This window comes from Streptomyces sp. Ag109_O5-10, assembly GCF_900105755.1.
GTDB lineage: Bacteria > Actinomycetota > Actinomycetes > Streptomycetales > Streptomycetaceae > Streptomyces.
This window is the reverse complement of record NZ_FNTQ01000001.1, coordinates 5475693-5533363: the sequence shown is the minus strand read 5'-3', so window position 1 is coordinate 5533363 and position 57671 is coordinate 5475693. Positions and strand designations below refer to the sequence as shown.

At 72.1% G+C, this 57671-nt stretch carries 44 protein-coding genes, 1 tRNA gene, 1 pseudogene and 1 riboswitch (2 of these 47 cut by a window edge); of the genes and pseudogenes, 13 read left to right on the top strand and 33 right to left on the bottom strand.

What is annotated here, in order from left to right; all coding sequences use genetic code 11:
• The 5 genes from BLW82_RS25375 to BLW82_RS25355 form a co-directional block, all read right to left on the bottom strand.
• Positions 1 to 385, bottom strand: the 5' end (the start) of a protein-coding gene (locus BLW82_RS25375) for a beta-ketoacyl synthase chain length factor (RefSeq protein ID WP_256215952.1). It extends 497 nt beyond the left edge of the window; 385 of the gene's 882 nt are visible here — the first part of the coding sequence; its start codon is at positions 383 to 385; the stop codon falls past the left edge of the window.
• Positions 382 to 1575, bottom strand: a complete 1194-nt coding sequence (locus BLW82_RS25370) for a beta-ketoacyl-[acyl-carrier-protein] synthase family protein (RefSeq protein ID WP_093502041.1) — start codon at positions 1573 to 1575, stop codon at positions 382 to 384. The genes BLW82_RS25375 and BLW82_RS25370 overlap by 4 nt, the downstream gene beginning before the upstream one ends.
• Positions 1565 to 1813 carry a hypothetical protein gene (locus BLW82_RS25365; protein ID WP_143063715.1) on the bottom strand — a complete coding sequence of 83 codons (249 nt, stop codon included), beginning with the start codon at positions 1811 to 1813 and terminating at the stop codon, positions 1565 to 1567. Before BLW82_RS25365 ends, BLW82_RS25370 begins: the two co-directional genes overlap by 11 nt.
• A complete protein-coding gene (locus tag BLW82_RS25360) occupies positions 1810 to 2088 on the bottom strand; it encodes an acyl carrier protein (protein ID WP_093502038.1) in 279 nt (92 codons plus the stop codon). The genes BLW82_RS25365 and BLW82_RS25360 overlap by 4 nt, the downstream gene beginning before the upstream one ends.
• Before the next feature lie 63 nt (positions 2089 to 2151).
• Positions 2152 to 2964, bottom strand: coding sequence for a 2-amino-3,7-dideoxy-D-threo-hept-6-ulosonate synthase (locus BLW82_RS25355; protein WP_093502036.1), 813 nt, complete (start codon positions 2962 to 2964; stop codon positions 2152 to 2154).
• A 261-nt stretch (positions 2965 to 3225) separates the two neighbouring features.
• On the opposite strand from BLW82_RS25355, the gene BLW82_RS25350 reads away from it, so the two are divergent.
• The 5 genes from BLW82_RS25350 to BLW82_RS25330 are packed head-to-tail and all read left to right on the top strand — an operon-like array spanning position 3226 to position 6966.
• A complete protein-coding gene (locus BLW82_RS25350) occupies positions 3226 to 4344 on the top strand; it encodes a 3-dehydroquinate synthase II family protein (RefSeq protein WP_093502034.1) in 1119 nt (372 codons plus the stop codon).
• A gap of 27 nt (positions 4345 to 4371) precedes the next feature.
• A complete protein-coding gene (locus BLW82_RS25345) occupies positions 4372 to 5784 on the top strand; it encodes a class I adenylate-forming enzyme family protein (RefSeq protein WP_093502032.1) in 1413 nt (470 codons plus the stop codon).
• Complete coding sequence (locus BLW82_RS25340) at positions 5781 to 6239, top strand: MaoC family dehydratase N-terminal domain-containing protein (RefSeq protein ID WP_093502030.1); 459 nt, start codon at positions 5781 to 5783, stop codon at positions 6237 to 6239. Before BLW82_RS25345 ends, BLW82_RS25340 begins: the two co-directional genes overlap by 4 nt.
• Positions 6236 to 6667, top strand: coding sequence for a MaoC/PaaZ C-terminal domain-containing protein (locus BLW82_RS25335; RefSeq protein WP_093502028.1), 432 nt, complete (start codon positions 6236 to 6238; stop codon positions 6665 to 6667). The genes BLW82_RS25340 and BLW82_RS25335 overlap by 4 nt, the downstream gene beginning before the upstream one ends.
• On the top strand, positions 6664 to 6966 hold the full coding sequence (locus BLW82_RS25330; RefSeq protein WP_093502027.1) for a chorismate mutase family protein: 303 nt from the start codon (positions 6664 to 6666) through the stop codon (positions 6964 to 6966). Before BLW82_RS25335 ends, BLW82_RS25330 begins: the two co-directional genes overlap by 4 nt.
• Positions 6967 to 7018: 52 nt before the next feature.
• Here BLW82_RS25330 and BLW82_RS25325 read toward each other — a convergent pair whose 3' ends face one another.
• The 5 genes from BLW82_RS25325 to BLW82_RS25305 all read right to left on the bottom strand — a co-directional run bounded on the left by BLW82_RS25325 (position 7019) and on the right by BLW82_RS25305 (position 13665).
• A complete protein-coding gene (locus BLW82_RS25325) occupies positions 7019 to 8539 on the bottom strand; it encodes an MDR family MFS transporter (protein ID WP_218162380.1) in 1521 nt (506 codons plus the stop codon).
• A gap of 121 nt (positions 8540 to 8660) precedes the next feature.
• On the bottom strand, positions 8661 to 10205 hold the full coding sequence (locus tag BLW82_RS25320) for a long-chain-fatty-acid--CoA ligase (protein ID WP_093502025.1): 1545 nt from the start codon (positions 10203 to 10205) through the stop codon (positions 8661 to 8663).
• Positions 10206 to 10290: 85 nt separating this feature from the next.
• Positions 10291 to 11520 carry a 5-aminolevulinate synthase gene (hemA, locus tag BLW82_RS25315; protein WP_093502023.1) on the bottom strand — a complete coding sequence of 410 codons (1230 nt, stop codon included), beginning with the start codon at positions 11518 to 11520 and terminating at the stop codon, positions 10291 to 10293.
• Between the two features lie 83 nt (positions 11521 to 11603).
• Positions 11604 to 13172 carry a class I adenylate-forming enzyme family protein gene (locus BLW82_RS25310; protein ID WP_093508255.1) on the bottom strand — a complete coding sequence of 523 codons (1569 nt, stop codon included), beginning with the start codon at positions 13170 to 13172 and terminating at the stop codon, positions 11604 to 11606.
• A gap of 410 nt (positions 13173 to 13582) precedes the next feature.
• A tRNA-Leu gene (locus BLW82_RS25305) sits at positions 13583 to 13665 on the bottom strand.
• A 412-nt stretch (positions 13666 to 14077) separates the two neighbouring features.
• On the opposite strand from BLW82_RS25305, the gene BLW82_RS25300 reads away from it, so the two are divergent.
• Entirely contained in the window at positions 14078 to 14851 is a 774-nt protein-coding gene (locus tag BLW82_RS25300) for an ABC transporter ATP-binding protein (RefSeq protein WP_093502021.1), read from the top strand.
• Positions 14851 to 17379 carry an ABC transporter permease gene (locus tag BLW82_RS25295; protein WP_093502019.1) on the top strand — a complete coding sequence of 843 codons (2529 nt, stop codon included), beginning with the start codon at positions 14851 to 14853 and terminating at the stop codon, positions 17377 to 17379. Before BLW82_RS25300 ends, BLW82_RS25295 begins: the two co-directional genes overlap by 1 nt.
• A 75-nt stretch (positions 17380 to 17454) precedes the next feature.
• Here BLW82_RS25295 and BLW82_RS25290 read toward each other — a convergent pair whose 3' ends face one another.
• The 15 genes from BLW82_RS25290 to BLW82_RS25220 all read right to left on the bottom strand — a co-directional run bounded on the left by BLW82_RS25290 (position 17455) and on the right by BLW82_RS25220 (position 35713).
• Complete coding sequence (locus BLW82_RS25290; RefSeq protein WP_093502017.1) at positions 17455 to 18744, bottom strand: SAM-dependent methyltransferase; 1290 nt, start codon at positions 18742 to 18744, stop codon at positions 17455 to 17457.
• A 207-nt stretch (positions 18745 to 18951) separates the two neighbouring features.
• Complete coding sequence (locus tag BLW82_RS25285; RefSeq protein WP_093502015.1) at positions 18952 to 20331, bottom strand: NAD(P)/FAD-dependent oxidoreductase; 1380 nt, start codon at positions 20329 to 20331, stop codon at positions 18952 to 18954.
• Between the two features lie 441 nt (positions 20332 to 20772).
• Positions 20773 to 21714, bottom strand: a complete 942-nt coding sequence (locus BLW82_RS25280) for a Ppx/GppA phosphatase family protein (RefSeq protein WP_093502013.1) — start codon at positions 21712 to 21714, stop codon at positions 20773 to 20775.
• A 200-nt stretch (positions 21715 to 21914) separates the two neighbouring features.
• The gene (locus tag BLW82_RS25275; protein ID WP_093502011.1) at positions 21915 to 22439 is read right to left on the bottom strand and encodes a DUF501 domain-containing protein; all 525 of its coding nucleotides are present in this window, start codon (positions 22437 to 22439) and stop codon (positions 21915 to 21917) included.
• Between the two features lie 29 nt (positions 22440 to 22468).
• Complete coding sequence (locus tag BLW82_RS25270; RefSeq protein WP_093502009.1) at positions 22469 to 22945, bottom strand: FtsB family cell division protein; 477 nt, start codon at positions 22943 to 22945, stop codon at positions 22469 to 22471.
• Positions 22946 to 23053: 108 nt separating this feature from the next.
• On the bottom strand, positions 23054 to 24340 hold the full coding sequence (gene eno, locus BLW82_RS25265; protein ID WP_093502007.1) for a phosphopyruvate hydratase: 1287 nt from the start codon (positions 24338 to 24340) through the stop codon (positions 23054 to 23056).
• Positions 24341 to 24767: 427 nt separating this feature from the next.
• Positions 24768 to 25457 carry a LysM peptidoglycan-binding domain-containing protein gene (locus BLW82_RS25260; protein WP_093502005.1) on the bottom strand — a complete coding sequence of 230 codons (690 nt, stop codon included), beginning with the start codon at positions 25455 to 25457 and terminating at the stop codon, positions 24768 to 24770.
• 4 nt (positions 25458 to 25461) lie between these two features.
• Positions 25462 to 25636, bottom strand: a riboswitch (cyclic di-AMP (ydaO/yuaA leader).
• Positions 25637 to 25830: 194 nt separating this feature from the next.
• Positions 25831 to 26853, bottom strand: coding sequence for a LysM peptidoglycan-binding domain-containing protein (locus BLW82_RS25255; RefSeq protein ID WP_093502003.1), 1023 nt, complete (start codon positions 26851 to 26853; stop codon positions 25831 to 25833).
• Between the two features lie 228 nt (positions 26854 to 27081).
• Positions 27082 to 28335, bottom strand: a complete 1254-nt coding sequence (locus BLW82_RS25250) for a cytochrome P450 family protein (protein WP_093502001.1) — start codon at positions 28333 to 28335, stop codon at positions 27082 to 27084.
• Positions 28332 to 29339, bottom strand: coding sequence for a nucleoside triphosphate pyrophosphohydrolase (locus BLW82_RS25245; protein WP_093501999.1), 1008 nt, complete (start codon positions 29337 to 29339; stop codon positions 28332 to 28334). Before BLW82_RS25245 ends, BLW82_RS25250 begins: the two co-directional genes overlap by 4 nt.
• A gap of 138 nt (positions 29340 to 29477) precedes the next feature.
• Positions 29478 to 30125, bottom strand: coding sequence for a SurA N-terminal domain-containing protein (locus BLW82_RS25240; RefSeq protein ID WP_093501997.1), 648 nt, complete (start codon positions 30123 to 30125; stop codon positions 29478 to 29480).
• Positions 30126 to 30295: 170 nt separating this feature from the next.
• A complete protein-coding gene (locus tag BLW82_RS25235; RefSeq protein ID WP_093508254.1) occupies positions 30296 to 31120 on the bottom strand; it encodes a glycoside hydrolase domain-containing protein in 825 nt (274 codons plus the stop codon).
• A 99-nt stretch (positions 31121 to 31219) separates the two neighbouring features.
• Positions 31220 to 32707, bottom strand: coding sequence for a serine/threonine-protein kinase (locus tag BLW82_RS25230; RefSeq protein WP_305729066.1), 1488 nt, complete (start codon positions 32705 to 32707; stop codon positions 31220 to 31222).
• Between the two features lie 38 nt (positions 32708 to 32745).
• Positions 32746 to 33357, bottom strand: coding sequence for a hypothetical protein (locus tag BLW82_RS25225; protein ID WP_093501993.1), 612 nt, complete (start codon positions 33355 to 33357; stop codon positions 32746 to 32748).
• A gap of 211 nt (positions 33358 to 33568) precedes the next feature.
• Positions 33569 to 35713, bottom strand: coding sequence for an N-6 DNA methylase (locus tag BLW82_RS25220; protein ID WP_093501991.1), 2145 nt, complete (start codon positions 35711 to 35713; stop codon positions 33569 to 33571).
• 237 nt (positions 35714 to 35950) lie between these two features.
• On the opposite strand from BLW82_RS25220, the gene BLW82_RS25215 reads away from it, so the two are divergent.
• The 3 genes from BLW82_RS25215 to BLW82_RS25205 are packed head-to-tail and all read left to right on the top strand — an operon-like array spanning position 35951 to position 39636.
• Entirely contained in the window at positions 35951 to 36664 is a 714-nt protein-coding gene (locus BLW82_RS25215) for a hypothetical protein (RefSeq protein WP_093501989.1), read from the top strand.
• Between the two features lie 27 nt (positions 36665 to 36691).
• Positions 36692 to 38515, top strand: a complete 1824-nt coding sequence (locus tag BLW82_RS25210) for a M48 family metalloprotease (RefSeq protein WP_107408574.1) — start codon at positions 36692 to 36694, stop codon at positions 38513 to 38515.
• A complete protein-coding gene (locus BLW82_RS25205; protein ID WP_093501985.1) occupies positions 38512 to 39636 on the top strand; it encodes a hypothetical protein in 1125 nt (374 codons plus the stop codon). Before BLW82_RS25210 ends, BLW82_RS25205 begins: the two co-directional genes overlap by 4 nt.
• Before the next feature lie 24 nt (positions 39637 to 39660).
• Here the strand turns inward: BLW82_RS25205 and BLW82_RS25200 are convergent, their stop codons facing one another.
• The 4 genes from BLW82_RS25200 to BLW82_RS25185 all read right to left on the bottom strand — a co-directional run bounded on the left by BLW82_RS25200 (position 39661) and on the right by BLW82_RS25185 (position 48102).
• The gene (locus BLW82_RS25200) at positions 39661 to 40338 is read right to left on the bottom strand and encodes an HNH endonuclease family protein (protein ID WP_371131508.1); all 678 of its coding nucleotides are present in this window, start codon (positions 40336 to 40338) and stop codon (positions 39661 to 39663) included.
• Between the two features lie 397 nt (positions 40339 to 40735).
• Positions 40736 to 44293, bottom strand: a complete 3558-nt coding sequence (gene mfd, locus BLW82_RS25195; protein WP_093501981.1) for a transcription-repair coupling factor — start codon at positions 44291 to 44293, stop codon at positions 40736 to 40738.
• Positions 44294 to 44737: 444 nt separating this feature from the next.
• Positions 44738 to 47317, bottom strand: coding sequence for an ABC transporter permease (locus tag BLW82_RS25190; RefSeq protein ID WP_093501979.1), 2580 nt, complete (start codon positions 47315 to 47317; stop codon positions 44738 to 44740).
• Positions 47314 to 48102 (bottom strand): ABC transporter ATP-binding protein, encoded by a 789-nt coding sequence (locus BLW82_RS25185; RefSeq protein WP_093501978.1) that lies wholly within the window; start codon positions 48100 to 48102, stop codon positions 47314 to 47316. Before BLW82_RS25185 ends, BLW82_RS25190 begins: the two co-directional genes overlap by 4 nt.
• 533 nt (positions 48103 to 48635) lie before the next feature.
• On the opposite strand from BLW82_RS25185, the gene BLW82_RS25180 reads away from it, so the two are divergent.
• The 3 genes from BLW82_RS25180 to BLW82_RS25170 all read left to right on the top strand — a co-directional run bounded on the left by BLW82_RS25180 (position 48636) and on the right by BLW82_RS25170 (position 52351).
• Entirely contained in the window at positions 48636 to 50108 is a 1473-nt protein-coding gene (locus BLW82_RS25180; protein ID WP_093508253.1) for an MFS transporter, read from the top strand.
• A gap of 189 nt (positions 50109 to 50297) precedes the next feature.
• Positions 50298 to 50744: a DUF485 domain-containing protein gene (locus BLW82_RS25175; RefSeq protein WP_093501976.1), complete on the top strand. Its 447-nt coding sequence runs from the start codon at positions 50298 to 50300 to the stop codon at positions 50742 to 50744.
• Positions 50741 to 52351, top strand: coding sequence for a sodium/solute symporter (locus tag BLW82_RS25170; protein ID WP_177233061.1), 1611 nt, complete (start codon positions 50741 to 50743; stop codon positions 52349 to 52351). Before BLW82_RS25175 ends, BLW82_RS25170 begins: the two co-directional genes overlap by 4 nt.
• A gap of 136 nt (positions 52352 to 52487) precedes the next feature.
• Here the strand turns inward: BLW82_RS25170 and BLW82_RS25165 are convergent, their stop codons facing one another.
• The 4 genes and pseudogenes from BLW82_RS25165 to BLW82_RS25150 all read right to left on the bottom strand — a co-directional run.
• Positions 52488 to 53375 carry a cellulose-binding protein gene (locus tag BLW82_RS25165; RefSeq protein WP_371131399.1) on the bottom strand — a complete coding sequence of 296 codons (888 nt, stop codon included), beginning with the start codon at positions 53373 to 53375 and terminating at the stop codon, positions 52488 to 52490.
• A gap of 157 nt (positions 53376 to 53532) precedes the next feature.
• Positions 53533 to 54099 carry a dihydrofolate reductase family protein gene (locus BLW82_RS25160; protein ID WP_093501973.1) on the bottom strand — a complete coding sequence of 189 codons (567 nt, stop codon included), beginning with the start codon at positions 54097 to 54099 and terminating at the stop codon, positions 53533 to 53535.
• A 101-nt stretch (positions 54100 to 54200) separates the two neighbouring features.
• The gene (locus tag BLW82_RS25155; RefSeq protein ID WP_093501971.1) at positions 54201 to 55121 is read right to left on the bottom strand and encodes an RNA polymerase subunit sigma-70; all 921 of its coding nucleotides are present in this window, start codon (positions 55119 to 55121) and stop codon (positions 54201 to 54203) included.
• Between the two features lie 103 nt (positions 55122 to 55224).
• Positions 55225 to 57671 (bottom strand): annotated as a pseudogene (locus tag BLW82_RS25150) (SUKH-4 family immunity protein); it runs 84 nt beyond the window's last position.

Sequence of the window (57671 nt, the reverse complement as noted above, 5' to 3'; positions counted from 1 at the left end):
GCAGGGGACTGTGCACCTGGCCGGCCACCAGGCGCTGGGTCGCGGTGTCCGTGGTCGTGGTGTCGCCGAACAGGGTGGCCAGTACGACGGCCGTCCGGGGTCCGGCGGCGCCGACCAGGTCGTCCGTCGAGCCCGGCTCGCCGAGGCAGGCGGTCACCACGTCGTGGACCAGCGGGCTGAACCGGGAGACCACGAAGCCGACCACCTTGGGCAGTTCGACCTCGGCGGCGCCGGGAAGGCCGGCCGCCGCCTCTCCCCAGGGAGTCCGGCAGGCCGCGCTCGCGATCGCACGCGGCTTGCTGAGCACGGTGGGCATGCTGGGGTCCTCTCGGAGCTGCGGCAGCCGGCCGGGGCCGCTCTCGCGGTACGTGGCGCGGGCCGTCATGCGCGCTCCAGCAGGAGCGCCGCGTTGACCCCGCCGAAGGCGGCGTTGAGGGAGAGCGCGCGCTCGATGCGCGCCGGACGGGCCGTACCGGGTACGTGGTGCAGGTCGCAAGCCGGATCCGGGTCGGTCAGGCCCGCGGTGGGCGGCAGTACGCCGTCGCGCAGGGCGAGCAGGGTGATCACGGCCTCGACGGCCCCGGTGGCCTCCAGCATGTGGCCGGTGCTGCTCTTGGTGGAGCTGACCGGCACCTCTGCCGTGTGCCGGCGCAGGATCCGGTGCAGCGCGGCGGTCTCCGCCACATCGTTCAGCGGGGTTCCCGTGCCGTGCGCGTTGACGTAGCCGAGTTGCCCCGGCTCGACTCCGGCACGCCGCAGTGCGGCACCGGCGGCCGCCGCGAGGCCGAGGCCCTGCGGGTGCGGCTGGATGACATGGTGGGCGTCGGCCGCCATGCCCCACCCGGTGACGCGGGCCAGCACCTCGCTCCCGCGGGCACGGGCGCGGGCGGCGTCCTCCAGGACCAGCACCGCCACCCCGTCGCCCTGCAGCAGGCCGTCCCGGTCGGCCGAGAAGGGGCGGACGGCATCCCGCCGGCTGAGCGCCTTGCCCGAGTCGAACTTGGCGAAGACGTCTTCGGTGACCAGGTACGCCCCGCCGCAGACGACGGTGTGCGCGGCGCCGCTCCTGATCAGCTCCGCACCGTGCGCGATCGCGTTGGTGGAGGCGACGCACGCGTTCACGAACGCGAGCCTGGGCCGGCCCAGGCCGAGTCGCTCCCCCAACCGGTGTGCGAGCCGGGCCGGCAGGCTGTCCAGCATGCGCCGGTCCACCGGCTCGTGCCCGGCGGCCCGGTCCTCCCAGAAGGAACGGGCCGCCGCGTAGTCGCCGTTCGTGCCGAGCAGGACCGGCGCGCCGGCTCCGTCGGTCCCCGCCATCCGGAGGGCCTCGACGGCGCACGCCTCCAGCAGCTCCGACTGGGACGGGGTGTAGCCGGGCTTCACCGGCACGTCCGGGACGGACGGTCCGTCGCCCTCGTAGGTACCGGCGTACGTGGCCCGGTAGGGGGCCGGGTCGAACCGGGTGACCGGCGTGAATCCGGGCCGCCCGCCGAACACGCCGTCGCGCAGGGCCTCGGCGCCGAAGCCGAAGGCGGTGAACACACCGAATCCAGTGATCGCCACCTCATGCGTCATGGACGACCTCCTGGGACGTGATGCGGGTGAGCCGGCGGTGGAGTTCGCCCGCCGAGGCGCAGGAGGCCAGCTCCTCCTCCTCGTCCGGCCGGATCGTGATGCCGTGCTCCTCCTGGAGCAGGTGCACCAGCCAGACCAGGGTCATCGAGTCGAGGACGAACTCCTCGTCGTCGGCGGAGTCCTCGGTGAGCACCCCGCAGTCGCGGAGCATCCCTACGACGTCCCGGACCGAGATCACTGAGCCGCCCCGCCCGCGGTGACGCGGGACCGCCGCTCCACCACCAGCGCCACGAGGTCGCCGAGGGTGGAGACCACCTCGGGGTCCAGCTCCGACTCCGGGAGCTCGATGTCGTACTCGCCCTCCAGCTGGAGCATCAGCTCGATCGTGGCGAGGGACTCCAGGCCCAGGCCGCCGTCGCCCAGCGGTGTGCGATCGTCGATCCGGTCCGGGAGCGGCAGGTTGATCACGTCGCGCACCACGGTGAGCACGAACGCGCGGGTCTCATCATGCATGGGTCGTTCCTTCGGCAGTCGGGTGAGGAGAAGCGGGAGTCGGGGGCCGTGTGGAGCGCCCGCTCACCGCACGACGGCCGGGACCCGGCCGGTCAGCAGTTCCGCGGAGTCGGGCATGCCGTGGATCACCGAGGCGAGCTCCCGGACCGCCTTGACGGGCTCGGCGTGCTGGAAGACGCCGCGGCCCACGGCGAGCCCGCTGCCGCCGGCGGCCATGACGGAGGCAGCGAACTCGTTGAGCGCGGCTCCCCGCGCCGGCCCGCCCGCGAGCAGTACCGGGATCGGGCAGCTCTCGACGATCTCGGCCATCCGGTCGAGCGGTTCCGGCCAGGCGGTCTTCACCAGGGTGGCGCCGAGATCGGCGGCCACGTTCACCACGTGGGCGAGCAGCGTGGGGTCGTGCGGGTCGGCGATCCGCGGGCCGCGCGGGTAGACCATGGCCAGCAGCGGAACGTTCCACCGCTGGCAGGCGTCGGCCACCGAACCGAGGTCCGCGAGCTGCGCGGCCTCGGTGTCGGATCCGATGTTGACGTGCACGCTCACCGCGTCCGCGCCGAGCCGTACGGCCTCTTCGACGTCACCGACCAGGACCTTCGCATGGCCGTCGAGCGCGTGCGGGGTGCTGGCACTGAGGTGGACGATCAGGGCGCACTCGCGGAGCAGCCGCGGATCGACCGTCCTGGCCCGTCCCTTGTGCACGACGATCGCGTCGGCTCCGCCCGCCACCACGTCACCCACCAGCCCGTTGAAGCGGGCGGCGCCGACGATCGGGCCGTCCGCCACCGAGTGGTCCATCGGTACGAAGAAGAAGCGCCCGTCCCGGTGCCGGGAGAGCCGGGCCAGCCGAACGGCGAGGCCGTCGGACCGTGCAGTCATACTCCATCAACTCCTGGTTTGCATGAGGATGTCGCCACGCCTCGGCAGGCATCTGGAGTCTGGCGCGAACGCAAGGGCGGGACAGCCCCCGAATGGAGCGTCTGTAAGGGAGCCGCGGGCAGCGCGATGGAGGTAGCCGGACAGGCAGGTGGGGGCCTGGGCGACCGGAGCCGGTCGAGCAGCCCTGTCGAGCATGTCGGCCGCCGGCGCCCGGTGCGAGGGTTCTGCCAGTCAAGCGTGCCGACCGTAGGGATGGTAGTTGTGAAATTCGCATGGGTTGATCTCCGCTCCGTCGCCGCCGACCAGCGGGAGTCGATCGTGGACGCGACGGTTCACGCCCGGCTGGCCGGCGTGCTGGACGACCGGCTCGAGACGCTCGCGACCCTGCCGCCGACGGTGCAGAAGCTGCTGGTCGCCGAGCCGGGCGCGGTGCTCGCGCCGGAGGCCGCCGACATCGCCGACGTGGTGCTCACCCGGGTCGGCAGCACGGCGGAGCTGGAGAAGCTCAAGCTGGCCGCGGCCGAGCGGCCCGACCGGACAGGCGCCCTCGTGGAGGTCGTCGACGACCCCACGCTCAAGGTGGCCTGCGCCGCGGCCCAGGCGTTGGAGTACACGGTGGTGAAGTTCCGCGATCCCACCAAGATCCCGCTGGAGATCGTGATCGCGGCCGCCGACAAGTCCCCCGGGCGGCTCATATGCGAGGCCGCCGACCTGGAGGAGGCGGGCATCATCGTGGACGTCCTGGAGAAGGGCTCGGACGGCCTGCTGCTGGCTCCCAAGGACGCCAACGACGTCTTCGGCCTCACCTCGCTGCTGGCGAGCACCACGCCGGACCTCGAACTGACCACCCTGACCGTGGAGTCCATCGAGCACAACGGCCTCGGCGACCGGGTGTGCGTCGACACCTGCACGCACTTCGAGAAGGACGAGGGCATCCTCGTCGGCTCGTACGCGCACGGCTTCGTGCTGTGCGTGAGCGAGACCCATCCGCTGCCGTACATGCCGACCCGGCCGTTCCGGGTGAACGCGGGTGCCCTGCACTCCTACGTCCTCGGGGCGGACAACCGCACGAACTACCTCAGTGAGCTCAAGGCCGGCAGCACGGTGCTCGGTGTCACCGCCGACGGGCGGACCCGGCGGATCGTCGTGGGCCGGGTGAAGCTGGAGTCGCGTCCGCTGCTGACGATCCGGGCGAAGTCGGAGAGCGGTGTCGAGGTCAGCCTCACGCTGCAGGACGACTGGCACGTCCGGGTGCTCGGCCCCGGTGCGGCGGTGCTCAACTGCACCGAACTCAAGCCCGGCGACAAGCTGCTCGGCTACCTCGCCACCGACAAGCGTCATGTCGGCTGGCCGGTGGGCGAGTTCTGCATCGAGAAGTGACGGGATTCCTGACGGAAGGATGACGCGATGGCTGCCGCCACGGACTTCAGCGCCTGGCTCGCCGCTCTCCTGTCGGACAAGGAACGTTTCGACGAGGTGTGGGCCCACGGCGAGACCGTGGTCCCCCGCGCACGGCTGCAGGCCGAGACCGAGCGCACGCTCGGCACCCTGCGGGCGCACGGGGTGCGAGGCGGCGGCACGGTCGCCGTCCAGGTACCGCCGAGTTTCACCCTGCTCTGGTCGGTGTTCGCCCTGTGGTCCGCGGGCGCGCAGGTCATGCTCCTCGACCCGCGGCTGACGCCCGCCGAGACCACCAGGCTGCTGGAGCTGTGCGAGCCGCAGTTCCACCTGACGTCCGGCACCGCCGGCCGGTCCACGGCCGTGTTCCGGGACGAGTGCGAGGTGGTGGTGGAGCGCCGCCCGACCGGCCGGGCCGCGCAGAGCGAGCACTGCCTGCTCCAGTTCAGCTCGGGCTCCACCGGGCTGCCCAAGGTGATCGGCCGTACCGGCCGGTCGCTGCTCGCGGAGGTGGAACGCTTCGCGGCCCTCCCCGACATGCCGAAACGCGGTGAGAACCTGCTGCTGCTCAGCTCGCTGGTGCACTCCTTCGGTCTGATCGGCGGGGTGCTGCACGCGCTGTCCACCGGGGTCACGCTGCACTTCGCCGCGCGACCGCAGCCGTACGAGCTGCTGAGGCTGATGGCCGACCGCCCGGTGGACGCGGTGTTCGGGGTACCGGTCCACTTCGACCTGCTGAGCCGGGCCGCGACGGTGCCGTCCCTGCCGGCCCTGCGGCTGGCCGTCTCCGGCGGCGAGGCGATGCCGTCCGAGGTGTCGGCCCGCTTCGCGGAGCGGCACGGCGTCCGGATCGGGCAGGCGTACGGCATGACCGAGGTCGGCATCATCGCGACCGATCTGACGGGGCGGCACGGCTCGCCGGCGGTGGGGCTGCCCGCGCCGGGCATCGAGACCGCGGTCACGGACGGGACGCTGCGGGTGCGGCTGTCCGAGAACCCGTACCTGCACGCCGACCGCACCGACCGGTACACGGACGGCTGGCTGAACACGTACGACCGCTGCACGCTCCGGCCCGGCTCCGGGGTGCTGGAGATCACCGGGCGGGCCGACTCGCTGGTGGCGATCGGCGGGCTGAAGGTCGACCTCATGGAGGTCGAGCTGGCGCTGCTGGAACATCCGGCCGTCAGTGAGGCGGTCGTGGTCTTCGGTGAGGCGATCGAGGCCCACCTGGTCGCGGACGGCGGCCTGCCGAAGCGGGAACTGCTGGACTGGTGCCGGGGGCGGCTGAGCCCGCACAAGATTCCCAGGGCCTTCCACTTCAGCTCCGCGGCGCTGCCGCGCACCAGCAACGGCAAGCTGATCCGCAACCGTGAACTGCTGCACTCGGCACGGGAGAAGGACCGTCCGGCGGTGATCCGGTGATCGATCCGAAGTTCCTGGGAACCAGGTCCGAACCGTTCCCGGTGGACGTGGAGCGGGGCAGACTGCTGATGTTCCACCAGGTGGTGGGGGCGCCCGGACCGGTGTTCACCGACCCGGACGCCGCCCGCCGGGCCGGGCATCCGGACCTGCCGGTGCCTCCGACGTTCCTCTTCGGCCTCGACCTTGCGGATCCGTCGGACCTGCTGACGGAGATGGGTGTGGACCTCTCCCGGGTCCTCCACGTGGAACAGGGGTTCGTCTACCACCGGACGGCGTACGCGGGAGAGACCCTCGTCTTCGCCCCGGTGATCACGGACATCTACTCCCGCAAGGGCGGGGCGCTGGAGTTCGTCGTGCGCGACACGGCGGTGACCGGCGCCGACGGCGAGCCGGTGGCCGACCTCCACCAGGTGATAGCCGTACGTTCCCCGGACTCCGGCGAGGAGGCATCATGACCCTCTTCTCCCTGGCGGCCGCCGACGTCGGCACCGAACTGCCCGAACTGCCGGAGCTGCACGTCAGCCGGGCACTGCTGGCGCTCTTCGCGGGCGCCTCCGGCGACCACAACCCGATCCACATCGACTCGGACGCGGCCCGTGCGGCGGGCCTGGACGACGTGATCGCCCACGGCATGCTGTCCATGGCACTGCTCGGGCGTCTGCTCACCACCTGGGTGCCGATCGGGGACCTGCTGTCCTTCCGGGTCCGCTTCTCGGCGGTGACCCCGGTCCACGCCCGGCTCCGCTGCACGGCTCGGGTCACGGCGATCGACGTGGACGGGGCGGTGCGCCGGGCCCGGCTGGCCGTCACGGTCCGCATCGAGGACGGTCCGGTCACCGTGCGCGGCGAGGCCTTCGTCCGGCTGCCCGGAGCCGGCGCATGAGCCGGGTCCGGGCAGGCGACGAGCGCATCGCGAAGCAGCACGAGTACATCGGGGAGCTGGACCGGTCGCTGATCGACCTGATCCAGCAGCGGACCGAGGCGGCTGCGGAACTCGCCTCGCTGAGCCGGGACCTCGGTGCGCCCGGCGTCGATCTCTCCCGGGAGAACGCCGTGCTGCGGCTCTACCACTCGGCGCTCGGCCGGTCCGGCACCTCGCTGGCACTGCTGCTCCTCGGGCTGGGCCGGGCCGGGGAGCGGGCGGCCGCCAAGGATCCGCCCGCCGGCCCGGCACACGGGTGAACGGACTGGGGCCCGGCATGCGCGTGCATGCCGGGCCCCGGTCCGTTCCGGGTCAGACCGCGGGTTCGGTCAGCTGCGCGGTCCGGGAGGCGGGCGCCGAGTCGTTGCGCGGTACCCGGCCCGGCAGCGTGACGCACGGCAGGAGCGCCAGCACGGTCAGCCCGAGGGCCCACCAGAAGGTGACCGAGAAGGCGCCCGCCAGCGAGTGGGCGATGTCGCTGCCCGGCAGGACCTGGGTCAGCCCCGCGGCACGGCCGTCCAGTTCGTCCGTGGCGCGCTTCTGGAGCACCACGGCGAGGGCGGCCGTGCCGAGGGACGCGCCGATCCGCTGGAAGATGTTGAAGGCGCTGGTCGCGTGCGGCACCGAGGCGGACTTCAGGCCCGAGTAGGCCGTGGTCATGCAGGGCAGCATGGCGGCGCCGAACCCGAACCCGCGTACGACCATGGACGAGCAGAGCAGGACCTTGCTGCTGTCGGCCGTGATCAGCCCGAACGGAACGGTGCCGATCACGGCCAGGAAGACGCCCGCGATGCTGACCGAACGGGCCCCGAGCGCGGCCGTGAGCTTCCCGACCACCACGATGGCGAGGAAGTAGCCGATGCTCTGCGGCATCAGCAGGAGGCCGGACTCCATGACGTCCGCCCCGCGCACGAGCTGGAAGTACAGGGGAAGCGGGATCATCGCCCCGAACATCGCCATGCTCAGGAAGAAGGTGGCCGACGTGCCGCTCCTGAAGTTGCGCTCCTTGAACAGCCTCAGGTCCATCAGGGGCGCGAAGCGGGTGCGCAGCGCGTGCCCGCAGAAGGCGAGGATCAGTACCGCCCCGACGACGAGTCCGGCGATCGTGGCGTCGTTGTCGAAGCCGCCCTCGCTGCCCACCTCGGACAGGCCGTACAGGAAGGCGCCGAGGCCGGGCGCGAGGAGTGCGAGGCCCAGGACGTCGAGCCGGGACCTGCCCGGGGCGACGACGTTGCTGATCTTCATGAGGGAGAACACGATGGTCGCGAGGCCGAGCGGCAGGTTGAGGTAGAAGATCCACCGCCAGCCGATGTGGTCGATGACGACTCCGCCGAGCGTCGGTCCGACGACCGGGGCGAACATCGCGGGGATCGAGACGATGCCCATCAGCCGGCCGAGCCGCTTGGTACCCGCCGCCTGGGCCAGCAGCGACTGACCGACCGGCATCACCAGGCCGCCGCCGACGCCCTGGAGCACACGGAAGACGATCAGGCTCTGGACCGACCACGAGAGCCCGGCGAGCAGTGATCCGGCGAGGAACACCACCTGCGAGAACAGCCAGGTCTGCTTGGCGCCGAAGCGTTCGACCGCCCATCCGCTGAGCGGGATGGTCATGCACAGGGCCAGCAGATAGCCGGTCACGGACCACTGGACGGCGGACAGCCCGGCGTCGAACTCCTTGGCGAGAGTGCCGACCGCGACGTTGACGATCGTGCTGTCCAGCAGGGTGGCGAAGCCTCCCAGCACCAGGATGCCAGTGAGCCACCAGAGATCCGGGCCGATGCGCTCGGCGTCGGCCGCGGCCGTCGGCGGCGCCGCATTGTCCATGCTCATGGGTGTCTCTTCCCTTCCGAGGATTCCAGCTCCAGATCCTTCCACGACACGTGTTGTCTGTGCAACACGTGTCGTGGAGAGGGGGGCCGGGCGCGGCAAGGCGGCGGGGCGGCAGGGAAAGTCAGGGCCGGGCGCCGAGCAGAGCCGTCAGTTCACGTTTCAGGACCTTTCCGCTGGGGCCGAGCGGGAAGGCATCGAGGAACTCCACCCGGCGGGGGTACTTGTACGCGGCGAGCCGCTCCTTGCTCCAGGCCACGATCTCCGCGCCGAGCCGCGGCTCCGGCCGGACGCCCGGCCGCACCACCACCACGGCGCAGACCTCCTCGCCGTGCACGTCGTCCGGCAGACCGACGACGGCGACCTGGGCGACGGCCGGGTGGCGCACGAGCACCTCCTCGACCTCGCGGGGGTACACGTTGTACCCGCCCCGCACGACCATGTCCTTCTTCCGGTCCACCACGGACAGGTAGCCGTCCCGGTCCTTCACCCCCAGGTCGCCCGACCGGAACCAGCCGTCCACCAGCACCTCCGCGGTCGCCTCGGGCCGGTTGAGGTATCCGGCCATCACGTTGTGGCCGCGGACGACGATCTCGCCCACCGTGCCCGCCGGCATCAGCTCGATCCGGCCCTCCAGGTCGGCCCTGGCGATCTCGACGTCGACGCCCCGGATCGGCAGCCCCACCGTGCCCGGCCGGCGCGGCCAGGCCTTCTGGTTGTACGCGACCACCGGGGACGTCTCGGTGAGGCCGTACCCCTCGTAGACGGGGCAGTCGAAGACCTGCTGGAACTCGTCGAGCACGGTGACCGGGAGCGCCGAGCCTCCGGAGAAGGCGCGGTCGAGCGGCGGTCGCCGGGAGTCCAGCGTGGCGGCTTCGAGGAGCGCGATGTACATCGTGGGGACGCCCATGAACACCGAGCACCGGTGCTCGACCATGAGATCGAGAGCGCGTCCGGCGTCGAACCGCTCCATCAGCACCATGGTGGCGCCGGCCCGGAAGCAGGTGCTCATCCCGCAGATCTGCCCGAAGGTGTGGAACAGCGGCAGACAGCCGAGCAGCACGTCGTCGGCGCGGAAGTCGAACGGGGAGACCATGCCGACGTCGACGTTCATCGTGATGTTGTGGTGCGTCAGCATCGCCCCCTTGGGGCGTCCGGTGGTCCCGGAGGTGTAGAGGACCACCGCGAGATCGCTCGGCTCGCGGAGCGCGTAGCCGTCGACCGGGGCCGCCTGCCGCGCGAGCACGTCGAGGCGCGGCTCTGCGCTGCCGTCGTCGTCCGCGAGGACCGTGACCAGTGGCACCCCGGCGCCCTCGGCGCCCTGCTCCCCCTCCGCGAGCAGCGATCCGGCGCAGACCAGGGCCGTGGCGCCGCTGTCGCGCAGGACGTACTCGACCTCGGACGCCTTGAGCAGCGCGTGCACGGGCACCACCACCGCACCGAGCGCCAGCACGCCGAAGTAGACCATCGGGAACTCGGGCGAGTTGCCGAGCAGCAGCGCCACCCGGCTGTTCGGGCCGACCCCCAGACCGGCCAGTGCCGCCGCGTATTTTCTTGCGTTCAGCCAGAGTTGACCGTACGTCACCTCCGCTGTGCCGAAGACGACCGCCGGATGGTCCGGTCGCCGGGCCGCCGACTCGGCGAGTATGGCCGCTACCGACAGGGACATGGGGCCTCCGCTCCTCAGTGCTCGTCGTGCGCCGTCATGCGGAGCACCCCGGACACGCGGTCCGGGGTGCTCCAGGGGGTGCGGGTCACCGGGCGTGCGCGACCTGCTTCCGGGGGATGTCCAGCTCCTGCCAGATGCCGCCGAGCGCCTCGACGAACTTCTCGACATCGCTGGAGGTGTGCGTGGCCGAGGGGGCGACCCGGAGGATCTCCTCGCCGGCCCGCACGCTGGGCGCGTTGATCGCCTGGACGTAGATGCCGTGGCGCTCGAGCAGCAGTGCGGAGGCCTGCCGGCAGAGCGCGTCGTCACCGACGAAGACGGAGACGATGTGGGACATCGGTGAGACGTACGGGATGCTCTGCTCGTCGAGCAGGCGGTGCAGCAACCGGGCGTTGTCCCGGAGCCGGGTCCGCTCGGCGTCGGAGGAACGCAGGTGCCGGACCGCGGCGAGCGCCCCCGCGGCGAGCGCCGGCGGCAGGGAGGTGGTGAAGATGAACGAACGGGAGAAGCTGCGGACCGCCTCGATCAGCGGGGCGGGCCCGGCGATGTAGCCGCCGGCGGTGCCGAACCCCTTGGCCAGCGTGCCCATGATGACGGTGAAGTCGTCGGCGATTCCGTCGCGAGCGGCGATGCCGGCTCCCTCCGGCCCGTACATGCCGACCGCGTGCACCTCGTCGATGAACGTCGTGGCGCCGTACCGCTTGGCGACGGCGGCGACCTCGTGGAGCGGGGCCATGTCACCGGACATGGAGTAGACCGACTCCAGGACGATCATCTTGGGGCGGTCCGGGTCGGCTGCGGCGAGCAGCTCCTCCAGGTGCGCCACGTCGTTGTGGCGGAAGATGCGCTTCTCGGCGCCGCTGTGGCGCAGTCCGTCGATGATGGAGGCGTGGTTCAGCTCGTCCGAGAAGACCAGCGTGCCGGGCATGCGGCCGGCGAGGACGGACAGGGCGCCGTCGTTCGCGGTGTAGCCGGAGCTGAAGATCAGCGCGGCTTCCTTGCCGTGCAGGGCCGCGAGTTCCTTCTCGAGCAGCACGTGGAAGTGGTTGGTGCCGCCGATGTTGCGCGAGCCGCCGGAGCCCGCGCCGAACGCGTCGAGCGCCGTCTTCATCGCCTCCAGCACCGCGGGGTTCTGCCCCATGCCGAGGTAGTCGTTGCTGCACCAGACGCTGACCTCCAGATCCGGGCCGCCGGTACCGGTCCTGGCCATCGCGCTGGGGAACCGTCCGGCGCGGCGGCCGATCTCCAGGAAGGAGCGCTTGTGGTCGGCGAACTCCTTCATCTCGCTCGCAAAGAAGTCCAGATGCTGGGTCATTGTGCGAACTCGCTTTCTGGTAAAGGTCGTTGAGCATTCGCCGACGTCCGAGGGAGCCGGAGGGAGAGGGTTCGTGCGGTGACTCAGCGGGCGGATCCGAGCAGGCGCAGGCGCCGCTTGTCCGGCTTGCCCGAGTCATTGAGCGGCAGCTCCTCGAGGAACCGGATCTCCTCGGGGGCGTGTGCGGCGGACAGGGCCGCGCTGATGTGGGAGCGCACGGTGTCGGGCCTGATCCGTGCTCCGGGCCTCGGCACGATCGCGGCGTGCACGTGCTCGACGTGGTCCGCGTCGCGGACGCCGTAGACGGCGACGTGCGCGACGTCGGGGAGAGCGGCGATCTCCCGCTCCACCACGGCCGGATAGACCTTGACGCCTGCGGTCTTGACCATGTCCGCGACCCGGTCCAGGAGGTGGAGATAGCCCCGTTCGTCGAGACGCCCGATGTCGCCCGTGCGGTACCACCCGTCGCGCAGGACCTGTGCGGTCAGTGCGGGGTCCCCGAGGTAACCGTCCATCACGTGCGGCGAACGCACCCACACCTCCCCGGTGAGGCCGACCGCCAGCCCCGCACCGGAGTGGGGGTCGCAGACCTTGACCTCGGTCTCCGGGAAGGTGCGGCCCACGGTCGACCGCAGGTGCGGGTCCTGGTGCTCGCCCGGGTCGAGCATGGTGATCCGGCCGCCCTCGGTGGTCCCGTAGCCCTGGACCAGCACCGGCCCGAAGACCGCCGCGGCCTCCTCGATCCGCGCGGGCGCCGCGGCGCTGCCGCTGTAGATCAGCTGCCGCAGCGAGGAGAGATCGGCCGGCTCGGCGCGGGCGTGGTCCGCGGCCCGGTACAGGTGGGGCGTGGCCATGAAGGTCCGGGTGATCCGGTGCTCCGCCACGGCGCGCAGGGCCCTCGCGGGGTCGAACTCCTCGTGCAGGAAGACGGTCCCGCCGACGGCGAGGACCGCGTCGGCCATCGGCCCGGCCGTGTGGCTGAGGGGGGTGACGACGAGAATCCGCGGGTCGGGCTCGGTCACCGCCGCCGCCGTCGCGCTGACGAGGCTGTCCCAGGCGCGCATCGACAGGCGGATGCCCTTGGGGTGACCGGTGCTTCCGCTGGTGAACACGATCGCGGCAAGCGTCTGCGGATCCGCCGGAGTGAGCGTGCCGAGGTCCCGGCGGTCCGCGGGATCGACGGGTACGGCTCCGGGTGCCCCGACACCGAATCCGGTGACCGGCGGGCGGCGGCTCATCCGCTCGGCCAGGTCCTGCGCGCGGCCGGCGTTCGCGGTGTCGGTGAACAGGACGTCGGCCGAACTGTCCAGCAGGATGCGCAGTTGCGCCTCGGGGGACAGGACAGGGACGGTCGTGCCGGGGTTGGTGGACCGCAGGTAGGTGACGGCGGCGCCCAGGAGATGGGCCGCGTAGCGCGCGACGAGCATGTCGGGGCTGTTGGGCGCGACCAGGACCCCGACGACACCGCCAGGGCCCACCCCGAGTCCACGCAGGGTGCGCGCCGCGCCGGCCACGGCCCCGGCGAGCTCCCCCGCCGAGACCACCCGCCCCCGCCAGTGCACGGCGGGCCGGTCCGGCGCGGCGTCCAGCAGCGACCTGATCCCGGCGGCATAGCCTCCCGGTATTGCGCGCCGGTCTTCCGCAGCACCCATGGTCACCTCGATTCAGCGCGCGACGCCCCGCCGAACGGGCCACCGCTGTCCTCCACCGACGCATGTCAGCTTTCCGCTGGTCGAACAGGGCGACAATGTGCGATCGGCGTGCCTGAACGAGCGACCGGCGCCACCCCGGTGACCGATCGAGCAGTGCACGACCGCGTAGGCCGGCCACCCCGAACGGACCGCGTCGGCAGCGGGGCGGGCGGGTGTCGGCGGGACAGCAGGGCACGGCACGGCTCGAGGGGGCTTCGGCTTCGGCGTGATGCCGCGGGGTGCCGGACGGCGGGCCGTGCGGGTTCCCGAAGGACTTCGGCGGCTTCAGCACCGACACGTGTCACCGAGGGACACGAGAGCGACGGCGCCGACCTGCCGTATGGGCAGGAACGGCGCAATGGCAGCGAAAGTGCCCGGAACCGGACTTGAACCGGTACGCCCGCGAGGGGCAGCGAGGTTTAAGCTCGCCGTGTCTGCATTCCACCATCCGGGCAGGCCATGGGCTCCGCTACGAGGCTCCGACCCTATCGGGAGGCGTCCCCCGAACAGCGGACGGGCGACCCGATGTTGTCTTATTTTATTGACGTCTGAGGGTGCATCAGCACCCGGAACGAGCCATCCGCACTTGCCAATAGCGTTACGCGCGGTGGGTGGGCGCGTACACGGAATGACGGAATTTCACCGTCCGAACAAGGGGGCTCCACCTGTTCTCGACGACTGGGAGCGCCTGGTTCCGGATCCTGGTCTCGGGGTCCGGTGTCATCCCCAGGTATGACCCGGCACCCCGCCGGTCCCCCCTCGGTCGCCCCCCGGAACCGGAACTGCGGCTGACTACACGGGCCGGTTCGGCCGAGACGATGGTGTGGTCCCCATGAACGCCGTCGTCCCGACAGGAGCGCCCTTCCGTGTCCACCACACCTATCGCCGACCGGCGGACCACTTCCGTGGCCGCACGTGCCACGGACCTCTCGAAGATCTACGGCCAGGGCGAGACCCAGGTGGTCGCCCTGGACCGGGTCACCGTCGAGTTCCGGCAGGCCGAGTTCACCGCGATCATGGGGCCGTCCGGCTCCGGCAAGTCCACGCTGATGCACTGCGTGGCCGGCCTCGACACCTTCTCCTCCGGTTCCGTGCGGATCGGCGACACCGAGCTGGGCTCCCTGAAGGACAAGCAGCTGACCAGGCTGCGCCGGGACAAGATCGGCTTCATCTTCCAGGCGTTCAACCTGCTGCCGACGCTGACCGCGCTGGAGAACATCACCCTCCCGATGGACATCGCGGGTCGGAAACCGGACAAGCAGTGGCTGGAGAACGTGATCGAGATGGTCGGCCTCCGGGACCGGCTCGGCCACCGTCCCTCGCAGCTCTCCGGCGGCCAGCAGCAGCGCGTCGCCGTGGCCCGCGCCCTCGCCTCCCGGCCGGAGATCATCTTCGGTGACGAGCCGACCGGGAACCTCGACTCCCGCTCCGGCGCCGAGGTGCTGGGCTTCCTGCGCAACTCGGTGCGGGAGCTGGGTCAGACCGTCGTCATGGTCACCCACGACCCGGTGGCGGCCGCGTACGCCGACCGCGTGGTCTTCCTGGCCGACGGCCGGATCGTCGACGAGATGTACCGCCCGACGGCCGAGACGGTCCTCGACTTCATGAAGCAGTTCGACGCGAAGGGCCGGACCAGCTGATGTTCCGCACCGCCCTGCGCAACGTCCTCGCGCACAAGGCCCGGCTGCTGATGACCGTGCTCGCCGTCATGCTCGGCGTCGCGTTCGTCTCCGGCACCCTGGTCTTCACCAACACCATCTCGGACGCCTACCAGAACAGCTCCGCCAAGGGCTTCGACGGCGTCGACGTGGCCGTCCAGGCCAAGTACCAGGACTCCAAGGGCGACAAGGTCGGCAGGACGCCCGACCTCACCCAGGCCCTCCTCGACAAGGCCGCGAAGGTCCCCGGGGCCGCCTCCGCCACCGGCGTCGTCTCCGGCTTCACAGCGATCGCCGACAGGCACGGCAAGCTGATCGGCGGCGGGTGGCAGTCCGAGGGCGGCAACTACTGGGGCGCCAAGGACACCCGGTACCCGCTCGTCAGCGGCCACGCGCCGCACGGCAGGGACGAGGTCCTGATCGACTCCAGGACCGCCGAACGGGCCGGCTACAAGGTCGGCGACACCGTGCGCATCTCGGTGAACGGCCCGGTCCTCACCCCCACCGTCGCCGGCATCTTCACCACCGACGACGGCAACGTCGCGGCCGGCGGCAGCCTCGCCCTCTTCGACACGGCGACCGCGCAGCAGCTGTTCGGCACGAAGGGCACGTACGACGAGATCGACGTGACCGCGAAGGCGGGCACCGGCCAGGCCGCCCTCAAGTCCCAGCTGGACCAGGCGCTGCCGAAGAAGCTCGTGGAGACCACCACCGGACACAAGCTCGCCGACGACCAGGCGCAGCAGATCTCCAGCAGCATGAGCGGCCTGCGCTCGGGCCTGCTGGTCTTCGCCGGCATCGCGCTGTTCGTCGGCACGTTCATCATCGCCAACACCTTCACCATGCTGGTCGCCCAGCGCACCAAGGAACTGGCCCTGCTGCGCGCGGTCGGCGCCTCCCGCCGCCAGGTCACCCGCTCGGTGCTGATCGAGGCGTTCGTGGTCGGCGCGGTGGCCGGCGTGACCGGTCTGGTCGCCGGCATCGGCATCGGCGCCGGACTGCGCTCGCTGCTGGGCTCGTTCGGCGCGACCGTCCCGGACGGCCCGCTGGTCGTCAGCCCCGGCACGGTGGCCGCCGCCCTCGCGGTCGGCGTCGTCATCACCATGCTGGCCGCCTGGCTGCCCGGCCGCCGCGCCGCGAAGATCCCGCCGGTGGCCGCGATGAGCGCCCTGCACGCCGCCCCGACCACCAAGTCGCTGGTGCTGCGCAACACGATCGGCGCCCTGTTCTCGGCGGCGGGCGTGGTGGTGATCCTGGCGGCGACCACGATGAGCGGCAGCGACGGCCAGGCCCCGATGGGCTTCGGCGCGGTCCTGCTCATCATCGGCGTTTTTGTCCTGACCCCGCTGCTGTCCCGTCCGCTGATCGCGGCCGCGGCCCCGCTGCTGCGCGGGTTCGGAGTCTCCGGCAAGCTCGCGCGCCAGAACTCGGTGCGCAACCCGCGCCGTACCGCCGCCACCGCCTCCGCGCTGATGATCGGCCTGACCCTGATCACCGGCATGACGGTGATGGCGGGCAGCCTGCAGAAGTCCATCGACAAGATGGCGAGCTCGGCGATCCGGGCGGACTACATCGTCTCGATGGCCAACGGCAACGCGCTCTCCCCCGACGTGGCGAAGAAAATCGCGGCGACCGGCGGCGTGACCGCCTCCAGCCCGCTCGGCAACGCGGCCTCCCGCATCGACGGCGAGACCGAGTTCCTGACCGGCGTCGACGGCTCGGCGATCGGGAAGCTCACCGACCTCACCGTGACCGGCGGTACCTTCCGGGTCGGCGGCTCGGACGTCACCGTGGACGACGACACCGCCACGTCGCACGGCTGGAAGGCGGGTTCGAGCTTCACCGTCCACTACGAGGACGGGAAGTCGCAGCGGCTGACGGTCGCCGGGGTGTACAAGGGCAACGAGGTGATCCGCGGGATCATGCTCGACAGCGCCACCCTCACCCCGCACGAGACCGACCCCGCCGACATGCAGGTCATGGTCAAGACGGCGGACGGCGCGTCGAGCGCGACCAAGGACAGGCTGGAGAAGGCCCTCGGCTCCAACCCGGCGATCAAGGTCCAGGACAAGCAGGACCTCTCCGACTCCATCGCACAGGCGTTCACGCTGATCCTGAACATGGTCTACGGCCTGCTCGCGATGGCCGTCGTCGTCGCGGTCCTGGGTGTCATCAACACCCTGGCCATGTCGGTGTTCGAACGCTCGCAGGAGATCGGCATGCTCCGCGCGATCGGCCTGGACCGCAAGGCGGTCAAGCGGATGGTCCGCCTGGAGTCGCTGGTCATCTCGCTCTTCGGCGGCGTGCTGGGCCTCGGCCTGGGCGTGTTCTTCGGCTGGGCGGCCGGCCGGCTGGTCGGCTCGCGGATGCCGACGTACGAACTGGTGCTGCCCTGGGCCAGGATGGCGGTCTTCCTGCTCCTGGCCGGCACGGTCGGCGTCCTGGCGGCCCTGTGGCCGGCCCGCCGCGCGGCGCGGCTGAACGTGCTGGCGGCGATCAAGGCCGAGTAGCGGACGGCAGGCAGCCGGCAGCAGTGCCTACGGTGAAGGGGCCCCACGGCGAGCGTGGGGCCCCTTCGGGTGCCGTCAGCTGTTCCAGGTACGGGTGCGCAGGGGCAGCCCGGAGGCGCCGGAGTCCGGGGTCCGGACGGCCAGCACCTGGTTGACGCCGATGCGGTTGTGTTCGAAGGCCAGGGCGGAGGCGGCCATGTACAGCCGCCAGACGCGGGCCCGGCCGGGGCTGGTCATCCGTACCGCGCGCGGCCAGTCGGCCTCCAGGTTGACCACCCACCGGCGCAGCGTGCGGGCGTAGTGCTCGCGGATCGACTCCACGTCCCGGACCTCGAACCCGGCCCGCTCCAGCTGGGTGACGGTGGTGCCGACCGGGGCGAGCTCGCCGTCCGGGAAGACGTAGGCGTCGATGAACTCGTCGACGTCGTAGGCCGACTCGTCGCGCTGCGGCCGCCGCGCGATCTGGTGGTTGAGCAGCCGCCCACCGGGCTTCAGCAGCCCGTACAGGTTCTCCGCGTACTCCAGGTACCGTTCGGCCCCCACGTGCTCCGCCATCCCGATCGACGAGATCGCGTCGTACGGCCCGTCGCGGACGTCCCGGTAGTCCTGGACCCTGATCTCCACCCGGTCCGTCAGACCCTCGTCAGCGACCCGCTTGCGGGCGAACGCGGCCTGCTCCTGCGAGAGGGTGACCCCGACGACGCCCACGCCGTGCTCGCGGGCCGCGTGGATCGCCATGGAGCCCCAGCCGCAGCCGACGTCGAGCAGCCGCTGACCGGGTCTCAGGCCGAGCTTGGCGCAGACGAGTTCGAGCTTGTCGCGCTGGGCGGTCTCGAGGGTGCCGTCGTCCTCCCAGTAGGCGCACGAGTACACCATCGACGGCCCGAGGACGAGCTCGTAGAAGTCGTTGCCGACGTCGTAGTGGTGGCTGATGGCCTGTTTGTCACTGCGGCGGGTGTGCAGATGGCGGGGTCTGCGGACCTCCTCGCGGGGCGGGGCGGGCGGGATGGGCGGCCCGGCGAGCTTCACCAGCTCCCGGACGGCGGCCCGTACGGCGGGGTCGCGCAGCGCCTGCGCGAGGGTGCGGCCGTCCTCCCCGCGCTCCCAGATCAGCCCGGACATCACCGCGAGGGCGCCGTAGAGGTCGCCCTCGATGTCCAGGTCGCCGGCGACCCAGGCGCGGGCCAGGCCCAGTTCGCCCGGCTTGAACAACATGCGGCGCAGGGCGCGGCGGTTGCGCACGACGAGCGTCGGCGCACCCGGCGGCCCGGCCTCCGATCCGTCCCAGGCCCGCAGCCGTACCGGGAGCGGGGCTCCCAGCATCTGCTCGGCAACACTCCTCAGCCGCGACGCGGCGTCGGCCATGGCGCACACCTCCAAGACATCGATCCCGGATGCCGGTTACCACGTAAACACCGTGAGGGCAGCAGCGCAGTCCCGCAAAGGAGTTACGACCGGGCAAAAAAGATGTAGCCGCCATGTAATCGGGCCGGCGTCCGGGAACGCCGAAGGGCCTCCCGCACCACGGATGGCGGGAGGCCCTTCGGATGGTTCAGCGACCGGTGACCGGGGTCAGGAGGCCTTGGCCTTCTCCTCGGCCTTCGGGGCGGCGACCGGGGCGGGCTTGGCGGCCTCGTAGAACTCCTCGCGGGGGTTCTCCATGGCACCCAGGGACACGACCTCGCGCTTGAGGAACATGCCGAGCGTCCAGTCGGCGAAGATGCGGATCTTGCGGTTCCAGGTCGGCATGGCCAGACCGTGGTAGCCGCGGTGCATGTACCAGGCCAGACGGCCCTTGACCTTGATCTTCGTCTTGCCCAGGACGATCATCGCGACGCCCTTGTGCAGACCCAGACCGGCGACCGCGCCCTTGTTGGCGTGGCTGTACTCCTTCTGCGGGAAGCCCCGCATACCGGAGACCACGTTGTCGCCGAGGACCTTGGCCTGGCGCAGCGCGTGCTGCGCGTTCGGCGGGCACCAGGCGTTCTCGACGCCGGCCTTGCGGGCGGCGACGTCCGGCACCTGGGCGTTGTCGCCCGCGGCCCAGATGTAGTCGGTGCCCTGCACCTGGAGGGTCGGCGCGGTGTCGACGTGACCGCGCGGGCCGAGCGGCAGGCCGAAGCGGGCCAGCGCCGGGTTCGGCTTGACGCCGGCCGTCCACACGATCGTGTTGGAGTCGACCTCGAGGCCGTTCTTCAGCACCACGTGGCCGTCGACGCAGGAGTCCATCGAGGTGGAGAGGTAGATCTCCACGCCGCGGCTCTCCAGGTGCTCCTTGCCGTACAGGCCGAGCTTGGGGCCGACCTCGGGCAGGATCTTGTCCGCGGCGTCCACGAGGACGAAGCGCATGTCCTCACGGGACACGTTCTTGTAGTACTTGGCGGCGTCGCGGGCCATGTCCTCGACCTCGCCGATGGTCTCCGCGCCCGCGAAGCCACCGCCGATGAAGACGAAGGTGAGCGCCTTGCGGCGGATCTCCTCGTCGGTCGTGGAGTCGGCCTTGTCCAGCTGCTCAAGCACGTGGTTGCGCAGGCCGATGGACTCCTCGATGCCCTTCATGCCGATGCCCTGCTCGGCGAGGCCGGGGATCGGGAAGGTGCGGGAGACCGCGCCGAGCGCGATCACCAGGTAGTCGAAAGGCAGCTCGTACGCCTCGCCGACGAGCGGCGCGATCGTGGCGACCTTGCGGTCCTGGTCGATGGTGGTGACCCGGCCGGTGAGGACCTCCGCCTTCGGCAGCACGCGTCGCAGCGGGACGACGACGTGCCGAGGGGAGATGCTGCCGGCGGCGGCTTCGGGGAGGAAGGGCTGGTAGGTCATGTACGACCGGGGGTCGACGACCGTGACGGTCGCCTCGCCGTAGCGCATCTTCTTGAGGATGCGCCGAGCTGCGTACAGGCCTACGTACCCACCGCCTACTACGAGGATCCTGGGACGCTCCGTGGTGCTCATGGCATCGAGTATCCACCCGCCCCAGGGGGGCCGCTCGTGCGCCCCTTCACAAGCTTCCACGGGTGTCGTGCTACACTCCGCGGCCCACGTGACACAGGTCATGGTCGACCGGGGGAACCCACTTCCGATACGACCCGTTGTCAATGCCGTGTGAGCTGCCTCTCCAGGCTTCCGGGGGCACCGCGAGGGCACCCGATGTCACCCTTACGAGCGCCTCCCGGACCCCCCTCCGAACGCTCTCCTGAGCACGCGCTCGGGCCTGTTGAGCCCCCGAACGGCCCAAGACCGCCCACCGGACCCCCCACCTGCACCGAATTCCTTGTGAAGAACTTCACGAAGTTTTCCGCCGGGGTGTCGTGGCACGGCGTGTCACAGGCCGTTCGGGGCGCTCACCCGTCGATTCGCATGCTCATCCGAGGATGGATCACGCCGATCTGTGGGTCAGGCGACGGACCAGGCGATGCCGTCCAGAATGTCGTGCTCGCTCACCACGACCTCCTCGGCACCCACCCGTTCCATGATCGACTGGAGTACGAGGGCGCCGGCCCCGATGATGTCGACCCGCCCGGGGTGCATGGAGGGGATCGCCGCCCGCTCGGCGTGCGTCGACCGCAGCAGCCATTCGGTGATCTCCCGGACCCGGACGTAGGGGATGCGGGAGTGGTGGATCGCGGCGGAGTCGTACTCCGGCAGCTCCTGGTGGATGGCGGCGAGGGTCGTGACCGACCCGGCGAGACCGACCAGGGTGCGCGCCGCACGGAGCGGCACGGTCTCCTCCGCGAGGTCCAGGGCGCGCTCGATGTCGGCCCGCATGGCGGCGATCTCGGCCTCGGTCGGCGGGTCGCTGACGTGCCCCTCGTGCACGAGGTGCCGCTCGGTCATCCGCACGCACCCGACGTCCACGGACCGCGCGGCCCGCACGTGGGCGTCGCCCACGACGAACTCCGTCGAGCCGCCGCCGATGTCCACGACGAGGAACGGCTTCGCGAGGTCCTCGCGGCCGCTCAGCTCCCGGGTGGCGCCGGTGAAGGAGAACTCGGCCTCCTGGTCGCCGCTGATGACCTCCGGCTCGACACCGAGGATCTCCAGCACACCGCGCACGAACTCGTCCCGGTTCTCGGCGTCACGGGAGGCCGAGGTGGCCACGAACCGCAGCCGCTCCGCCCCGTACTCCTTGATGACCGCCGCGTACTCCCGGCAGGCCGCGAACGTCCGCTGCAGCGCCTCCGGGGCCAGCCGCCCGGTCCGGTCCACCCCCTGCCCGAGCCGCACGATCACCATCCGCCGGTCCAGATCGACGAGCTCGCCCGTCTCCGGGTCCGCGTCGGCGACGAGCAGCCGGATGGAGTTGGTTCCGCAATCGATGGCGGCGACGCGGGGCATGGCGTGGGTTCCTTGTCTGTTCGTGAAGGCTCGGCCGGCCCAGCCGAGCCGTGTCGGCCGAGCAGGGGCGGCACCCATTCAACCGACCCGGTCGGGGCGGTACCTGTTCAATCGACCGAGTCGGGTGGTGGGTGGGCGAGGGACCCGGAGGTCCGGGGGTCCGGGGGCGGAGCCCCCGGGGCGGGCGACCTGTCCGGCGGTCAGTGCTCGGCCGGGAGCACCACACACGCCCCCTTGGCCCACCACTCCGGCAGCATGGCGATCGCCTCGTCGCCCAGCGGGTTCACGCCGGGCCCGGCGGCCAGGGAGTGCGCCACGAGCACGTGCAGGCACTTCACCCGGTCCGGCATCCCCCCGGCGCTGGGAAAGCCCGTCAGCTCCTCGATCTCGTCCCGGCGCCGGATGTAGTCCTCGTGCGCGGCCCGGTACGCCGCCGCCAGCTCCGGATCGCTCTCCAGCCGCGCTGTCATCTCCTTCATGACGCCGTTGGCCTCCAGGGTCCCGATCGCGGAGGCGGCCTTCGGGCACGTCAGGTAGTACAGCGTCGGGAACGGCGTCCCGTCCGGCAGCCGCGGCGCGGTCTCCACGACGTCCGGCTGCCCGCACGGGCACCGGTGCGCGATCGCCCGCAGCCCGCGCGGAGGCCGCCCGAGCTGCTGCTTGAAGGCCTCGACGTCCGCGTCGGTCGGCTCGGTGCGCGGGGTGGAGGGCGGAGGCGTGTGCATGACTGTGTTCTGCGTGGCTTTCTGTCGGTTCACTGGTCGGACGCGTCGGACTTGTCGACGCCGTCCCAGACGTTCGCGTACCAGGGCCGGTCGGCCGCCCCGAGGTAGGCGTGCGCCTGCTTGGCGGCACCGGGGTCGATCACCACGAACCCGGTCTCGCCCGGCAGCACATAGTGCAGCCGTTCGCGGATCTGCTGCTCGGCGTACGCGTCGTCCTGCCACCGCGCCTTGAGGTCCCGCAGCTGCTCGACCCGCTGCCGGGCCTGCTGCTGCTGCCGTTCGAGGTCCGAGATCTCGGCGCGCTGGGAGACGTACTGCCGCATCGGGTAGGCGAGCGCGACGACCATCGTGCACAGCACGATCGCGAGCAGCGCGGCGCGGCCGGTGAGCCGGGAGCGGCGGGCCTGGCGCCTGGTCTGGGAGCGGTAGACCCGGGCCGCCGTCTGCTCGCCGAGCAGCTTGAGCCTGGTCGCGGTGGAGAACCGGTCCCGGTCCCTCACGGCCATGTCCCCGCCTCCCTGGTCGCCCTGATACGTGCGTACGTCCCCGGACACGGTACGGGACCGGGTACGGGGACGTACGTACGACTGGCTAAGCCTTACCCTCTAGCGGGCTCAGCCTTTGAAGCGCGGGAAGGCGCTGCGGCCCGCGTACACCGCCGCGTCGTCGAGGATCTCCTCGATGCGCAGCAGCTGGTTGTACTTGGCGACGCGCTCGGAGCGGGCCGGGGCGCCGGTCTTGATCTGGCCGCAGTTGGTGGCGACGGCGAGGTCGGCGATGGTGACGTCCTCGGTCTCGCCGGAGCGGTGCGACATCATGCACTTGAAGCCGTTGCGCTGGGCGAGCTCGACGGCGTCCAGGGTCTCGGTCAGCGAACCGATCTGGTTCACCTTCACCAGCAGGGCGTTGGCGGTGCCCTCCTCGATGCCGCGGGCCAGGCGCTCCGGGTTGGTGACGAACAGGTCGTCGCCGACGATCTGCACCTTGTCGCCGAGCTTGTCGGTGAGGACCTTCCAGCCCGCCCAGTCGTCCTCGAACAGCGGGTCCTCGATGGAGACCAGCGGGTAGGCGGCGACGAGCTCCTCGTAGTACTCGGTCATCTCGGCGGCCGAGCGGGACTTGCCCTCGAACTCGTACTTGCCGTCCTTGTAGAACTCGGACGCGGCGACGTCGAGCGCGAGCGCGATCTGCTCGCCGGGGACGTAACCTGCCTGCTTGATGGCCTCCAGGATGAGGTCGAGCGCGGCGCGGTTCGACTCCAGGTTCGGGGCGAAGCCGCCCTCGTCACCGAGACCGGTGGCCAGGCCCTTGCTCTTCAGGACCTTCTTGAGGGTGTGGTAGACCTCGGCACCCCAGCGCAGCGCCTCGGAGAAGGACTCCGCGCCGATCGGGGCGATCATGAACTCCTGGATGTCGACGTTGGAGTCCGCGTGCGAGCCGCCGTTGAGGATGTTCATCATCGGGACGGGCAGCAGGTGCGCGTTCGGGCCGCCGAGGTAGCGGAACAGCGGCAGGTCGGACGCCTCGGAGGCGGCGTGCGCGACGGCGAGGGAGACGCCGAGGATGGCGTTGGCGCCGAGCGAGCCCTTGTTGTCGGTGGCGTCCAGGTCGAACATCGCCTGGTCGATCAGGCGCTGCTCGGTGGCGTCGTAGCCGACCAGCTCCGGGCCGATCTGCTCGATGACGGCGAGGACGGCCTTCTCGACGCCCTTGCCCTGGTAGCGGTTGGGGTCGCCGTCACGGAGCTCGATGGCCTCGAAGGCACCGGTGGAGGCGCCGGACGGGACGGCGGCACGACCCGTGCTGCCGTCGTCGAGGCCGACCTCGACCTCGACCGTGGGGTTGCCTCGGGAGTCCAGGATTTCCCGGGCTACGACGACGTCGATGGACGGCACGAGCATCTCCTTCTTGGGATGTGACGCTGGTTGTGCGGGGCGCACGCGGGCCTCGTCGGCCCTTGCTCAGCCTTGCGACTAGAGCCTAACCGTCCCGGGGCCGTCGGCCGGCACGACCGACCGGCCCGTGGACACACAGACGGTACTCATTGTTCATGCGCGGAACAAAGGGGGTCCCGATGAAGAACGGGAGAAGAGCGGGTCAAGAGGGGGACGACGGGACGCCGGACGGTGGGGCGGCGGCGCGGCGGGGGCAAAAAGAAACCCCGCTCCGGTGCGTTCGGGGGAAAACGCACCGGAGCGGGGTCCGTGGGGGACGGGGGTGGCCCTCACATGCTCTCCACTATGGGGACCACGGCTGTGGGGGAGCTGTGGTTCGGCTGGGGACCGCTCAGTACTTCCGGCGGCCGCCCGGCGGGCTGCGTCAGGTGCCCTACTTCAGGTGCAGCTGCTGGCCCGGGTAGATGAAGTCGGCGTCCTCGACGATGTCCTTGTTCAGCTTGAACAGCGCCTGCCAGCCGCCCTTGACCTTGTGCTTCTCGGCGATCGAGCTGAGGGTGTCGCCCTTGACGACCTTGTACTCGCCGTCGCCCTTCTTGACCTTCTTGCCGGTCGGGGTGGTGACGGTCTTCTTGGCGGCCGGGCGCTCGGCGGAGCGGGAGGCGGCCTGGGTGTCGGTCGAGCGGGTGCTCGTGCCGGCGCTGCCGCTCGACGAGGAGCTGGAGGAACCGGCGCTGCCGCCGGTGTAGGTGGCACCGGACAGGCCCGTGCCGCAGACCGGCCAGGCGCCCTTGCCCTGGGCGCCGAGGACCTTCTCGGCGATCTGGATCTGCTGCGCCTTGGTGGCCTGGTTGGCCTGCGCGGCGTACTGAGTGCCGCCGTACGCGGCCCAGGTCGAGGCGGAGAACTGCAGACCGCCGTAGTAGCCGTTGCCGGTGTTGATGGCCCAGTTGCCGCCGGACTCGCACTGCGCGACGGCGTCCCACTCGGAGGCGGTGGCGGCGGAGGCGCTGCCGGCCGCCATCAGCGGGGCCGCGACGGCGACGCCGGTGACACCGGCGACAGCGATGGCGCGGACGGCCTTGGACGGACGACGGTGCTTGCCCTTGCCCGAGAACAGCATGGATCGATCCCCTCACCGACGCCTGCGAGGTGAGCTGTCGGGTTCGGGCCGGTTGAGTTGCCCGGCCGCACACCCGTGTGTCGGTGCGCGGCTTCACCCCGAGCCGGATCGGCGGTCTCAACCACCGGTCCCGGCACTTACCTTGGGTCCCCCGCTCCTGCCTACGGCGCATGACGCGACGACTGTTCCCGGACGGCCGCTGGCAGGACTCGGCGTTGCGACGGCCGGGGCTCGTGGTGACGAGCGGCCTCGACCGTAGACAGGCCGTCAGGCGAATTTCAAAGATGATCAGGGCTTCTGAGACTCATCCCACACTTTCACCAAAACGGACATTCAACTCGAAGCGGGTTGTCAACTCCCGCCGCGTTTCGTCCTATTCGGTGCCGAGTTTCAGGGTCTGACCGGGGGTGATGGCATTCGCGTCGGAGCCGATGTCGGCCTTGTTGGCGTCGTAGAGCGCACGCCATCCGCCGTCGAGATCAAGGGAGTCGGCGATGGAGGCCAGAGTGTCGCCGTCACGGACGGTGTAGGTGCCGCCGCCACCGGAGGCGTGCCGGCCGGAGGATGCGGCAGCCTGACCGTTTGTCACGTTTTCGTCCGCCGAGCCGCCGCGGTGCTTGCCGCCGCCACTGAGGGCTCCCGTGTCGACCAGACTCCAAGACCCGCCGGTCTGCCACGATTTGTCCGAGTGGTCGGCCCCGGAGACGACGGGACTCTCGCTGGCCTTCGACGCGCCGGAGCCGGAGTCGGAGTCGGAGTCGGCGGATTCCGACTTGTCCGTCGTGCTGGATTTGCCGGAAGGGTCGGTCTTGGAGTCACCCCCGACGCTTGCACCCGGAGAGGGAGTGGCGGAGTCACTCCCGGAGTCCATGGCGTCCGAAGAGGAGTCCGAACCGGAGGAACCGGAAGAACCAGAGGAAGAGGACGAGTCGGACAGTCCGGCGGACGAGTCCGACGAGTCGGAGGAACCGGACGAACCACTCGAGTCGCCGAGTCCCGTGTCGACGTTCACCGAGGCGTCGTCGGACGAGAGGCCGGCGAGCAGGGCGCAGGTCCGCCAGGCTTTGGTGCCCTGGTCGGCGAGCATCTTCTCGGCGACCGCTATCTGCTGCGAACGGCTGGCCTGGTCGGGCGTGGAGGCGTAATCCAGGCCCCCGTACTTGCTCCAGTCCTCCAGGGAGATCTGGAGGCCGCCGTAGTAGCCGGTGCCGTTGTCGGCGCTCCAGGAGCCGCCGCTCTCGCACTCGGCCACGTGGTCCCAGGTGGAGCCGTCCGCCGCGTTGGCGCTCGCCGCTCCGAGGAGCGGGAGGGCGATGGCGGAGCCGGTCACCCCGGCCGCGACGAGGAGTGCCGGAGCCTGGCGGGGGCGACGGTGACGACCGTTCCCGGAGAGCATGCGGAAACCTTTCGAGCGACAGCGGTGACCGGCGCGGCGGGTCCCGCAAGGGCGCCGCGCTGATGGGTGAACGTATAGGCAGACGATCGCTTGTCACAAGTTAATGCCGCGTAGATCACGTGAAGATCACAGACTTGAACGCTGGTCACCTTCTGCCCGAACGGGCCGGTAGTGGCCCCGGTGAAGGCTCGCCGAGGGCCGGGCGAGGGTTCACCGACCGGCGCGGGTTCACCGACCGGTGGGCGTGAACTCGACGGGGAGGGTGCGCAGTCCGCGCATGATGAGTCCGCCACGCCACCGCAACTCCTTCTCGTCGACGGCGAGTCGCAGGTCCGGAAGGCGGGTGAGGAGGCCGGCGAGCGCGGTCTGGCCCTCCAGGCGGGCGAGCGGGGCGCCGAGGCAGTAGTGGATGCCGTGGCCGTATCCGAGGTGCTGGTTGTCCCGCCGGGCGAGGTCGAGGGTGTCCGGCTCCGCGAACCGCTCCGGGTCCCGGTCCGCCGCGGCCAGGACGACCAGGACCGGGTCGCCGGGCGCGATGTGCTGCCCGCCGATCGTGACCGGCTCGGTGGCGAACCGCCAGGTGGCCAGCTCCACCGGCCCGTCGTAGCGGAGCAGTTCCTCGACACCGGTCTCCAGCACCCCGCGCTCGCCGGCGGCCAGGGACTCCTGCAGCCGGGCCCGCTGACCGGGGTGGGTGAGCAGCGCGTACGTGCCGTTGCCGATCAGGTTGACGGTGGTCTCGAAACCCGCGAACAACAGGATGAAGGCCATGGCAGCGGCCTCGTTCTCGGTGAGGTGCTCACCGTGGTCCGAGGCCCGGATGAGCCCCGAGATGAGGTCCTCGCCGGGACCGGCCTCGGCGGGCAGCGCCTCCCGCTTCCGGTGGATCAGCTCGGCCAGATATCCGCGCATCTTCTTCACGGACCGCGCGACCCCGCCCCGCGGCCCGCCCCCGTGCCGGATCATCATCCCCGCCCAGTCCCGGAAGTCGTCCTGGTCCTCGGGCGGCACGCCGAGCAGGTCGCAGATGGCGTAGATGGGGAGCGGGAAGGCGAACTCGTGGATGAGGTCGGCCTCGCCCCGCTCCGCGAACCCGTCGATGAGCCGGTCGGCCAGCTCCCGCACCCGCGGCGCGAACTCGGCCACCCGCCGCGGAGTGAACGCCTTGCTCACCAGCCGGCGCAGCCGGGTGTGGTCCGGCGGGTCGATGTTCAGCAGGTGCGTCATCAGCTCGGCCTTGCGCTCACCGGGGATGCCGGTCTTCCCCTTGGCGTGCGCGGGCTCGTCGTGATGCGCGGGGTTCTTGGACAGACGGGGGTCGGCGAGGGTCTGCTTGGCATCGGCGTACCGCGTGACCAGCCAGGCCTCCACCCCGCTGGGCAGCCGGGTCCGCCGCACCGGCTCGTGCTCCCGCAGCCAGGCGTAGGCGGGGTAGGGGTCGGCGGCGAACTCCCAGGTGAACAGGGAGGGGGCGGCGCTCACTTCGCCACTCCCTCCGCCGCCCGCACCGCGTCCCGGTAGGCCCGGGCCGCCGCGCGCAGTGCTGCCTCCGGGTCGACGCCGTCGGCCTCGGCGCGGGCCGCCAGCGCGAGCAGTTCGTAGCCGATGCCCGGTGCCTGCGGCAGCGGCACCCGGAGACCCGCGGTGCGCACCCGCGAGGCCAGCTTCGCCGCCAGTGCGAGGCCCGGCTGGGCGAGGGGTATCCCGTCCGTCACCGACTCGCGCCGCTTCTCCACCGCCTTGGTCCGCAGCCAGTGCTCCTTGACCTCCTCCGGCGTCGACGCGGTCTCGTCGCCGAAGACGTGCGGGTGACGGTGGATGAGCTTGGCGACGATGCCCCCCGCGACGTCGTCGATCGAGAAGGGGGCGTCCGGGTCCTCCTGGGCGATCCGCGCGTGGAAGACGACCTGGAGGAGCACGTCGCCCAGTTCCTCGCGCAGCTCGTCGCGGTCGCCCTCCTCGATCGCCTCGACGAGTTCGTAGGCCTCCTCGATGCCGTACTTCGCGAGGCCGCGGTGGGTCTGCCGGGACGACCAGGGGCACTCCGCGCGGATCCGGTCCATGACCTGGACGAGGTCGAGGAGACGGGCGCCGGGCAGGTCGTAGGAGGCCGGGAGGAGCTCCAGCTCGGGCATCCGGACCCGGCCCGAGCCGGCCAGGCGGGCCAGCCCGTCCGTGAGGGCCGGCTCGCCCTCGCCCGTCGCCACGACCACCACGGTCCGGCCGCCGGCGCAGGCGTCGACCAGCTCCTCGGCGGTGGGGGCGGCCTCGTCCACGGCGGTCCCGGCCTCCCGCAGATACGGCAGCTGCGGATGCGCGCCGTCCGCGCACAGCACGCGGTCCGCCGCGCGCAGTGCCTGCCAGGCGGGCCAGGACAGCAGGCCGGGGGCGACCCGGTGGCTGGTGGTGAGCAGGACGACCCGGCCGGGGTCGGCGGCCGTGGGAGAGGGGTCCGGCGTGGTGGGTTCGGGCCTGGTGGTGTTCACGCTCCGAACGTAACGCACCGCCGCCGCCCACCTCGCGGTTTGTCCACAGGGTGGGGGCGGTCAAGTGATCGTATGACCGCGGTGGAGGTCACCGCACCGACGGCCCGGGCCCGCCTCCAGCCGACACCGGCGCCGGCCCTAGGCCGACACCTGAGTGCCGCCCGAGGTGATCTCCCGTACCCACGGGGTCTTGGCGTCCACCCTGCTGCTCTTCTGGACGTCCCAGGCGCCGTAGCGCGGGTTGAGGTCGACGTGGAGTTCCTGGGAGGCGTTGGCCAGGGCCTTCCAGAAGGCGGGCTGAGAGGTGTCGGTGCCGAGCGCCTCGGCGAGCTTCTTGGCCTCCACCTGGAAGCGGAGGTTGTCGTCCAGCCGCTGGGGGGCGATGCCGTACTTCTGCAGCCAGGCCGTCTGCAGCGCCGCGGAACCGCCGGCCTGCTGTTCGAGGCCGGAGCGCATCTGCTCGACCTCGGCGCGGGTGACGCCGACTCCCGCGTCCCGGGCGGCCCGGTGCAGCACCTTGTCGAGCACCATGTTGTACAGGGTGTCCCGGGTGAGGCTGCTGGTGGAGGCGAGGACCTGCTGGTACTGCGTGTGGTCCGGCACCGCGGCGCGCTGCGCCCGGCGCACCTCGTTCACCCGGTTCTCCAGCTGCGAGACGGTGATCCGCTGGCCGCCGACGACGGCCGCCGCGCCCGGGTGCGCGTCGCTTCCGCAGGCGGTCAGGAAGGGGGCCGCGGCGGCGATCGCGGCGGAGAGGAGGAGCGCGGTGCGACGGCGGCGGTGCAAGGGTGCCTCCCGAGGAGATTGTGCGACGGTGCACAAAGTCTTGCGGTGATCGATGGTAGGCAGTGGGCAAGCTCTGGCCAACCCATTCGACCAACGATTCACGCGCACTTCCGGCACCGCCGCACCACCCTCCGGAAGGGTTTGCGGTACTGATCCCGTGCGGATCCCGCTCAGCCCGTGATCGCCACCGGGGCGTCCCACGCGTCACGGTCCACGGTGATCGTGTGACCGCCGCGCGTCTCCTTGCTGTTCACCAAGTACTGGTGGGCCCGGCTGTGCCCGGTGTACTGGGACGCGCCGAACGGCCAGTCCGCGGTCGTGGTGTTCTGCTTGTCCCACAGCGCGTACCAGAGGTTGCCCGGCAGGTCGGTCTTGTCGGTGGCGTTGGCGATCGCCTTGGCGCTGGAGCTGGTGAAGCCGTAGTAGCCGGCGCGGTAGGTCTTGGCGCGCAGCTCCTTGTCGAAGGCGCGGACATAGGTCAGCACGGCGTTGTTGCACGACGTGTTCGTCGTGTCGTACGCCTCCATGTCGAGGTAGATCGGGCTGCCGGCCTTCATGCCGAGCGCGGCGGCCTTGGCCACGGCGTCGTCGGCCTCGGACTTGCCGACGGAGGCCGCGGTGGACGCGCTGATCTTCACCGAGCCGCCGGATCCGCAGGACGGCTGGGCGCCGACGTAGAGCGGGATGAGCTTCCAGCCCATCGCGGAGACCGACTTGACCCAGGAGGCGGTGAGGTTGGGCTGGGCGCAGCCGCGGTTCTTGCCGCCGATGTAGACGGCGGCGGCGCCGTAGAAGCCGGTGTTCCAGGCCTTCATCACGGTGGCGGAGGGCGCGGCGCAGGTGTCGAACGCGCGGCCGGTGAACGTCTTCTGGGCGGGCCAGGTGGTGGCCGCCATGGAGGTCTGCGCGGCGATCCCGGCCCCGGCGGCGACCGCGGCACCGGCGACGCCCCAGGTGATGTATCTGCGCTTCTTCGACTGCCGATGGCTGGACATGCCGGAACCCACCCCTGTGTTCTTACTTGTGTCTTTGCCTGCCTCATTGCTGTGCGACAGGTTGTGCGAAAAGCAGGTGCAGTATGCACTGCTCGGGAACTAGCCGCGCATCTGCCCCAGCCAGTGCAGCGTCCGCCGTACCTCGCCGGCCAGCGGGTGGCCGGGCCCGTGCAGCCGTTCGACGTCGAACAGCAGCCGGGTGAGCGTGTCGTGGGCGGCCGGCCGGTCGCCGAGCGCGAGCAGCAGATGCCCGATCCGGCGGCGCACCTCGTGCGCGAGCTGCGGGTCGCCGGCCACGTACTGGTTCTCGTAGTACGGCAGCAGCGCCCGGTACTCCGCGAGCGCCGCCGCCGGTTCGCCGAGCTGTTCCAGGCACTGGGCGGTCTCGTAGCGGAAGCGCAGGGCCTGCGGGTCGGCCTGGCCCGCCTCGGCGGCGCGTTCGTCGGCGAGCCGGCGCAGTTCGGGCAGTGCGCGCCGGTACTGCCCGTCGTCCATCAGCGTGGCCGCGTACTGCTTGCGCAGCGTGCGGACGACCGTGGAGCGCTCACCGTGCTGGTCGGCGGCGGCGGGCAGGATCGCACCCAGGATGTCGACGGCCTGGGTGATGCGCCCCTCCCCGAGCAGCCGCTTGACCTCGTCGACGGCGGCGGCGACATCCGGCTTGTCGGGTACCGCGGCCACGGGGGTGGCGGGCTGCGGTGCCGGGGTCCGCGCCCGGTCGGGCCAGGGGGCGTGCGGGCGCAGGAAGGGTCGCGTGGGGTCCAGGGGCGATCCGGACGGCGTCCCGCGCGCGGGCAGGAGCGCCGCCAGGTCCTCGTAGACCTCCTGCGCGGACGCCGGGCGGTGCTGCGGGTCCTTGGCGAGCAGGCGCAGCACGAGGCCTTCGAGTGGCTCCGGGACCTCGGGGCGGGTCCGGCGTACCGGCACCGGCGGCTCGTACAGGTGCCGGTGCAGCACGCCGAGCGCCGTGGAGCCCGCGAACGGAACCTCTCCGCTGAGCAGTTCGTGCAGGAGCACGCCGAGCGCGTACAGGTCGGTGTACGGGCCGACCGCGCCGCCCATGGCCTGCTCGGGTGCCATGTAGGCGGGTGAGCCGATCGGGGAGCCGGTGTGGGTGAGACGGGTGGTGTCGGTGTCCATGACGGAGGCGACGCCCAGGTCGAGGACGGTGACCGTGCCGTCCTGCTTCACCATGACGTTGCGCGGCTTGAGGTCGCGGTGGACGATCGGCACGGCGTGCACGGCGCTCAGCACGGCGCACAGCTGCGCGGCCACCGCCACCGCCCACTGCCACGGGTACGGGTCGTGCTCGGCCAGGTGGTCGGAGAGGTCGGCGCCGTCCACGTACTGCATGACGAGGAAGAGCTCCTCGCCCTCGCTGCCCGCGTCGTGCACGGTGACCAGGCCGGGATGGTCGACCTGCGCGGTGACCCGGCACTCCCGCAGGAACCGGCGGCGCAGCTCCTCCGCCTCCGCGCCCGCCACCTTGTCGGGGCGCAGCAGCTTGACCGCCACCCGCCGGTCGAGCCGCTGGTCGTACGCCGTCCACACCTGGCCCATGCCGCCCTGCCCGATGAGCGTGGACAGCTCGTAGCGGCCGGCGACGACACGTCCTGCCGCCACGGTCACCGTCCGCCCTCGTGGCCGCCCTCACGGTGCCCGTCGTGCTTGCGCAGGTAGTCACTGAGCTCGTCGAGTTCGGCGCGCACCTGCTCGATCCGGGCGGGCGCCGGGCGCTGGGGCGGCGCGGGTATCGGTGGCTGCGGGAGCGGCGGCGGGGGCATCGGGGGGACGGAGTGCGCGGGCGGGGCCGGGGTGTGCGGGGGCATCGTCCCCGTGGTGTACGGCGAGGCGGGGGTCGCGTAGGCGTACTGCTGCGCCGCGAACGCCTCGCGCTGCCGCTGGAAGTGGCGTACGTCGGCCACCAGGTAGTAGACGACGGCGCCCAGGAGCGTGCCGAACAACAGCGTGATCCCCAGGTAACCGCCGGGGGTGTGCACGTCGTCGCCGGGTTCGCTGCCCAGCAGCACGATGCTGAGGACGTCGGCCGCCACCGCCGTCACCAGCACGCCGACGTCGACCGGCCTGCGGGTCACGACGGCCAGCCGCAGCGGCATCGCCCACGCCAGGAAGCCGGCGCTGAACACCCCGAGCGCCACGAACACCACGCGCAGCAGGACCAGTACCGCGTCGTGCGGCGGCCGCCGCACCGGCTGCGCATGGCCCTGGCCTTGCATGGTCGCTCCTGTGTGCCTGGTGCCTGGAAAAGGGCGTACGTGCCCGCCCGGCGCCGTCCGCCCGCGGACGACACCGGTCGTGCGATGGTCGGATCGAGCATATGGCCCGGCGCGGACAACCGGTTCGGGTTGTACCGAACCGTTGTCGGACCGACTGCCGGCCGATCCCGGCGGCCCCCGGCGGACCCGCCCGGCGGGTCAGTCCGGCGGGTCAGTCCGGCGCGACGGTCCCGTCGGTGAGACCGTCGTACATCCCGCGCACGAGGTGCTCGCCGAGCCGGCTCGCATGGCGCAGCGCCCGCTCGAACTCGTCGAGTGCGCGGAATCGCGCGCCGTAGCGTCGCTGTTCCTCCAGGGGCAGCCGGGGCAGCTGCAGCCGGCGTACGTCCAGCCGGGTCGCCGTGGAGGCGTAGCTGCTGGCCTGCCGGTTGTTGGCGGTGCCGCGCAGGAAGCCGGCGAGGAACCACGGGTCGAGGGCCGTGCGGTCGGGTCGCAGCAGCACCAGGTTGCGCCCCAGGGCGGCGCCCGCCGTCGCGTCGTCGATCACGCGCGCCACCGAGCCTCCGCCGAGGACCGGTACGACGACGTCGCCCGGCTCGGTCAGCACGGCCTCCTCGTCGCTCTCGGGAAGCGTGCCCGAGGGGGCCGTCGCGGCGAGGACGTCGTGGTCGGTGAGCACGCGCACGCGCGCGTGGCCGCCGTTGCCTCCGGTGCGCAGCAACAGCGCGCCACCGCGGGCGAGTTCACCGACGGTGGTGAGCGGCCACCGCGCGGGCGGCGCCTGGTCGGCGGGCGGCGGGGTGAGGTCGACGGTCAGGCGCAGGGTCGCGCCGAGCCGTTCGCGGACCGCCGTGAGCTCCTCCGCGCCGTCGGCCGCGGCGGCCGGGGGCAGATGGCGGGCGGGGGCCAGGTCCACGTCGTCGTCGAGGAGTTCGATGACCGGTACCGAACGGGCCAGCCCCGGCCGTTCCACCGGACCCCCGTCGCGCTCGAAGGCGCGCCAGGCGTCCAGGACGGCGTCCCGTACCGCCGTCAGGTCGGGGCCGCCCCGCGCGCCCCCGGTGAACCCCCCGGTGTCCACGAGCAGCACCTCGGGCGTGGCCGGGGTCCGCTCCGGCCGGCGCAGCACCCACAGGTGCAGCGGGATGCTGTGCGGTGGCGCCGCCCCGGCCGGCAGCGCGACGAGGGCCCGCAGCGCGCCCCGGCGCAGCAGGTCGGCACGGATCCGGCGCCCGGAGCGGCGGGAGGCGACGGCCGGCGGCATCAGCAGGACCGCGGTGCCGCCGTCGGCGAGCCGGGCCAGGGCGTGCTGCACCCAGGCCAGTTCGGACTCGGTGCGGGCGGGGAAGCCGTACTCCCAGCGCGCGTCGTACGCCAGCTCGTCGTGGCCCCAGTTGCGCTCGTTGAACGGCGGATGGCACAGCACCGCGTCCGCGCGCAGCTCGGGGAAGCCGTCGGCGCGCAGGGTGTCGCCGGCGGCGCCGTGCACGCCGGCCCGGGAGTGCAGCGCGAGCCGCAGCGCGGTGAGCGCGGCTAGGTCGGGGGCGCTGTCCTGGGCGTACAGCTCCTGGTCGGGGCGGACGCCGACGGCCCGCAGCAGGGCGCCGGTTCCGCAGGCCGGGTCGAGCACGATGCGGGCGGGGCCGGCCAGGTCGGCCATGAGGCCGGCGAGTTCGGACGGGGTGAGCGTGTACTGGCGCGGGTTGGCGTCCAGGTGCCGCCCCAGCAGGAACTCGAAGGCCTGCCGGGCCCCCGCCTCGGCGGCCAGTTCGGCCGCGCCGCGCAGGAGGGGGGCGGAGGGGAGGAGCTGGGGGCCGGTGGGGGTGGGGACGGCGGGGGTGGCGGAGGTGGCGGAGGTGGCGGCTGGGTGTGCGGTGTTCACAGCCACCGCGCGGCCCGGCCTGTTCACCGCTTCGGCGGCGTCCGCTCCCCGGCCGCTGTGAACGGTGCGGTCGGCCGGCTCGCCGAGACGTGCGGTCAACACCTCGTCCAGAGCGTCCGGCAGCATCGCGGCCAGCCGCTCGTCCGAGCCGGCGCTCACGTGCAGCCAGACGGTGGGGCGCTCGTGGATCAGCAGCAGCACACAGCCCGCGTGCACCAGCGCCGTCAGCGCGCCGTCGGGGTGCCCGGCGAGTTGCTGCCAGACCCGCTCACGCAGCGGGACCTGGGCGAGTTTGCCCTGCTTGCGCAGCCAGGACTCGACCTCGGCGAGCGCGAAGGACGGGCTGGTCTCGGTGCCGCCGACCGGCTTGGGGAAGTCGGCGTGCCGGCGGCGCCAGTTGCTGACGGCGGCGCGGCCCACCCCGGCGAGCCGTGCGATGCCGGCTGCGGTCACCTCTGTGGCGTTGTCCTGCACGCGGCTTCCGCTCCCCTCGTCCCATGTGTGCACCGAGCATACCGACGCGCACAAGATCCCCCCCTTCACGGACGTGTACACCCCATCACGAAGTCATCATGTTGACTCGGTTCACAGCCTCTGCTCTTATTGACCCACAGCTTCAGCAATTCCCGTTCAACCAGCTCTCCTTCAACGAGTCCGCTTCAACGGACCCGCATCAACGACCCCGCTTCAACAACTCCCGAAGGACTCCCCATGCGCCTCCCGTCCCGCGCCGTGATGCTGCTGGCCGCCGCGGCCCTCCCGTTGGCCCTGACCGCCTGCTCCGCCGGATCCACCGGCGCCGCCACCGACTCCGGTACCGGCACGAGCGCCGCGCCGGCCAAGGCGAAGGACTCCAACTCAGGCCTGTTCACGGGCACCGAGCTGAAGAAGGCACTGGCGCCCGCGTCGGCCTTCCCGTCCGGGCTCACCCTCGAGTCCGACGGCTCCGCGGACAGCGGCGGCCAGTTCCTCTCCCCGGCCGCCCGGAAGGCGGGGAAGCCGGACTGCACGAGACTGGAGACCACGTCCTGGATCCAGGTGTCCGGCTACAAGGGCGGGGTGTCGTTCGCGCAGAACGGCTACGCGAGCAAGACGGAGGAAGTGGACCAGGAGATCGACGCCTTCCAGGGCAGCACGGCGGCCGCGGTGATGAAGGCGCTGCGGACCGTCGCCGCCGAGTGCGCCACGTACACGGACACCGACGCGCACGCCAAGGTGAAGCTCACCGGCAGCGACACGGCCGGACTCGGCGACGAGGCCTACACGATGACGCTGACCAGCGGCTACTGGGAGAACGGCACCACGCTGATCGCCGCGCGTTCCGGCGGCTCCGTGGTCACCGTGCTGTCCACGGCGGGCGGCGACAACGGAGCCGCGTCCGCGAAGAAGGTGACGACGACGGTCCTGTCGGCGCTGAAGAAGTAGCTTGATCCGTTCCCGCGAAGGATGCCGATGCGCCTGACGACCCGCCCCGCCGGCCGGGCGGCTGCCGTTGAACCCGCCGTACGAGAACGCGGCGTGCCCGGAACGCCGCTGCGTGCCGCGCTCGTTCTCGGTCTGCTCCTCGGGTTCTACGCGCTGGCCCTGCTCCTCCTCCTCGTGCTGGCGGTCCTGGACGTCTTCCTGGCCCGGGGCCCCGGGCTCACGGTCGTGGCGGTCGAGGGCTACCTCGGCTCGCTGGCGATCGCCTGGTGCGTGGTGCGGGTCGTCCTGCTCACCCGCGGCCCCGGGGACGGGCAGGACGAGGTGCCCGGAGTGTCGCTGACACCTGGTGAGCAGCCGGAGCTGTGGTGGCATGTGCGGAACCTGGCCGAACGGGTGGGCACCCGGCCGCCCGCGGAGATCCGGGTGGTCCCAGGGGCCAACGCCATGGTGCGGGAGGACGCCCGGTGGCTCGGTCTGGTCGCGGGCGAACGGCGGCTCTTCCTCGGCGTGACGCTGCTGATCGGCCTGTCCCAGGACGAACTGGACGCGGTGCTCGGGCACGAACTCGGCCACTACGCCCACGACGACACCCGGCTGGGCGGGCTGCTCTGGGCGCTGCACGGCAGGCTGCAGCACACCGTCCACACCTTGCGCCGGCGGGCTGCGGATGAGGAGGCCGAGGAGCGGGCGAGGACCGCCGCACGGGCCGCCCGGCGCCGTGCGGCCGGCAGGCGGCCCGCGCTCAAGCGGGAGCCGAAGCCGGGCCCGGACCACTATCTGGCCCTCGTCTTCTGCGCGTACGCGCGGCTGTGCCTGCGACTGACCGAGGCCGTCAGCCGCAGGCAGGAGTACGCGGCCGACCTGGTGGCCGCCCGCGTCGCCGGACGGGACACCACGGCCGCCGCACTGCGCCGCATCCCCGCGCTCGACGCCGCCGAGGACCTCTATCTGCGCGAGTACGCCCTGATGGGCCAAGGCGCCGGCCTGCTGCCGCCGGAAGGGCAGTTCCACGGCGGTCTCGCCCAGCTGCTCGCGGACCCCGCACGCCGGGCGGAACTGGACGCGTGGACTCACGGGCCGCTCCAGGAGGTGGCCTCCGAGGAGAGCTCTCCGTACGACAGCCACCCGCTCACGGCCGACCGCATCGCGGCGCTGGAGGCACTCCCCGAGCTCCCCCGACTCCCCGACCTTCTCGAGACCGGACGCACCACCACGCGCCCCCGGCACCCCGCCCTCGCGCTGCTCCGGGAGCCGGACCGCGTCCTCACCGGACTGGAACGAGCCGTGCTGAGCCGGGAGACGCTGTCCTGGCGGCGCGTGCCCTGGGCGGAACTGCCCGCCTGGACCCGGCGCGAGAGCTGGGCACGGGAAGCGCAGCCGCTGCTGGACGCCATGGCCGAGCCGTCCGGCGCGAGGAGCGTCCACGTGTCCCGGACATCCGCGGTGCCCCACCTCCACCAGCTCCTCGACCTGATCGACCACGGTCTGCTGCACGACATCGCCGGCCGGCTGCCCAGGTCGGAGCAGGCCGGCCGGAGCAGCGGGCGCGCGGCACGCGAGTTCGCCAGGACGGCCTTCCGCTCTGCCCTGCGCCGGCTCGCCCTGCTCACCGCGCTGGACACCGGGCTGTGCCGGTGGGAGCTGTGCTGGTCCGGACCCGCGGTGCGGACGGTGGCACCCGACGGGTTCGCCGAGGCGCTGGAGGAGGCCCTGGACCACGCGGTCGCCGAGCCGCCCGGCACCTTCCCCCTGCGGGCTCTGCTGGCCGGCGGCGGCCATACTCGACCAGCCTCTTCGACCGTCCCGTCAGCCTTCTCCCCCGGCGGCCCCTACCCGAAAGACCCCGAATGAACGTCCTGATCGACATAGTCGGTGCCGGCATTCTCGTCTACGCGCTCGTCACCCTCCCGCGCAACATCCGCAAGGGACGTGCGCTCCGGGCGGAGGCGAAGGCCAAGGCGCCGGTCAACATCGACCCCGCCAAGTACGGGCTGGTGCCCGCCGCCCAGCTGGACAGCGGTTCGGCGGGCCCCGATCCAGAGGCCGACGCGGTCGCGGCGGCGGCCCTCGCCGGTGACTGGCGGCGGGCCGCCGCCTACCTGGCCGGGGCGGGCCGCGACTGGGACCTGCGGTGGTACCGGCTCGGCGTCCTCGTACACGCCGCCGCCGAGGACGACGCCTGGCTCAAGGCATGGCGGACCGAGTACCCCGGCGACCCGTCCGCCGCCCTGGTGCACGCCGACTCGCTGGTCGTGCTCGCGGGCCAGGTCCGCGGCGCGAACCTGGCGAAGAACACCACGACCGAGCAGTTCGAGGGCTTCCACCGGCTGCTGGCCGAGGCGCTGCCCGCCTGCCGGGAGGCCGCGTGGATGGCGCCCGAGGACCCCTGCCCCTGGATCGCGCAGATCACCGTCGCGCTGGGACTCGGCTGGTCGCACGACGACTTCCGGGCGCTGTGGGCCGAGATCACCGCCCGCGACCCGCACCACTTCGGAGCGCACATGAGCGCGTTGCAGTACTGGTGCGCCAAGTGGCGTGGTTCGCACGAGCTGATGTACGCGTTCGCCGGGCAGGCCGCGGCCGCCGCACCGCAGGGCAGCCTGCTGCCCGTACTGCCCCTGTACGCGCTGATGGAGCACGCGGTCCGGGAGCCCAAGGCACCCGTGTACGACCAGCCGTTCGTACAGACCGCCGTGGACGCCACCCTGGACGCCGTGGACCGTGTTCCGGCCGGACACCACCGGCTGCCGACGGTGCGGCACCTGCTGGCGGACACCCTGTTCCAGACGAAGCGGTACCCGGAGGCCGTCGAGCAGTTCCGGGCGGTCGGCGGATACGTCGGCAGCCCGCCGTGGTCGTACTCCGCCAACCCGGTCAAGGCGTTCGTCTTCGCCCGTACCAACACCTTCGTGGCGTGGGAGAAGGCAGGCTGCCCGGCCCCTGCGCCGCGTGGCCACCACCCCGGGCGGTGACACACGCGGCGCTCCCGCGCCGGTTCAGCGCGCCTTGAAGCGGGACGGCGCGTTGGTCGGGTTGCCGCCCGATGGGAGCTTCTGGCCCGGGCAGGCGGCGAGCACCTTCTTCATCGCGGCCTTCTCGGCGGCGGTGACCCACAGGCCGTACTTCTTCTTCACGGCGACCTGCGCGGCGACGTAGGTGCAGCGGTAGGACTTGTCGGGCGGCAGCCAGGTGGCGGTGTCGCCGTCGCCCTTGCCGCGGTTGGCGCTCGCGTCGACGGCAAGGAGGTTGAGCGGGTCGTTGGCCAGGGCTATCCGCTTGCTGGCGTCCCAGTACTTGGCGCCCGTCTGCCAGGCGTCCGAGAGGGCGACGAGGTGGTCGATGTCGACCAGGCTGCGGCCACGCTTGTAGGTGACCTCCTTGCCGGAGTAGGGGTCCGGCTCCAGCACGCCGGAGGAGACCTTGCAGTCGCCGCCGGTGTACTTCACGTCCTTCAGGTCGCGCTTGAGTATGTCGTCCCGGGTGTCGCAGGAGTTGGAGTCGGTGTCCGCCCAGGCGGAGCCGAACCTCTCCCGGGAGTAACCGGTCTTCGGCGCCCGTCCCTTGACGGTCAGCGAGTCGGCGGCCGTCAGCGCGGCTCCCCCGCCTGTCGCGCCCGGCTCTCCCGAAGCCCCCTTGTCCTGCAGGTCCTTGCAGCCGGCCACGGCGAACACCATGACGACGGCCACGACCGCCCCGCCCCTCAGACGCGCCACGTGCGCCCCCTCTTCCTTGCCCCGGTCCGCCTCCGCACGGGCGGATCTCCGCTGGTCCCAAGGTAACCGCCGCGCGGTTCGCCCCAGACAGGGCGCAGAACGACACATGCCCGCAACTCGGCGTCATAGGCGTCCGGTTGCCACGCCGGAGGAAGCCCGGGCGGTGCGTCTTCGCGCCCGCTCACTCCCCGCGGCGAGCGAATGCCCCCGATGGCCCCCCTCACCCCTTGCCGTGCGCGCACGGCTTGCGACCGGGAACGCGCCACGGAGCCGCGGCCTCGCGACTCCGTGGCACAGCGACTCCGTGGCTCCGCGGCTCAGGGACTCCGCGACTCCGCGGCTCCGGGACCGGGTGCTGCTACGACCCCAGGATCGAGGCGAGGAACTCCCCCACCCAGCTCAGCAGTTCGCGTCCGACGAGCGGCTTGCCGCCGACCTTCGCGGTCTTGGGGCGGGGTACCAGCACCTGGTGGGCGGCCGGCTTGATGACGGTCCCGGGGTACAGGCGCTTGAGCCGCAGCTCCTGCGACTCGCGCAGCTCCACCGGGGCGAACCGGATGTTGGTGCCCTGGAGGACGATCTCGCCGACCCCGCACGCGCGGGCGAGCATCCGCAGCCCGGCGACGAGCAGCAGGTTCTCCACCGGCTCGGGCAACTTGCCGTAGCGGTCGGTGAGTTCCTCGCGGATCGCTCTGATGTCGTCCTCCGAGTTGGCGGAGGCGATGGAACGGTACGCCTGGAGACGCAGCCGCTCGCCGGGCGCGTAGTCGTGCGGGACGTGCGCGTCGACGGGCAGCTCGATCTTGACCTCGAGCGCCGGCTCCTCCTCGATCTCGCCGGTCTCCAGCTGCCGCCGGTAGTCCGCGACGGCCTCGCCGACCATGCGGACGTACAGGTCGAAGCCGACGCCCGCGATGTGCCCGGACTGCTCGCCGCCGAGCAGGTTGCCGGCGCCGCGGATCTCCAGGTCCTTCATCGCGACGTACATGCCGGCGCCCATCTCGGTGTGCTGGGCGATGGTGGCGAGGCGCTCGTGGGCGGTCTCCGTCAGGGGCTTCTCCGGCGGGTAGAGGAAGTACGCGTAGCCGCGCTCCCGGCCACGGCCGACGCGGCCGCGCAGCTGGTGCAGCTGGGACAGGCCGAAGGTGTCGCCTCGTTCGACGATGAGGGTGTTGGCGTTGGAGATGTCGATGCCGGACTCGACGATCGTGGTCGAGACGAGGACGTCGAACTTCTTCTCCCAGAAGTCGACGACGACCTGTTCGAGGGCCGACTCGGACATCTGGCCGTGGGCGGTCGCGATGCGCGCCTCGGGGACGATGTCGCGGAGCCTGGCCGCGGCGCGGTCGATCGACTCGACCCGGTTGTGGATGTAGAAGACCTGGCCCTCGCGCAGCAGTTCACGGCGGATGGCGGCGCCGATCTGCTTCTCCTCGTACGGCCCGACGAAGGTCAGCACCGGGTGGCGCTCCTCCGGGGGCGTGGTGATCGTGGACATCTCGCGGATGCCGGTGACCGCCATCTCGAGGGTGCGGGGGATGGGTGTGGCCGACATGGTGAGCACGTCGACGTTGGCGCGGAGCTTCTTCAGCTGCTCCTTGTGCTCGACGCCGAAGCGCTGCTCCTCGTCGACGATGACCAGGCCCAGGTCCTTGAACCTGGTCTCCGAGGAGAAGAGGCGGTGGGTGCCGATGACGACGTCGACGGCGCCCTCCCTGAGGCCCTCCAGAGTCGACTTCGCCTCGGTGTCGGTCTGGAATCTGGAGAGCGCCTTCACGCTCACCGGGAACTGCGAGTACCGCTCGGAGAACGTCCCGAAGTGCTGCTGCACCAGCAGGGTGGTGGGCACCAGGACGGCGACCTGTTTGCCGTCCTGGACGGCCTTGAAGGCGGCCCGCACCGCGATCTCGGTCTTGCCGTAGCCGACGTCGCCGCAGATCAGACGGTCCATGGGGACCGACTTCTCCATGTCGTCCTTGACCTCGGCGATGGTGGTCAGCTGGTCGGGGGTCTCCGCGTAGGGGAAGGCGTCCTCCAGCTCGCGCTGCCAGGGCGTGTCCGTGCCGAACGCGTGTCCGGGGGCGGCCATCCGGGCGCTGTAGAGCTTGATCAGGTCGGCGGCGATCTCCTTGACGGCCTTCTTGGCGCGCGCCTTGGTCTTCGTCCAGTCCGCGCCGCCCAGGCGGTGCAGGGTGGGGGCCTCGCCGCCGACGTACTTGGTGATCTGCTCCAGCTGGTCGGTCGGGATGTACAGCCGGTCGCCGGGCTGGCCGCGCTTGGCGGGGGCGTACTCCACGACCAGGTACTCGCGGGTGGCGCCCTGCACGGTGCGCTGCACCATCTCGATGTAGCGGCCGACGCCGTGCTGCTCGTGGACGATGTAGTCGCCCGCCTCCAGGGTGAGCGGGTCGATGGTCTTGCGGCGGCGGGCCGGCATCCGCGCGCCGTCCTTGCCGGCCGCCTTCTGCCCGGACAGGTCGGTCTCGGTCAGGACGGCGAGCCGGAGCGCGGGGTCGACGAAGCCGTAGTCGATCGAGCCGCACGACACGTGCACGACCGAGGGGGTGAGCTCACTCAGGTCGACGTCGAGGCGGGCCGCGATGCCCTCGTTCCCGAGCACCTCGACCGTGCGGGAGGCGGTGCCGTGGCCCTCGGTGACGTACACCGTGCGCCAGCCGTCGGCCAGCCAGCCCTTGGTGTCGGCGAGCGCCTTCGCGGTGTCGCCGCGGTAGGTCTCCGTGGCGTGCATGCCCAGCTTGAGGGTGTCGCCTGTCCCCACCACGTCGGAGGCGTGGGTGAACGACTCGTCGGCGGCGAACGGCGACACCGACCACCACATCATGTCCAGCTCGCGGGCGCGGTCGCGGACGTCCGCGATGGACCACAGGGAGGCCGCGCCGACGTCGATGGGCGCCTCGCCGCCGCCCGCGGTGGCCGCCCAGGACGCCTGGAGGAACTCCTGGCTCGTGGCCACCAGGTCGGCGGCACGGGTCCTTACCCGCTCCGGGTCGCACACGACGGCCATCGTGCCCTTGGGCAGCACGTCGAGGAGCAGTTCCATGTCGTCGACCAGGACCGGGGCGAGGGACTCCATGCCCTCCACGGCGATCCCCTCGGCGATCTTGTTGAGCAGTTCGCCGAGCTCGGGGTGCTCCTCGGCGAGGGCCCGCGCGCGTGCCCGGACGTCCTCGGTGAGCAGCAGCTCGCGGCAGGGCGGCGCCCACAGCCCGTGCTCGGCGACCTCCAGGGAGCGCTGGTCGGCGACCTTGAAGTAGCGGATCTCCTCGACGTCGTCACCCCAGAACTCGATGCGCAGGGGGTGTTCCTCGGTGGGCGGGAAGACGTCCAGGATGCCGCCGCGTACGGCGAACTCGCCGCGCTTCTCGACGAGCTCCACGCGCGCGTAGGCGGCCGCCGCGAGGGCTTCCACCACCTCGTTCAGGTCGGCGCTCTGACCGGTGCGCAGCGCCACGGGCTCCAGGTCGCCGAGGCCCTTGACCTGCGGCTGGAGCACGGATCGTACGGGGGCGACGACGACGGAGACCGGGCCGGTCTCGGGGTCGTCGGAGCTGGGGTGGGCGAGGCGGCGCAGGACGGCGAGGCGGCGGCCGACGGTGTCGCTGCGCGGGCTGAGGCGCTCGTGCGGGAGCGTCTCCCAGGAGGGGTACTCGGCGACGGTCTCGGGCGGCAGCAGGGTGCGCAGCGCCGACGCCAGGTCCTCGGCCTCCCGGCCGGTGGCGGTGACGGCGAGGACGGGGCGGCCGGCCTCGCGGGCCAGGGCGGCGACCGCGAGGGGGCGGGCCGCCGGGGGGCCGACCAGGTCGACGTGCATGCGGTTGCCGTCCGCGGCCGCCTTGATCGCTTCCGCGAGGGCGGGGTCCTTGACGACGGCGTCGAGCAGACCGTGCAGGCTCATTCAGGAGGCTTTCGTCGGGGGGTGGGCAACGCGAAGTGCCCGGCGCGTGCTGCGACCGGGGGGTCTCCAGCCTACGACTACGCGGGCGCGGGTGCCGGGGCTGTGGACAACCTCCGTGGCCCCTGTGGGGCACCGTGCGCCGCGGTGGCCGTACCAGGGGGCTCCGCTCCCTGGACCCCCGAAGCCTATGCCCACCCACCACCCGACTCGGTGAGCCGGAAGACGGGACTCGAACGACGTCGAAGGACCAAGACGTGCCCGCGGCCCGGCCCGGGGCCCGAGACCCGGGCCGGCCCGGCGGCCCGGGAAGCCGGACCCGGCAGCCGCGGAGACCGGACTCCGGGGGGAAGCGAGACGCGCCCGGCGCCGAAGAGTCCCCAGGACTCCCCGGCGCCGGGCGTTCCCCCGCAACCCCCGTGTGCGGTGGTCTCTCGGCGGTCGCGGTCAGTCGGTCGCGATCGCGTTCAGGATGTTCATGCGGCCCGCCCGGAACGCCGGGACCAGGGCGGCGAACAGGCCCACGAAGGCCGAGCCGACGAAGACGCCGATGATCGTCGGCCAGGGGATCTCCAGGACCTTCAGGCCCTGCAGGGCGAGCAGCTTCTGGGCGGTGGCGCCCCAGCCCATGCCCAGGCCGAGGCCCAGCAGGGCACCGAAGAGGGCGATCACCACGGACTCCATGCGGATCATGCGGCGCAGCTGGCGGCGGGAGAGGCCGATGGCCCGCGTCAGGCCGATCTCCCTCGTCCGCTCGACCACCGACAGGGCCAGGGTGTTCACGACACCGAGGACCGCGACGATGATCGCGAGGGCGAGCAGGCCGTAGATCAGGTTCAGCAGCTGACCGATCTGGTCCTTGAGCGCCTTCTTGTAGTCGGTCTGGTCGCGCACGGTGTACTGCGGGTAGTCGTGCAGCGCGGACTTGAGCGACTTGTACGCGGCGTCCTGCTGCCCGTCCTTGGCGGTGGCGAAGACCAGCTCGTCGAGGGGCATCTTGGCGGCGGGCACGTACTTGGCGAGCGTGCTGATGTTCGTGTACTTGGAGCCGGCGTCGATGAGGCCGTCGCTGCTGGTGATCGCCCGGACCGTCAGGTGGGCGGTGCGGCCGTCCTTGAACCTGACGGTGATCTTCGAGCCCAGGTGGATGGCGTGCGCCGTGGCGAACTTGTCGTACACGGACATCGAGTCGGGCAGGTAGGCGTCCTTGAGGTCACCGGCGACGGTCTTGGTGCGCAGGTCGGTCGCGTAGGTGGGGTCGGCCGCCGTGATGTCGGTGTCCTTGAGGGTCTTGCCGTCGGGCGTGGTGTAGTCGGCGGTGGTGGTGCGGTACTCGGTGACGCGGGCGAGTCCGGGGACGTCCTTGACGGCCCTGACCGCCTGCGGGGTGATCCGCTGGCCGCTGTCGGACTGGATGATGAAGTCCGTGCCGACGGTCTTGTCGAGCTGGTCGGAGGCGGAGGCGACCATGGAGGAGCCGACCACCGAGAGGCAGGCGACCAGCGCCAGTCCGATCATCAGGGCGGCACCGGTGGCGCCGGTGCGGCGCGGGTTGCGCAGCGCGTTGCGCTCGGCCATGCGGCCGACCGGGCCGAACATCCGCAGCAGGACCGCACCGAGGACCCGTACGACACCGCCGGCGAGCAGCGGGCCGATGACGACGAACCCGAGGAGGGAGAGGACGATGCCGAGGCCGAGCCAGGCCGAGCCCTCCTTGGCCTTGTCGGCGGCCGAGGCGAGGTAGAGCCCGTAGCCGCCCGCGCCGGTCAGCACGAGACCGATCAGGGCACGTATGCGGCCCGCCCGGGCGTCGGCGGGGGCGCCCGCGTCGCGCAGCGCGGCCATCGGGGAGACCTTGCCGGCGCGGCGCGCGGGCAGGTAGGCGGCGAGGACGGTGACGACGACGCCGAGGACCAGGCCGAGCACCGGGGTGGTCCAGGCGACCGTCAGGTCACTGGTCGACAGGTGCATGCCCATGGAGCCCATGAGCTTCATGAGGCCGACCGCGATGCCGACGCCCGCGCCGACGCCCAGGACCGAGCCGACCACGCCGAGCAGCAGGGCCTCGACGAGCACGGACCGGTTGACCTGGCGGCGGCCGGCGCCGATGGCGCGCATCAGGCCGATCTCACGGGTGCGCTGGGCGACCAGCATGGAGAAGGTGTTGATGATCAGGAAGATGCCGACCAGGAAGGCGATCCCGGCGAAGCCGAGCATCGCGTACTTCATGACGTCCAGGAAGCTCTCGACGTCCTTCTGGTTGGCGTCGGCGGTCTCCTTGGCGGTCTGCACCTTGTAGGCGGTGCCGAGTTCACCGACGACGTTCTTCTTCAGCTGCGCGTCCGTCACGCCGGTCGCGGCCGTCACGTTGATGTTCGTGAAGACGCCGGTGCGCCCGACGAGGGTCTGCTGGGCGGTCTTCGTGTCCAGGTAGAAGATCGCGGCACCGGGGTTGGTGACGGTGAAGTCCGCGATACCCGAGATCCTCGCGGTATGCGTGCCGACCGCGCTGATCACGCCGATCTCGTCACCCAGCTTCAGGTGGTGCTTGCCGGCGGTGTCGGCGTCCACCATGACCTGGCCGGAGTTCTGCGGTGCCGCACCCGAGGTGATCTTCATGGTGCGGGCGTCGTTGCTGTTCCAGCTGCCGACGATGGTCGGGGCGCCGCTGGACGGGGACAGGCTGTCCTTGTCCGCGTTCACGACGGTCACGGACGTCGAGAAGACCGTCCCCTCCGCCGCCTTGACGCCGTTCGCTGCGCGGACCCTGCCGACCACCGCGGCCGGCATGACCGGCGGCCTGCCGTTGTCGGAGGTGGTCTCGCCGGTGTCGGAGGCGCCCTTGGCGCTGACCGTCACGTCGGACGAGGTGGCCGCGAACAGCTTGTCGAACGTCGTGTTCATGGTGTCGGTGAACACCAGCGTGCCGCACACGAACGCCACCGACAGCAGGACGGCGACCGCGGAGAGGGCCATGCGCCCCTTGTGCGCGAAGAAGTTGCGCATCGAGGTCTTCAGGACGGTCATGACGTACGCCCCCGCGCGTCGAAGTCCTTCATGCGGTCCAGGACGGTCTCCGCGGTCGGCTTGAACATCTCGTCGACGATCCGGCCGTCGGCGAGGTAGAGCACGCGGTCCGCGTAGGAGGCGGCGACCGGGTCGTGCGTGACCATCACGATCGTCTGGCCCAGGTCGTCGACGGAGCTGCGCAGGAAGCCGAGGACCTCCGCGCCCGCGCGGGAGTCGAGGTTTCCGGTCGGCTCGTCGCCGAAGATGATCTCGGGACGGGCGGCGAGGGCGCGCGCCACGGCCACGCGCTGCTGCTGACCGCCCGAGAGCTGGGTGGGGCGGTGCTTGAGCCGGTCCGCGAGCCCCACGGTGTCGACCACGCGCCGCAGCCACTCCTTGTCGGGCTTGCGGCCGGCGATGTCCATGGGGAGCGTGATGTTCTCCAGCGCGTTCAGCGTCGGCAGCAGGTTGAACGCCTGGAAGATGAACCCGATCCGGTCCCGGCGCAGCTTGGTGAGCTTCTTGTCCTTCAGGCCGGTGATCTCGGTCTCGTCCAGGTAGATCTGACCGCTCGTCACGGTGTCGAGCCCGGCGAGGCAGTGCATCAGGGTGGACTTCCCGGACCCCGAGGGGCCCATGATCGCGGTGAACTGCCCGCGCATGATGTCCACGTCGACGTGGTCCAGGGCGACGACCCGGGTCTCTCCGGCCCCGTACGCCTTGACGACCTGCCGCGCCCGCGCGGCAACGGCCGTACGCCCTCCAGTACCCCCGTGCCTGGGAATGGTCACAGCCGATGTCACGGTATGTCTCCTAAGTCGGGCAGCGGAGGAACAGCGCTGTGCTGTGCGTCGCTGCGCGGTGGTTCGGTACGACGATGAGTCTCGCGGCCGGCGGGGTCGCTCCGCGCTGGTGCGGAGCCCCGTCTTGCCCGGGGGAAAACCCCACCCCCGCCGGTTCGGTCAACCGCCCCCCGGCGGCGTAAAGCCAGGTTAAGGACGGGCGGGGTGCCGTCTCGTCCTCCGGCGGTACGAACCCTCCCCGAGCCGTAGTACGGAGAAGCCCCTAGGGGACGTCCACCGCCGGGTGGAGTCCTTCTCGGGGTCGGCCTCCACCCACCGCCCCAGGAAGCGTCCACCCTTCCGCCGCGTGAGGGTCAAGCGGCCGCGCCCTCTCACCAGGTGGACGCGGACTCCCGCCGCGCCGGGACGGGTGGGAAGCTGTTGTGCGCGACATAGATACATGACGGGGTGCGGGGAGGGGATCCGGCGTGGAGCGGGAGAACGCGGAGACGGAGAAGAAGGAGACGGAGAAGAAGGGGAACGCGGAACCCGCGATACGCGCGGCGGCGCGCGGGGCCGGGACGGAGCGGCGGGGGGCCGTGGTGGCCGCCCTGATGCTCGCCATGGCGCTGGCCGCGCTCGACTCCACCGTCGTCTCGACCGCCGTACCCCAGATCGTCGGCGACCTCGGCGGCTTCTCGGTCTTCTCCTGGCTCTTCTCCGGCTACCTGCTCGCCGTCACCGTCACGCTGCCGGTGTACGGCAAGCTCTCCGACACCTTCGGCCGCAAGCCGGTGCTGGTCGCGGGCGCCGCGGTGTTCCTGCTCGGGTCGCTGCTGTGCGCGGTGGCCTGGAACATGGCCGCGCTGATCGCGTTCCGGATCGTGCAGGGCCTCGGCGGCGGGGCGCTGCAGGGCACCGTGCAGACCCTTGCCGCCGACCTCTACCCGCTCAAGGACCGCCCGAAGATCCAGTCGAAGCTGTCCACGGTGTGGGCGGTGTCCGCGGTCGCCGGGCCGGGGCTCGGCGGGGTACTGGCCGCGTACGCGGACTGGCGGTGGATCTTCCTGATCAACCTGCCGATCGGCGCGGCCGCGCTCTGGCTGATAGTGCGTCACCTCCACGAGCCGAAGCGCGCGCCGCGCACGCCCCCGCGGGTGGACTGGGCGGGTGCGCTGGCGGTCTTCGCGTGCGGAGGCGTCCTGCTGACCGCGCTCGTACAGGGCGGGGTGGCGTGGGCGTGGTGGTCCGCGCCGTCGTGCGCGCTGTTCGCCACCGGGCTCGCGCTGGCGGGGCTCGTGGTGTGGACCGAGCGCCGGGCGGCCGAGCCGATCATCCCGGGGTGGGTGTGGCGGCGCCGCACGATCGCGGCCGTCAACCTCGCGCTCGGCGCGCTGGGCCTGCTGATGGTGGCGCCGACGGTGTTCCTGCCGACGTACGCGCAGTCGGTGCTCGGGCTCGCGCCGGTGGCCGCCGGGTTCGTGCTGTCGGTGTGGACGCTGAGCTGGCCGGTCTCGGCGGCCCTCAGCCAGCACGTGTACCGGCGGATCGGCTTCCGCGACACCGCGCTGCTCGGCATCGGCGCGGCCGCGCTGATCCTGTTCGCGTTCCCGTTCCTGCCCTACCCGGGATCGGCCTGGCAGCCGACGCTGCTCATGCTCCTGCTGGGGGCCGCGCTGGGCCTGTTCCAGCTGCCGCTGATCGTGGGCGTGCAGTCGACGGTGGGCTGGGCGGAGCGGGGCACGACGACCGCGTCGGTGCTGTTCTGCCGGCAGACCGGCCAGACGATCGGGGCGTCGGTGTTCGGCGCGGTCGCCAACGGGGTCCTGGCCGCCCGGCTGGGCGGCGCGGGCGACCTCGACTCCGTCACCCGCGCGCTGGACGACGGAACGGCCCCCGAGGCCACCCGGCACGCCATCGCGGACGCGGTCCACGCGGTGTACTTCGGGGCGGCGTGCGCGGCCGCGGTGGCGTTCGTGGTGCTCCTGTCGGTGGCACCGCGACGCTTCCCGGTCCTCAAGGACTGACTCCCGTCCCGGAGTTAACGCGGGTAACACCCGAGGTCAGACACGTTCGGGTGCAGTAAGCGCGTACCCGCCCGCCAGTTGCCGAAAATGCCCACACGCCCCGGATACCTGCGAGTAACGTGCGTCCCCCGCTCCCTCCTCTCCCTGCGTTCCGCCGCCACGGACCCGAGCCACGCAAGGAGCACCGGGATGGCCCACGACCTTTCCGACCCAGCCGACTCCGGCGCCCCTTCCGACCCGTCCCCGCACGGACCGGCACACCTCACCTACCCCTGGCAGCCACTGCCGCCCGAGCCGCCGAGACCCCGCCACGTGCCGCACCGGGAGCCGGTCGGACACCACAGCGACCTGCGGCTGCTGCGCGGCGCCTACCGCCTCCGGCGGCGCACCGCCACCCTCACCGCGCTCGGCTACTTCACCCTGTTCCTGGTGCTGTCGGCGTTCGCCCCGGGCCTGATGACGAGCACGGTCGCCGACGGCGTACCCGCGGGCCTGTTCCTCGCCCTCCTCCAGCTCCCCGTCACCTGGCTGGCGATCGCCCTCTACGAGCACTCCGCGCGCCACCACGTCGACCCGCTCGCCGACCGCATCCGCCGCACCGCGGAACTGGACGCCAGGCGCGGGGCCGTACGGTGACCGGCTTCAGCGGCTCCGCCCAGTCCATGTCACTGGTCGCCTTCACCGTCGTGGCGACCCTCACGCTCCTGCTGTGCGTGCTGACCGGCCCGGACCGCGACGACCTCGACGAGTTCTACACCGGCTACGGCTCCCTCTCCCCGCTCCGCAACGGCCTGGCGATCGCCGGCGACTACATCTCAGGGGCCGGCGTCCTCGCCACCGGCGGCGTGATCGCCCTGTGCGGCTACGACGGCGTCGTCCTCGCCCTCAGCACGGCCCTGTCACTGCTCCTGCTGATGTTCCTGCTGGCCGAACCGCTGCGCAACGCGGGCCGGTTCACCATGGGCGACGCGCTGGCCCGCCGGATGCCCGGCCGCAGCGTACGCATCGCGGCCTGTGCGGTGACCGTCGCCGCCCTGCTGCCGCTGATGCTGGTCCAGCTCGCCGGCGCCGGACAGCTGATGGCCTTCGTCCTCGGCTTCTCCAACAGGGCCGTGCAGACCGGCTGCGTCATCGGCCTCGGCGCCCTGATGATCAGCTACGCGGCCATCGGCGGCATGAAGGGCACCGCCCTCATCCAGATCCTGAAGATCGTGATGCTGCTCGGTTCCGGCACCGTGGTCGCCCTGCTGGTCCTGCACCGCTTCGCCTGGGACCCCGGTGCCCTGCTCGCCGCGGCGGCCCGGGGCAGCGGCGTCGGAACCGCGTACCTGCGCTCCGGCCTCCAGTTCACCGGCGGCCCCGCCCCGCGCCTCGACATGATCAGCTCGGAGCTGACCGTCGTCCTCGGCGGCGCCTGCCTGCCGCACATCACCATGCGCATGTACACCGCCTCCAGTGCCCGCCAGGTCCGCCGGTCGATGTCCTGGGCGGTGTCGTGCGTGGCCCTGTTCGTGCTGGTCGTCAGCGTCGTCGGCTTCGGCGCCACCGCCCTGGTCGGCCGCGCCGCCGTCACCGCCGCCGACCCGCAGGGCAACACCGCCTACCTGCTGGGCGCCCGCGCGGCCTTCGGCACCGGCGCCTCGACGGTGGAGAGCCTGCTCTTCACCACCGTCACCACGGCGATCTTCCTGACCCTGCTCGCCTCCGTCGCCGGCATGATCCTCGCCTGCGCCAACTCCCTCGCCCACGACGTCTTCGCGACCCGCGTCCAGGAGATGCCGGCCCGCCGCGAGATGACCGTGGCCCGCGTCTCCGCGCTCGCCACGGGGGTCCCCACGATCCTGCTGGCGACCCTGGTCCAGCACCACAGCCTGCAGCCCCTGATCATCCTCTCCTTCTGCGTCGGCGCCTCCGCCCTCGCCCCCGCCCTGGTCTACGGCCTCTTCTGGCGCCGCTACACCCGCACCGGCCTGCTGTGCACCCTGCTCGGCGGCACCCTCACCGTGCTGCTCCTGATGCCCGGCACCAACCTGGTCTCGGGCTCGCCGGCCGCCGCCTTCCCGCACGCCGACTTCAACTGGTTCCCCTTCACCACCACCGGCCTCGTCTCCATCCCGGCCGGGTTCTTCCTGGGCTGGCTGGGGACGGTGGCCTCCGGGCGGAGCCGGGCCGTGGAGCAGCGCCGGCAGTACGAGGCGGTGGAGGGGTGGATCCTGGCGGGGGCGGTCCGGCGGGGCGGCTGAGGGCGCGGCGGGCGTGCGGCAGGAGCTCGGCGGGCGCAAGCGGGGGGAACGGCAGGAGCGCGGCGGGCGCAAGCGGGGGGAACGGCAGGAGCGCGGCGGGGGGACAGCAGAGGGCGGCCGGGGGCAGCCGGGCGCGCTATTCCGCGGCCGCGCGCCCTGTCAGGGTCACGAGGCTGTCCCGCATGTGGTCCATGTGCGCCTGAACGTCGTCCCAGGTCTCGCCGTGCTCGCGCAGCACCCGCTCGGTCTCCCGCGCGATCTGCTCCTCGCGGGCCTTGGCCTCCGCGAGAACCTCGCGGGCACGCTCCTCGGCCTCCTCCTCGGAGCGGCGCGCCGACTCCCGGGCCTCCTCCAGGGCCCGTTCCGCCTCCGCCAGGGCGGCCTCGGCGCGCGCGATGCGTTCGGCGTTGTGCGCGTCGACCGCGGCGGCGCGCGCGGCCTCCTCGCGCTCCTCCTCGGCCCAGCGTTCGGCGTGCTCCTTGGCCAGTTCGGCGAGCATCCCGGTGGTGCGCTGCCGTACCTCGCGCAGGGCCGAAAGCGCCTCGCCCCGCTGCTCCTTGACCTCCAGGCGGGCACTGATGCGGATGTCGTCCGCCTCGGCGCTCGCCGCGAGGAGCAACTGGCGGGCGCGTTCCTCGCTGTCCGCACGGAGCGCGTCGGCCCGCTCCCGCACCGCGTCGCACTCACCGTCGGCGCGCGCCGCGGCCTCCACGACGCCCTCCGTCAGCTCGCGGCGGGCGCCCTCGCGCAGGGTCTTCGCCTCCTCCACCACGAGCCGGAAGATCCGGTGCGCGCGGTCCCCGAGCGCCTCGTACGTCTGCGGCGGAAGCTCCTCGACCACAGCGCGCATCCGCTCGGCCTCCGCCTCCATCTCCTTGGCGAGCACGGTGAGCCGCGCGGCACGCTCCCACGCCGCGTCCCGCTCCTCACCGAGCTCCACCATGAACGTCTCGACCTGGTCGGGGCGGTAGCCACGCCCCCGGACGGTCACGAACTCGTACGGCGACATCGATGCGCTGCTCACCTGGAACCCCTCTCCGCCGGACCCGCACGAAATGATGATTTCGCGGATATCTTGATGGATCGGACGTAAGTGTTCATAACGCGACACTCCGCATGGCGCGCCGGAAACACCGCACATCGCCCCAGGCGGAGGGAAGCGCATCGGGGGGCGCGCAGGCTCAGCCGCGCGCCCTTCGGTAGCGGGTCAGCACCGTCGCGCCCACGCGTTCCGCGGACAGGCACTCCAGTTCGGCGGGCGGGCCACCGGCCGGGAACAGCGGCCGGCCGGTGCCGAGGACGGTGGGGAAGGTCAGCAACCGGTACTCGTCGACCAGGTCCGCGTCCGCCAGGGCGTGGACGACCCCGATGCTGCCCATGACGATCACGTCCCGCCGCTCGGTCCTGACGGCGTCCAGGAGATCCCCTTCGAGGAGACGGGAGTTCGCCCACGCGGACACGTCGGCCGCGTCGGACGCGGTGCGGGAGGCGACCAGCTTCGGCGCGGCGTTCAGGCGCGTGGAGAAGGGGTCGTCCCGGCCCGGCCACAGACGGGCGAAGGCCTGCCAGGTGGCATGCCCGAGCAGGACGACCCCCTCGTCCAGGGTGCGGCCCAGACCGAACCGGTCCCCCGCGATCTCCTCCCGGCCGAAACGGAGGATCCAGCCGCCGTACGGCGTGCCCCCGGAGCCGTCGGGGTCGGACACGATCCCGTCCAGGGTGGTGAACTCGATGACGACAACGCTCATGACGGTTGTCCCTTCGCTCGATGGTCACCGGTACATACCGGCGGCACCGGGCGGACTCATCGGCGCCGGCTGACTTTTCTCCCCCGGCTCCCGACCGGCCCTCAGCCGGCGGCGGAAGGCCGCGCCGGCGCGCACGCCGCCAGCACGCGCGGGTCCGTGAACACCACGTTGCGCGCGATCCGGCCACCGGTGACCGTGAGGACCTGCACGGAGTGCAGCCGGTGCCCGCCCTCCGGCTCGGGGGCGTACGCGGCCAGCGCGGGCTGTCCCCCCGCAGTGAGGGAGCCCACCCGCCAGCCGGTACCACGCAGCCGGAACACCCGCTCCATGAAACGGCCGTAGTCGCCACGCCCCCGGTACCACAGCGGCACCGGCGGCATCTCCAGCACCGCGTCGTCGGTGAGCAGCCGCACCAGCGCCGGCACGTCGGCCGCCTCGAACGCCCGCTGGTACCTCAGGACCGCCGCCCGCACCCCGGGATCGTCCGGCTCGCTCACCTCGTCCGCCCCGGCCGCCTCCCCGAGCGCCGCACGCGCCCGCTGCAACGCGCTGTTCACGGCCGGCACCGAGGTGTCCAGCTGGTCGGCGACCTCGGCGGCACTGAACTCCAGCACCTCGCGCAGCACCAGCACCGCCCGCTGCCGCGCGGGCAGCAGCTGCAGCGCCGCCACCAGCGCGAGCCGCAGATCCGCACGCGCCTCCACGTCGAAGCGCGCGTCGGAGAACGGCTCCAGCCACGGCACGTCGAGCGCCGGTGTGAGCGGCGCCTCCGGATCCGTACCCGGCGCCCCGAGCCCCGACGGCAACGGCCGCCGCCCGCGCCCCTGGAGCGCCGTCAGGCACACGTTCGTCGCGATCCGGTACAGCCAGGTCCGCACCGAGGCCCGCGCGGGGTCGTAGCGCTCACGGGCCTTCCAGGCCCGCAGCATGGTCTCCTGCACCAGATCCTCGGCCTCGTGGAACGAGCCCAGCATCCGATAGCAGTACGCCACCAACTCGCCCCGGTACGGCTCGAAGTCCATCCGCCCATCATGCCCGCGCGGTACGACAACGCGGCACGCGCGCGTGAGGGCCGGCCCGGCCTCCCGACCCGACCGGCCCCCGTACGGCCGTCCTGCCCCCGCGCTACAGCAGGCCGTCCCACATCTGCTCGAGCAGCACCGACCACCAGCTCTCCGGCGAGCCGAGCGCCGCCGGGTCCAGGGAGGCCAGCTGGGCCTGGAAGTCGACGGTCCAGCGGCCCGCCTGCTCCTGGTTCAGGCCGAACCTCAGCCGCCACATCCGGCCCAGCAGCGCCAGACAGCGGGCGAACTCCGGCAGCCCCGTGTTCACGAACTGCGGCGGCACCGACGCCCCGCCCGGCCCCGCCTCCACGGGCACGGCCACGATGTTCGCGGTGCCGTACTGCACACAGACCGCCTTGCCGAAGTCGGTCCCCATCACGAGGTACGACGCCGCGTCCGGCGCCGGCTGCAACCCGCGCTCCTGCGCCAGCTCCGCCAACGTCGGCACCGGCCGGCCCGGCTGCGCCTGCGCCCAGAAGAACGGCCCCATGTCCAGCGGCAGCCCCGCCGCCACCAGCGTGTGCGCCACGACCGGCGGCACGCCCTGGCGCGACACCGCAGCCTGCTCGAACCGGAACACCCCGGGACCGAACGCCGCCGCCAGCTCTTGCGCGACCGCCTCCGGCGGGATCGGCGGCGCCGCCTGCACCTGCGACAACGGCGCCCGCACCGGCGCGGGCCGCGCGGGACCCGCCGCCACCTGGTGCAACTCGCCCTGGTGCGCCAGCAACTGCCGCATCCCCTGCTGCCGGCTCGCGTGATCCGTGCCGTACGGCGCGATGCTCGCCAGCCGAGCCTGCGGCCACTGCTCCCGGATCATCCGCGCACAGTACGCACCCGGCAGCTCACACGGCTCCAGCTCCGTGTGCAGCTCCAGCACCTGGTCCGGCGGCACGTTCATGGCCCGCAGCTCGTGGAAGATCTGCCACTCCGGGTGCGGCGTGCCGGGCGCCGAACGCCGGATCAGCTGCTGCTCCGAACCGTCCTGCGCCCGGTAGCGCAGCACCGCCTGATACCCCGGACCGACCGTCGGCTGGCCTTGCTGCGGGTAGCCGTAGGCCGGCGGCTGCTGCCCCGGCACGGGCCGACCGGGCACGGGCTGACCGGGCGGCGGCATCGCGCCCGCCGGCACCGGCGGCGGCATCGCACCCGCCGGCACCGGCGGCGGCATCGCACCCGTCGGCACCGGCGGCGGCATCTGCGGGGCGCCCGGCGGCCTGCCGGGGGCGGGCGGAGCGCCCACCGGAGGCGCGGACAGCACCGTCTCCGCTTGGTGCACCGCCGCGCCGCCCGGACCGCCGGCGGAGCCGTGCGCGGGGGCGTGGGAGGCCCGGGAGGCGCGGCGGGGGCGCCCGGAGGCTGCTGCGCGCCGCCGCCCATCCCGCTCGGGTCGGCCAGCACCGTGGCCGCACGGTGAACGTCGCCCGGCGGCGGACCACCCGGAGCACCGGGCGTGTTGGGCGAGTTGGGGGCGCCCGGCGGGGTCTGCGCGCCCGGTGCCCGAGCCGGGCCCTCGGGCCCCTTGGCACCCGGCGCCGAAACCATCTGCGTCGGCGCATAGCCACCCACGGGCGGCTGCGGCGCGCCCCCGAGATGGACGCCCGGCGCTCCCGGCACACCCGGCGGCGGAGGCGGCGCACCGGCCCCGCCACGCGCCCTGCGCGGAGGAGGCGCGGCCCGGCTCGTCGCGGCGTCCGCAATGTCACTGGCGTTCGGCGCGAGCGGCTGTCCGGGAGCCGCCGGAGCCTGCGGGTAGCCGTAGGAGGACGCGGGCGGCGGCGCGGGCGCCTGCGGGCGCGACGGCGCACTCGGCCCGGGCGTGCCGGGAGCCGCCGGCCCCTGCGGGTAGCCGTACGAAGGGGCGTCCCGCGGAGTCGGCAGAGGCGTGCCGCCCTGCGCACTCACCTCGTCCAGCGCCGGATTCACCGCCGTGCGCGGCAGTTGGCTGCCGCCCGCCAACAGCGCCGTCTCGGCCTCCCCCAGGGCCCCGTCGTCGGCATCGCCCAGCGGCGGCGCGAACACCGTCGCCGGCAACGGGACGGAACGGTCCTCGCCGGCATCGGCGTTGGTGTCGGTACCGGCCCAAGGAGTCCCACCCGGAGCCGCCGGCACCCCGGTCTGCGTCTCGGCGAGCCCAACGGAACCGGCGCCGGAGCCGGGAACCGGACCAGTGCCCGCACCGGCCGGCACCCCGTCACCCCCCGGCCGCCGATCCGGGACACCCAGCTTGTCCGCCGCCTCCTGGAGCCACTCCGGCGGACTCAACAGGAACGACGTCTGGTTCAGGTCCACCCGGGCCGCGGGCGCCGGCACCGCGTCGGCGACCTCCGCCTCACGGCCGTACTCCTCCTCGTACCGGCGGACCACCTCGCCCACCGGCAACGCGGGCCACAGCGTGGCCTCACCGCTGTCACGGGCGATCACCAGCCGCTGCCCGCCCCCGTCCGACCGCGGACCCTCCGCACGGTCCTCGCCCCACACCACGAACCCGAGACCGAACTCCCGCAC

Coding starts and splice junctions, on each gene's coding strand:
- BLW82_RS25160 (WP_093501973.1), bottom strand. CDS start 54,099: ATGAGCGTTGTCGTCATCGAGTTCACCACCCTGGACGGGATCGTGTCC.
- BLW82_RS25355 (WP_093502036.1), bottom strand. CDS start 2,964: ATGACTGCACGGTCCGACGGCCTCGCCGTTCGGCTGGCCCGGCTCTCC.
- hemA (WP_093502023.1), bottom strand. CDS start 11,520: ATGACCCAGCATCTGGACTTCTTTGCGAGCGAGATGAAGGAGTTCGCC.
- BLW82_RS25290 (WP_093502017.1), bottom strand. CDS start 18,744: ATGGCCGACGCCGCGTCGCGGCTGAGGAGTGTTGCCGAGCAGATGCTG.
- BLW82_RS25275 (WP_093502011.1), bottom strand. CDS start 22,439: ATGCACACGCCTCCGCCCTCCACCCCGCGCACCGAGCCGACCGACGCG.
- BLW82_RS25215 (WP_093501989.1), top strand. CDS start 35,951: ATGCGCCTCCCGTCCCGCGCCGTGATGCTGCTGGCCGCCGCGGCCCTC.
- BLW82_RS25225 (WP_093501993.1), bottom strand. CDS start 33,357: ATGCAAGGCCAGGGCCATGCGCAGCCGGTGCGGCGGCCGCCGCACGAC.
- BLW82_RS25255 (WP_093502003.1), bottom strand. CDS start 26,853: ATGCTCTCCGGGAACGGTCGTCACCGTCGCCCCCGCCAGGCTCCGGCA.
- BLW82_RS25260 (WP_093502005.1), bottom strand. CDS start 25,457: ATGCTGTTCTCGGGCAAGGGCAAGCACCGTCGTCCGTCCAAGGCCGTC.
- BLW82_RS25190 (WP_093501979.1), bottom strand. CDS start 47,317: ATGACCGTCCTGAAGACCTCGATGCGCAACTTCTTCGCGCACAAGGGG.
- BLW82_RS25205 (WP_093501985.1), top strand. CDS start 38,512: ATGAACGTCCTGATCGACATAGTCGGTGCCGGCATTCTCGTCTACGCG.
- BLW82_RS25310 (WP_093508255.1), bottom strand. CDS start 13,172: ATGGGTGCTGCGGAAGACCGGCGCGCAATACCGGGAGGCTATGCCGCC.
- mfd (WP_093501981.1), bottom strand. CDS start 44,293: ATGAGCCTGCACGGTCTGCTCGACGCCGTCGTCAAGGACCCCGCCCTC.
- BLW82_RS25320 (WP_093502025.1), bottom strand. CDS start 10,205: ATGTCCCTGTCGGTAGCGGCCATACTCGCCGAGTCGGCGGCCCGGCGA.
- BLW82_RS25295 (WP_093502019.1), top strand. CDS start 14,851: ATGTTCCGCACCGCCCTGCGCAACGTCCTCGCGCACAAGGCCCGGCTG.
- BLW82_RS25235 (WP_093508254.1), bottom strand. CDS start 31,120: ATGTCCAGCCATCGGCAGTCGAAGAAGCGCAGATACATCACCTGGGGC.
- BLW82_RS25200 (WP_371131508.1), bottom strand. CDS start 40,338: ATGGTGTTCGCCGTGGCCGGCTGCAAGGACCTGCAGGACAAGGGGGCT.
- BLW82_RS25345 (WP_093502032.1), top strand. CDS start 4,372: ATGGCTGCCGCCACGGACTTCAGCGCCTGGCTCGCCGCTCTCCTGTCG.
- BLW82_RS25270 (WP_093502009.1), bottom strand. CDS start 22,945: ATGGCCGTGAGGGACCGGGACCGGTTCTCCACCGCGACCAGGCTCAAG.
- BLW82_RS25175 (WP_093501976.1), top strand. CDS start 50,298: ATGGCCCACGACCTTTCCGACCCAGCCGACTCCGGCGCCCCTTCCGAC.
- BLW82_RS25285 (WP_093502015.1), bottom strand. CDS start 20,331: ATGAGCACCACGGAGCGTCCCAGGATCCTCGTAGTAGGCGGTGGGTAC.
- BLW82_RS25210 (WP_107408574.1), top strand. CDS start 36,692: ATGCGCCTGACGACCCGCCCCGCCGGCCGGGCGGCTGCCGTTGAACCC.
- BLW82_RS25335 (WP_093502028.1), top strand. CDS start 6,236: ATGACCCTCTTCTCCCTGGCGGCCGCCGACGTCGGCACCGAACTGCCC.
- BLW82_RS25280 (WP_093502013.1), bottom strand. CDS start 21,714: ATGCCCCGCGTCGCCGCCATCGATTGCGGAACCAACTCCATCCGGCTG.
- BLW82_RS25325 (WP_218162380.1), bottom strand. CDS start 8,539: ATGAGCATGGACAATGCGGCGCCGCCGACGGCCGCGGCCGACGCCGAG.
- eno (WP_093502007.1), bottom strand. CDS start 24,340: ATGCTCGTGCCGTCCATCGACGTCGTCGTAGCCCGGGAAATCCTGGAC.
- BLW82_RS25370 (WP_093502041.1), bottom strand. CDS start 1,575: ATGACGCATGAGGTGGCGATCACTGGATTCGGTGTGTTCACCGCCTTC.
- BLW82_RS25330 (WP_093502027.1), top strand. CDS start 6,664: ATGAGCCGGGTCCGGGCAGGCGACGAGCGCATCGCGAAGCAGCACGAG.
- BLW82_RS25360 (WP_093502038.1), bottom strand. CDS start 2,088: ATGCATGATGAGACCCGCGCGTTCGTGCTCACCGTGGTGCGCGACGTG.
- BLW82_RS25155 (WP_093501971.1), bottom strand. CDS start 55,121: ATGGACTTCGAGCCGTACCGGGGCGAGTTGGTGGCGTACTGCTATCGG.